Below are 57,031 nucleotides of genomic sequence, written 5' to 3'. Positions count from 1 at the left end.
CTGTGCGGCTTGCTGTCCTTGATTTCGACCGGGCCGTCCCCGCTGTTGATCCCCGCGTCCACCCAGTAGACGAGGACCCCGGGCCTGCAGACCGCGGCGTCGTTGCCCTCCTGCGTCCTGACCTCCACCGCATACCCGGCCCGGTCCGAGACCGGCACGTACACGAGCTTGATGCCCTCGGGCCGGGCGAGCGGGCTGATCGTGTGCTCGCTGCCGCCGCTCCCGTCGGCACACGCGAACCGCCCGGCGTCCAGCCATCCCAGCTTGCGCTTGTGCCAGCCCAGGAAGTCGTTGTTGGCCCCCCAGTCCTCGGACATGATGTCCCAGTGCCCGGCCTTCCCGCCGCCCTTCGCGGTGTACAGGTCGGGCAGCCCGAGCGCGTGTGCGTTCTCGTGCGGCAGTACCCGGTACGCGTTCTCCCCAGCCGTCGCGGAACCGTCGTCCTGGTGGCTGTACACGAAGGACATATGGCTGAGCGGTGCCCCGTCCGCCGCCGGTGCGTCCCGTATGCCGGCGAAGGTCACGGACAGGACGGTGTCCAGTGCGGACGGCCCGGCGTTCGGCGTGACCAGGACGTTTATGAGGTCGTACGCGGAGAAGTCGACCCGGTCGTCGGCGGCGTCCGCGATGTCCTGGACGAGCTGCCGGTAGCCCGGTTCGTAGCTGACGCCGCGGTCGACGCCATACGCGCTGAAGGGCCGGGGCATCCGCAGCCACTCGTCGACCGGTGCCTGCGCCCGGTAGTCCAGGGCGCCGTACGAGCTGGTCGCGTACCAGTCCGAGGTCTTCGGGAAGAACTCGGCGTACCGATCCCGGGCAGCTCCCTCGCCGGGCGCGTCCGGGAAGTCGATCATGAGGTTGAGGGCCCGCAGGGCGCCGGTGGTGGGGCTGTGGCCGGGCGGTGTCGGCACCCCCTCGGACATCTGCACCCCCTTGACGGGCCCCGGGGTGCAGGGGGCGTCCGGCTGGGCGGCCGAGGTCGCGGAGGGGCCGGCGGTGCCGAGCGTGGCGGTGGCGGTCGCGGTGGTGGGGGCAGTGAGGCCGAGGGCGGCGATGCCGAGGAGGGCGGTGCTGCGGCGGGGCTTTCGGATGCGGGCCTTGGGCGCGTGGGGCGAGAGGGCGCCGGCCTCGCGTATTCGGGGGCGGTTGGCCTTCATGCTGCCGCCTTCCGGGCAAGGGCAGCCGTTCGTGCCCGACTGCGCTCTCTGCTCACCGTGCTTCGGCCGCATGTTCGGCCGCGCGCCGGATGCGGCCGTACGGGCGGTTGCTGTGGGCCATTCGGGCACACTTCCGCTGCGCAGCGTTAGGGGATGGTGGCTGTGTGTGGTGCCGCCGCGATCGAGGGCAGAGCGTGATGCAGGTCACTTCGCGTGGGGGAAATATCCGGGGAGGTTTTCCCCGTTTAGACGGGTGTCCGGGCGGAACGGGGGATCGAGCCCGGGGTCACCCGGGCGGCCGGAACCGGTCAACCGACCGGCACCCGAGAAGAACCGACCGGCACCGAGAACAACCGACCGACACCGAGAAGGAGCGTCGCCGTGGTCGCCTCGACCGTGAAGCACCAGCAGCCCCGGCTGCGGGCGGACGCCCTGCGCAACCGCGAGCGGATCATCGCCGCGGCCCGGGAGATGTTCGTCCGGCACGGGGCGGACGTTCCGCTGGACGAGGTCGCCCGTCGCGCCGGTGTCGGCAACGCCACGCTCTACCGTCACTTCGCCGACCGCGGCGAGCTCATCCACCGCGTGACCCTGTACGTCATGGGCCGTATCGCCGACCAGGCGGAGGCCGCCCTCGCCGAAGAGCCGGACGCCTTCGAGGCACTGCGGCGCTTCGTCCATGCGGCGGCCGACGAGCGGATCGGCGCCCTGTGCCCGCTGCTGTCCGAAGGCGTGGACCCCAACCACCCCGAGCACCTCGAGGCCCGCGACCGGCTCGACGCGGACATCGAGGCCCTGATGGCGCGGGCACGCGAGGCCGGCAGCCTCCGCGGCGACATCGCAGTCGGTGACCTGATGGTGGCGATCACTCAGCTGACCCGGCCGTTGCCCGGCAACGGCTGTATCGACTTCGACCAGTTCGTCCACCGGCACCTGCAGCTGTTCGTCGACGGTCTGCGCACCCCGGTGCGCTCCGAACTGCCCGGTTCCGCAGCCACTTTGGAGGACCTCCGACAGCGGGTGTGAGACCGTCCGCCCCGTCATCACCCCAGCGCTTTCACTGCCCGTTCCGAGGCCGTCCCAGGTCCCGTTCCACGCTCCGCTTCTTACCTCCGCTTCTGCCTTCACCTGCACGTATGCACGTACGCACGTGCTGCTTCACGTTCCGGTATTCATCTCTCCGCACCGCTAGGTAGGCGTCGTCATGCCAGATTCAGTCCGCCAACTCGACCCGAGGCGCTGGAAAGCGCTGATCTTCATAGCCCTGGCCCAGCTGATGGTCGTTCTCGACGCGACCATCGTGAACATCGCGCTCCCCTCCGCCCAGGCGGACCTCGGCATCTCCGACGGCAACCGGCAGTGGGTCATCACCGCTTACGCCCTCGCCTTCGGCGGCCTGCTCCTCTTCGGCGGCCGCATCGCGGACCTCTGGGGCCGTAAGCGCACCTTCGTCGTCGGCCTCCTCGGCTTCGCGGCCGCCTCGGCGCTCGGCGGCGCCGCGGCCAACAGCGCGATGCTGCTCGGCTCGCGCGCCCTCCAGGGTGCTTTCGGCGCACTGCTCGCCCCGGCCGCGCTGTCCCTGCTCGCGGTGACGTTCACCGAGGCCAAGGAGCGTGCCAAGGCGTTCGGCATCTACGGCGCCATCGCGGGCGGCGGCGGCGCCGTCGGCCTGATCCTCGGCGGTTTCCTCACCGAGTACATGGACTGGCGCTGGACCTTCTTCGTCAACATCCCCTTCGCCGTGATCGCCGCGGCGGGCGCGTACTTCGTGATCCGTGAGCCCGAGGGCACCCGCAACCGCTCGTCGCTCGACATCCCGGGCGTGGTCCTCTCCACCCTCGGCCTGGTGTCCCTGGTCTACGGCTTCACGCGCGCCGAATCCGACGGCTGGAGCGCGGGCCTGACGATCGCTCTGTTCATCGCCGCGGCTGTGCTGCTGGCCGCTTTCGCGCTGGTGGAGTCCAAGGTCAAGTCGCCGCTGCTGCCGCTGCGCGTGGTGACCGAGCGGAACCGCGGCGGTGTCTACATGTCGCTGGGTCTCGCGATCATCGCCATGTTCGGCCTGTTCCTCTTCCTCACCTACTACCTCCAGATCGTCAAGGGCTACTCGCCGGTCGAGACCGGCTTCGCCTTCCTCCCGATGATCGCGGGCATGATCATCGGCTCGACGCAGATCGGCGCGCGGCTGATGAACCGCGTCCCGCCGCGCCTGCTGATGGCCCCGGGCTTCCTGGTCGCGGCCACCGGCATGCTGCTGCTGACGCAACTGGAGGTCGACACCTCGTACGCCGGTCTGATCCTGCCCGCGCAGCTGCTGCTGGGCCTCGGCATGGGTACGGCGTTCATGCCGGCCATGAGCCTGTCGACGCACGGTGTGCAGCCGCGCGACGCGGGTGTGGCATCGGCGATGGTCAACACCTCGCAGCAGGTCGGCGGCGCCATCGGCACCGCGCTGCTGAACACCATCGCGGCGAGCGCCACCACCGCGTACGCCACTTCGCACGCGGCCGGTGCGAAGTCCGTCCGGGCGCTTCAGCTCCAGTCGATGGTGCACGGCTACTCCACCGCGATCTGGTGGGCTGTCGGCATCCTGGCACTGGCGGCGGCGATCGCCTTCACCCTGATCAACACCCGCGGGCAGGGCGGCGCGCTTGTCGCGGGCTCGGGTGGCGGGGAAGGCGCGGCCGAGGACGACGTGACGGTGCCGGTCCTCGCTCACTGAGCCGGCTTGCTGCGACTGCCCCGCACTGGGAACGGTGCGGGGCAGTCGCGCGTAAAAGGGGGCTCGTCGGTACGTGCGTGGCAGGCGCCTGCGTACGCGGCCGGGTGCGTACCCGGCTACGTATCCGGCTACCTACGTGCGCGGGCGGCGGCTGGGTACAGGGCACCGTCCGTACGCGGGCGACTTCGGCCCCGGGCACCGTACGTACGCAGGGAACATCGGCCGCGGGCGCCATACGCACGCGCACGTACGCGGGCAACTACGGCCGTGGGCACGTGCCTACGCAGTGCGCGTGCGCGCCGGAGCCCCCTCCGCTCACCGCAGCCACGGCAGATCCGCGCCGCGCTCCGGCTGAAGGCCCTCGGCCATGATCCGGCAGATCCTCCCCAACTCCTCGACCTGCTCGGGCGTCAGCCGGTCGAAGATCGCGCCGCGCACCGCGGCGACATGGCCGGGTGCGGACTTCTCCAGCACCGCCCTGCCCTCATCCGTCAGCACCGTGAGCTGGCCGCGCTTGTCGGACGGGCAGTCCTCGCGGCGCACCCAGCCGTTCTTCTCCAGCCGCGCCACCGCGTGGGAGAGCCGGGAACGGGTGATCTTGGCGTTCTGGGCCAGCTCGGTCATCCGCATCCGGCGCCTGGGCGCTCGGGCGAGCACCACCAGCAGGCCGTAATAGATGTGAGGCATGCCCGCGTCGCGCTGCAGTTGCCGGTCGAGATGGTCCTCCAGGAGCGCGGTCGCCTGCAGATAGGCCTGCCAGGTTCGCTGTTCGTCGTCGGTGAGCCAGCGCGGCTCATCGTCGGATCCCGTCGTCATGCGTCTACTGTAAGGGAGACTTCTTGAATCTTAAATAAAGTCGCGGTAGAGTACGCCTCGCGTTACATCTTGAACTTTCAAGGAGTCATGGATGGCCGCCACCGCCCCCAGCGGGCGCATGCCCGCCCTCTATCTCGGCCACGGCGCCCCGCCGCTCGCCGACGACCCTGTCTGGCCCGGCGAGCTCGCCGCCTGGTCCGCCGAACTGCCCCGCCCCACCGCGATCCTGATGATCTCCGCGCACTGGGAGGAGGCGCCACTCACACTCGGCGCGACCGGGACCGTGCCCCTCGTCCATGACTTCTGGGGCTTTCCCGAGCACTACTACCAGGTGCGCTATGCGGCCCCCGGCGCCCCCCATCTCGCCGACGCGGTCCGCAAGTTGCTGCGCTCGGCCGGCACGCCGGTGCAGGACTTCCCGGACCGGGGCCTGGACCACGGCGCGTACGTCCCGCTCGTCGAGATGTTTCCGGCGGCCGACATCCCCGTCCTCCAGATATCCATGCCCACGCTCGATCCCCGCGAGCTCCTCGGCGTCGGACGCAGGCTGGCGCCGCTCCGGGACGAGGGGGTGCTGATCGTCGGCAGCGGTTTCTTCACCCACAATCTGAGTGCGCTGCGACTGCCTCCTGGCGCCGGGGTGCCCGGCTGGTCGGCGGAGTTCGACGACTGGGGGCAACGGGCGCTCGAGGCCCAGGATGTCGACGCGCTGCTCGACTTCGAGCACAAGTCCCCGGCCGGCCGCCTCGCCCACCCGCGCACCGAGCACTTCGCCCCGCTCTTCGTCACGCTGGGCACGGCCGAGGCCTCCGGCGACCTCGACGCCGGCCGAAGCGTGATCGACGGCTTCTGGATGGGGCTGGCGAAGCGCTCCGTGCAGTTCGGATAGCGCGCACGGGCGGCTCCGTGCAGGTCGGATAGCACCCCCGTGCTGCTCCGGTGGCCTGACTCGCACGTGCGGCTCCGGTGGCCGGACCGCGCCCCCGCCTTCCTCCCCGCCCCCGGGTCCCGCCCCCAGCCGGGGGTCCCGGTCCACGCCTACGGGAGCCGTCCCTCCTTCACCACCGGCGGTCCCTGCCCGCCGCTGCCGTAGGGGCGGGTGAGGATCTCCATGGAGTGACCGTCCGGGTCCAGGAAATACGTACCCCGCCCGCCGTCACGGCGGTTGATCTGACCCGGCCGCCGCATGGCCGGATCGGCGTAGTAGGTGATCCCTGCCTGCTGGATCCGCTGGAAGATGGCGTCGAAGTCCCCCTCCGACACCAGGAACGCGTAGTGCTGCGGGGTGATCGGATCCCGGTCGGTGTTCGCGAAGTCCAGAGTGACGCCGTTGCTGGTCGCGACGGGCACGAACGGGCCGGTGGGCGCCCCCACTTCCAGGCCGAGGATGCCGGCCAGGAATTCGGCGGACGCCTGCCTGTCGCGGGCCGCGACGATGGTGTGGTTCAGCTCGACCGACACGGTGGAATGCCTCCGTGCGCATCTCTCGGGAGCACCTCGTTCGCCGCACGCTCCACCGGGCCGGTGACCGCGCCAGGTGCTCCGTCTCACCATCGTAAGACGCGGCCCGCGCCGTCCGGCCGGTGCGGCGGCGGGGGCAGGCGTGCCTGCGGGCGGTGCGTGCCCGTCACGCCCGGCGAGGCTGTCGAGCTCGGCCGGGTGGACGGTGTCGCCGATCTCCGGGTCCGGCTCGGTTTCGGGCGGGAGGCGGCCTGGGGGCTGCGGATCGCCACCAGCGCGGACGGCGCCGAGTGCCTCGACATGGAGATCCGGAACGGTCGGCTGACCGTCGACCGGGGCCCGCGCCTCACGCGACCCGCGGTCCCACGTCGGGGCGTACGGATGCCGCTGCCCGAGGCGGAACCCGGCCGCACGATCGAACTGCGCGTCCTGCTCGACCGGTCGATCACCGAGGTCTTCACCGACTCCGGTGAGACCCTCACCCTCCGCTTCTATCCCACGGGCGGTGGACCGTGGACCCTGCTGTCGCGGGGGCTGGCCGCCGGTGACGTCCACCTCGACCCGGAGGCATACACCCTGCGCACACCGTGAGCGGGGGCCACCGTGAGCGGGGACCCGATGACCCATCCGCCACAGGCGCCCCATTGGCACGCGCCACCGTGGAACTCGCCGACCTATGACGCCGTCCGCCACGAGTGCGCCGGAGCCGTCCGCCACGAGTGCGCCGCCGCTACGAGAGGGCCTTCTCGTAGCGGGCCACATCCCAGTAGCGGCCGAACTTCCTGCCCGCCTCGCGGTACGTACCGACGCACTCGAAGCCGAAGCGGGTGTGCAGCCGGACCGAGGCCTCGTTGGGGACGGTCAGCCCCGCGTATGCCCGGTGCAGGTCCTCGCCGCGCAGGGCCTCGAACAGCGCCTCGTAGAGGAGTGTGCCGACACCCCGCCCACCCGCGCCCGGCGCGCAGTAGACGCTGACCTCGACCGACGTGTCGTACGCGGGCTTCGGCCGGAAAGTGCTGCTCGTCGCATAGCCGAGGAGCCGGCCGGGCAGCCGGTCTCCAGGATCGTCCGGCAGGTCCCGGGCAACCAGAAGGCGATGGGGGCCGTCTTGAGGGTGGGAGAGCAGCCACGGGCGGCGTTGCTCGGGGGTGAACGGCTCGGTGTCGAAGGTGATGGCCGTCTCGCGGACGTAGTGGTTGTAGATCTCCGTCAGGGCCTGGAGGTCGTCCGCCGTGCCGGGGCTGACCTGCGCTCCCCGCCGTTCCCGCAGCATATGGCCTCCCTGGGTGGCCGGACAGGGTACTGCATGATCACAAAATTCGTCGTACGGCATGGGAATTCTGTCCTGATTCCAGTCGTTGTTTCCTGTGGAACGGGAACCCGCTCCAGAGTGGACATCCCTTTCCGACCCGCGACCGACTCATCGCAAGGGAGCACGCATGGCAACCCGTGCCGTCGCCCGTCGTCAGTCCGCGAGCACTGAGACCGACCGGGCAAACAGTGTTCGCGCCGGAGGCGGAGAGATCGCCGACCGCGACCTGGTCGGCATGTATCTCGACGAGATAGCGCGCACACCGCTGCTCGACGCCGCAAAGGAAGTCGAGCTGTCCCAGACCATCGAGGCGGGTGTCTACGCCCAGCAGATCCTCGACGGCAGTGTGAATTCAGCCGCTGCCGAGGGGGCGGCGGGAGGGGACTCCGAGGGGGGAAGGAAGTCCAAGGCGGCAGGAAAGGCAGGAAAGGCCAAGGCGGCAGGAAAGGCCGAGGCAGGGGCGGCGAGCCGTGAGGAGTTGGAGGCCATCGCCGCTGCGGGCGAGCGGGCCAAGGACGTCTTCATCCGGTCCAACCTCCGTCTGGTCGTAGCGGTTGCGCGCCGCTACCCGCGCAGCGGGCTGCCTCTGCTGGACCTGATCCAGGAGGGCAACGCCGGTCTGGTGCGCGCGGTCGAGAAGTTCGACTACACCAAGGGCTTCAAGTTCTCCACGTACGCGACGTGGTGGATCCGGCAGGCCATCACCCGCTCCATCGCGGACCAGTCCCGTACGATCCGGCTCCCCGTCCACCTGGTGGAGGAGCTCGGCCGCATCCGGCGCGTGCAGCGCGAGTTCAACCGTGAGAACGGCCGGGACCCGGAGCACGCCGAGGTCGCCGCCGAGCTGGGCTCCACCCCGGAGCGCGTCGGCGACGTATTGGACTGGGCGCGTGATCCGGTGAGCCTCAACATGTCGGTGGACGACGAGGGCGAGACGCAGTTCGGCGACCTGCTGGAGGACACCTCGGCGGCCACGCCCGAGCAGTCGGTGCTGGTGATGCTGCGCCGCGAGGGCCTGGACGAGCTGATCGGCAAGCTCGACGACCGCACCGCGTCGATCATCAAGATGCGGTACGGGATCGACGACGGCCGGGAGCGGACCCTGACGGAGGTCGGCAAGCAGCACGGCCTGACCCGCGAGCGGATCCGGCAGATCGAGAAGCACGCTCTGCTGGAGCTGAAGAAGATGGCCCGCGACACAGGGTTCGACGCGGCGGCTTAACCCCCCATGAGCCGAGCCCCGGTGCATCCCCCCGCACCGGGGCTCTTCCCTGTTCGCTTCCTGTCCGCTCCCGGACCGCCCGATGCATGGGCGCGCGGACACCCGCGTGCTGCCTGATGTCTGCCGCCTCAGGCCTGATGTCCGAGGCCCTCCCGCCTGAGTGCGGTCCCGCTCCGGCCCCTCCGGGTCGGTCCGGTCCCCCCGGCTCGTTGGTCGCTCCGGTCCGGTCGTGCTTCGGCCCGCTCGGTGGCCTGGAGGAGGTGGGGTCTGGAGGCGGTGGGTCCGGAGAGGTGCGGGACTGTCCCGGGCGGTTGCGGGTCGTGAGGGTCGGCCCGGAGCGGGCCGGGCCAATACCGCCCGCTCCGGTCCGGCCCGAGCGGATGGCACCGAAGGCACCGAAGTCCCCCGGTCGTTGACCGGGGGGACTTGCGCCATTCCCCCTCCGCTGACGTCCCGGCGTCGTCGAACCGCCGGACGGGCCCTCGGCCGATTCACCGTACGCTTGAGCCATGAGTACCGCCCGTACGCCCGAGCCGGTCGAACCACCCGAGCCGGCCCAAGCGGCCCAACCGGCCGAATCGGCCGCCAAGCTGAATTTCGAGGACCCCCTCGGCCGGCAGTCCACGGACGACACCGACCGCGGCTGGGGAGAAGCGCCGACCGGTGGTGGCACCAGCACCGCCGACCTGGCCCGCTTCCTCGACGAGAAGCCGCCGCACCACCTCTGAGACGGCGGCGGAGCGGCTACTTCTGCGACGGCACGCGCGTCGGCCCGCCGGGCCCGTCGCTCTCGGACCCATCGCGCTGCGAGATCAGCGCGTCGCGAATCTGGGCGAGCAGCTCGATCTCCGTCACCTCGGCCGCCGTGGCATCGACCGGGGCCTTCGCCGCCTGCCGCTCCTTGTAGCGGTTCATCGGCAGGATCATGAGGAAATAGACCACGGCCGCCGTGATCACGAAGGTCATGGTGGCGCTGAGCACCGAGCCCCACAGAATGTGGACGCCTGCGGTCACCTCGCCCGCCGCGTTCGTCTTGCAGGTGCCCATGCAGTACGTGTAATGGTCGAGGTTCTGGGTGCCGAGGGCCCCGACGATGGGGTTGATCACGCCCTTCACCACCGCGTTCACGATGGTGGTGAATGCGGCGCCAATGACCACGGCGACCGCGAGTTCGACCACGTTCCCACGCATCAAGAACTGCTTGAAGCCGTTCAGGATGCTCTGCTTCTCCTCGCTCACCAGCGAACCCCTCTGTGCGCTCACGACGGATGGAACAGACGATTCCGCAATGTACGGCAGGGAGGGACAGAGCTGTCCAATCGTGTGCCCCGGGATCGGCGGCGGCGGCCGCCAGTGCCGCAGCCCCGATCGCCAGTCCCGCAGCCATCGTCCGGCGCCGCCGTCGTACGGCCCGCAGCAGCCGATACCGCGCTGACGCGAGGCGAAGCGGTGCGAACTGCGGCACGTCGCGCAGCGGGGGAGTGGGGACCGGGGGGAGCGCGGTTGTCGTAGCGGACATGGGAACCATGGCAATCCACCGCCTGCCGTGAGAAGGGTTCTCGCTCGGACGCTCCCCACGATGCACGGCCTCCGCGGACCCCGCTGAAGCCTGTGGACCACCACTCGATTGTGGACAACCCGTTCACCCACACGAGCAAGCAGGAACCTCACATTGATCCGCAGGCCCCTGCATACCCCGCCAAGCCGGCAAGCCCTACACGCCGCACGGCGTTCCGCCTACGGCAGCTCGAATCCGGTGTCCAGCCCGTCCAGCGCCCGCGCGCACAAGCAGTCCCGGTCAGCCGTGTCCCGCAGCCCGCCCACCGCGTCGAAGAGCACCGTCCGCAGTCGCCCGACGTTCTCGCCGAACACCCGCAGCACCTCCTCATGGGAGACACCGTCACCCGTCTCGGCCCCTGCGTCCAGGTCGGTGACCAGCGTCAACGACGTGTAGCAAAGCCCCAGTTCCCGGGCGAGCACCGCCTCGGGGTGCCCGGTCATGCCGACCACCGACCAGCCCTGCGCGGCATGCCAGCGCGACTCCGCCCGGGTCGAGAAGCGCGGCCCCTCGACCACCACCAGCGTGCCGCCGTCCACCGGCTCCCAGCCGCCCCCACGCGCCGCCGCCACCGCAGCCTCCCGACCCGCGGGGCAGTACGGGTCGGCGAAACTCAGGTGCAGCACGTTCGACATCTGGCCGTCCGCCAGAGCCTCACCGTCGTAGAAGGTCTGGGTTCGGGCCTTCGTACGGTCCACGAGCTGGTCCGGTACGAGCAGCGTGCCCGGCCCGTACTCCTCCCGCAGCCCGCCCACCGCGCACGGCCCCAGCACCTGCCGCACCCCGACGGAGCGGAGCGCCCACAGATTGGCGCGGTAGTTGATGCGGTGCGGCGGCAGATGGTGCTTGCGTCCATGCCGCGGCAGGAAGGCGACCCGTCGGCCCGCGACCTCGCCCAGGAACAGCGAGTCGCTCGGCGGTCCGTACGGGGTCTCCACCGTGATCTCGGTGACGTCCTCGAGGAAGGAGTAGAACCCCGATCCGCCGATGACGCCGATCTCCGCCTGGGCGCTGCTCGTGTCGACCATGCGCTCCACCTTATGCGGCGCCGGACAGACGCCGGACCCCGCCGCCTCGACGAGAGGCGGCGGGGTCCGGTGCGTCTGTGGTGAGTCCGGCGGCCGGGTGTCCGGCGTCCTTTGCGTCAGGCCGCGGAGCTGCTGGAGGAACTCGAGCTGCCGCCCGAGGAGCTGCCCGGCTTCGACGAGGACGAGGAGGAAGAAGACGACGACGGCGAAGGGGACGACGACGAAGACGCCGACGAAGAAGAGGACGCCGACGAAGAGGAGCTGTCGCTCTTGGACGTCTCCGACGCCGTGGTCGACGGCTTCGCCGAACCGTTGCCGGACGACGAGCCGCGGCTGTCGGTCCGGTAGAACCCGGAGCCCTTGAAGACGACACCGACCGCCGAGAACACCTTGCGAAGGCGTCCCTCGCAGCCCGGGCACTCGGTGAGCGCGTCATCGGTGAACTTCTGCACCGCCTCGAGGCCCTCGCCGCACTCGGTGCACTGGTACTGATAGGTCGGCACTTGCTCCTCCTGGCACTCTCACTCATTGAGTGCTAACGACGCTCCATAGTGCAGCATTCCGCGGGATCAGTCCACCGCGACGGGCATACGGTGATCCACCCCACGCTCGGCCTCACCCTGTCCCGGCTCCATTGCGCCGCCCGAGGTCGTGGAAACGGAGCCCGCCACCCGGACCGCCCGCATCGGTGACGTCGGTACGAGCCGCCCCCGCAGCGCCACCACGGTCAGCAGCGCCAGCCCCGTGCCCGCCAGCGGCACTGTGAATCCGGCGGCGGCTGAGAACCGGTCCGCCAGCTGCCCGGCCGCCGTCACGGCCGCGGCCTGCCCCAGGGCGACCGAGCCCGTCAGCCAGGTGAAGGCCTCGGTACGGGCCGACGCCGGGACCAGGTCCTCCACCAGCGTGTAGCCGGTGATCAGCGCCGGCGCGATGCAGAGGCCGACCAGCAGTCCGAGTGCGCCCAGCAGCAGCGGCGAGTGCACGGCCCACAGGACCGAGCAGGCCGGCGCCAGCGCCGCGTACGCCGTCAGCAGCCGTTTCCGCGGCGAGGTCCGCCAGACGATGGCGCCGCAGGCCACACCGGCGAGCATGTTGCCGACCGCGAAGACCCCGTACAGCAGTCCGTTCATGCCCGGCTGCCCGATCTCCTCGGTGAAGGCGGTCAGCGCGACCTGCATGCCGCCGAACACCGAGCCGATCCCGAGGAAGGCCACTGCCAGCACCCGTACGCCCGGCAGGGCCCGTGCCGAGACATGCGGCTTCCGCACGCCCGCGTGGAGCCGGTTCGCGGTCGGTTCGGTACGGCGCTGGGCCGCGAACAGCAGTCCGCCGGCCAGGGTCAGCACAGCCTCCGCGATCAGGCCGGCAGCCGGGTGTACCCCGGTGCTCAGCGCGGTGGCCAGCACCGGACCGATGACGAAGGTCAGCTCGTCCGTCACCGATTCGAAGGCCGCCGCGGTCGGCATCAGCAGAACACCTTGCGAGCCTCCCGCGCCTCTCGCAGACCCCACGGCCCCCGTGCATCCCGCAGACCCCACGGCCCCCGCGCCTCCCGCGGAACCCGTCCGCGACGTGCCCCCGAGCACAGCGCCCCAACGGGCCCGCACCATGGGGCCGATCTGGGGCACGGAGGCGCCGGTCGGTACAGCGGCGGCGAACAGCGCCCAGACGGGCGCATCCGTCAGCGCGAGCGCCGTCAGCAGCCCGCCGGACGCCGTGTGCACCAGAACGCCGGGCAGCAGCACCGCGCTCTGCCCGAAGCGGTCGGCGAGCCGGCCGCTCTGCGGAGCGAACAGCGCCATCGAGACGCCGGTGACCGCCGCGACCGCGCCCGCAGCGCCGTAGGAGCCGGTCGTGTGCTCGACCAGCAGGACGATCCCGATGGTGAGCATCGCGAAGGGCTGTCGGGCGGCGAAGCCGGGCAGCAGGAACGTCCATGCGCCGGGTGTGCGCAGCAGTTGCCCGTAACCGGGACGGGTGGTGGTGACCGCGGATGCCACGGCCGTGCCTTTCCGCTGCCTGGTGGCGCACGCCTCGTGAGCCCCGCCCCGGTAGTGGCGATCCTCAGTACGGTGTGCGCCGAGAGCTGTCCTCTCGCGCAGGTTCCGCGGTAGATACCGGGTCCGCACCGAGAAGGTGGCAGAGGGACCGCGGCCGCCGTGCGGTCGCGCCAGCTCTGCATCAGGCAGAGTGGGTCGTGATGTGCGTCTTCATAGTACAGGCATGCTGCGGAAAGTCCCTGTGATGCACCTGGTATCCGCGCACAGTTTCCTGCGATCGACAGGTTTCATCGCCGGATGGATATACCTGCCCCGAATCAATCCGCAACCTGCCCCCGATCGATCTGCAACCTGCCCCGGATCAATGGGAGTTGTTGCCCCCGCGCAGCCAGCCGGCGAGCTTGCCGCCCTCCGCCACGGCCCGCAGCCGCTTCTCCGCCGCGTCCCGCACCGGATCCGTGGCGACGACCAGCAGCTCGTCCCCGCGTCGCAGTACGGTCGCGGGCGAGGGCACGAAGCTCTCCCCGTCCCGTACGACCAGGGTGACCGCGGACCCCGCGGGCAGCCTTAGCTCCCCGACCTCCACACCGTGCATCCGGGACTTCTGCGGCACCGTCACCGACAGCAGGTGGCCGTGCAGCCGTTCCAGCGGCGCCGCCTCGATCCCGAGGTCGGCCGCCGCCTCCCCATTGCCCAGCCGCAGCCGCCGGGCGACCCAGGGCAGCGTCGGCCCCTGCACCAGCGTGTAGACGATCACGAGTACAAAGACGATGTTGAAGATCTCGCGGCTGTCGGGCACCTCGTAGACCATGGGGATCGTTGCGAGCACGATCGGCACCGCGCCGCGCAGTCCCGCCCAGGACAGCAGTATCCGCTCCGCCCAGGGCGTGCGGAACGGCGCTGTGCTCAGCAGCACCGACACCGGTCTTGCCACCAGGGTCAGCACCAGCCCCACGACGACCGCGGGCAGGATGTCGTCCCCCAGGTCGTGCGGCGTGACCAGCAACCCGAGCAGTACGAACATGCCGATCTGCGCGAGCCAGCCCAGCCCCTCGGCGAAACCACGGGTCGCGGGCCAGTGCGGGAGCCTCGCGTTGCCCAGGATCAGGGACGCGACATAGACCGCGAGGAATCCGCTGCCGTGTGCCAGCGCACCGCCCGCGTACGCGACGACCGCGATCGCCATCACCGCGATCGGGTACAGGCCCGAGGCGGGCAGCGCCACGTGCCGCAGCCCGTACGCCCCGAGCCAGCCCACCGCGCCACCGATCGCCCCGCCGATGGCCAGCTCCAGAACGATCTTCCCGAGGAGCAGATACCAGGAGTCGACGGGACCGGCCGTCGAGAAGGCGACCACCAGAATCACCACGGGCGCGTCGTTGAAGCCCGATTCGGCCTCCAGGACACCCGTCAGCCGCGATGGCAGCGGCACCTTCCGCAGCACCGAGAAGACCGCCGCCGCATCGGTCGACGACACCACCGCACCGATGATCAGCGCCTGCCGCCAGTCCAGGCCCACCAGATAGTGCGCCGCCGCCGCGGTGACCCCGACGCTCACCGCGACGCCCAGCGTCGACAGCGTCGCCGCCAGGGGAAGGGCCGGTTTGATCTCCCGCCACTTGGTGCTCAGACCGCCCTCCGCCAGGATCACGACCAGCGCGCTGTAGCCGATCAGCTGGGTCAACCCGGCGTCGTCGAAGCGGACTCCGATCACGTCCTGGCCCATCGCGATGCCGATCCCCAGATAGATGAGCAGGCTGGGAAGCCCGCTGCGTGAGGAGACCCGGACCGCTGCCACCGCGATGAGGAGGACGAGCGAGCAGACGAGCAGGAGTTCATTGAGTTGGTGGACAGTCAGGGGCCGGAACCTTTCTCACGTTATCGACCGGAACGTTCCGTTCAGCCGACTGGAACTTCATTGCCTTACCTAACATTTTACGGGTTCTTGACGCCTGCCCGCTGCGGCAGCGGTTGGGGCGCCGATCGCGGAGTCGGCTGATGTCACCCAATAGCCCGCTGTGGGGCGCCGAGCGGCGAGCACCTACTCCGCTGACGAGCCCCTCACACGCTGCGCCTATGGTTGCTCCAGCACTCCAGGACCACACTGCCCCGCTAAGGACAGCGATGCCCGCCAACAAGACCGGCCCTTCGGGCAAGAAGAAGGGTCGTCGTGCCCGCAGCCTCGTGATCGCAGTCGTGCTGCTGCTCGTGGCGGGTACCGGCTTCGGCTCGTACTGGAGCGTCAGCACGGTGCGTGCCTCGTTCCCGGAGACCACCGGTTCGACCAAGCTCACCGGCCTCTCGGGACCGGTCCAGGTCAAGCGTGACGGACACGGGATCCCGCAGATCTACGCCGACACCGACGAGGACCTCTTCCGCGCGCAGGGGTTCGTCCAGGCGCAGGACCGCTTCTGGGAGATGGACGTCCGCCGCCATATGACCGCGGGCCGCCTGTCGGAGATGTTCGGCAAGGAACAGGTCGAGACCGACGCGTTCCTGCGCACGCTGGGCTGGCGCAAGGTCGCGCAGGAGGAGTACGACCACAAGCTGTCGCCGGCGACGAAGAAATATCTCCAGGCCTACTCCGAAGGCGTCAACGCCTACTTGAAGGACCACAAGGGCTCCGACCTGTCCGTGGAGTACGCGGCCCTCGACTTCAGCACCGACTACACCCCCGAGAAGTGGACCCCCGTCGACTCGGTCGCCTGGCTCAAGGCCATGGCGTGGGACCTGCGCGGCAATATGCAGGAAGAGATCGACCGTTCGCTGCTCTCCAGCCGCCTCACCCCGCAGCAGATCGAGGACCTGTACCCGGCGTACCCGTACGAACGGAACAAGCCGATCGTCGACGGCGGGGCGGTGGACGGGACCGGCAAGACGTTCGAACCCGAGTCCGGGCCCACTCCGCCGCAGAACGGTACGGGGGTCGGCGCCGGGCTCGGCGGCGCGGCCCGGGGCGCGCAGACCCAGCTGTCCTCGCTGTCCAAGACCCTCGAAACGATCCCGGCACTGCTCGGCCCGAACGGCGCCGGTATCGGTTCCAACTCCTGGGTGGTCTCCGGCAGGCACACCGCCACCGGGAAGCCGCTGCTCGCCAACGACCCGCACCTGGCGCCGCAGATGCCCTCGGTCTGGTATCAGATGGGCCTGCACTGCCGCAGCGTCAGCCCGTCCTGCCGGTACGACGTGTCCGGCTACACGTTCTCCGGGATGCCCGGTGTCGTCATCGGCCACAACCAGGACATCTCCTGGGGCTTCACCAACCTCGGCGCGGACGTCTCCGACCTCTACCTGGAGAAGGTCAGCAGCGACTCGTACCTCACCGACGGCAAGCAGGTTCCCTTCAGGACCCGCAAGGAGACCATCAAGGTCGCGGACGGCGCCGACCGTGAGATCACTGTCCGCTCGACCGGCAACGGGCCGATCGTCTCCGACCGCAATGACGAGCTGGGCAAGGTGGGGAAGGAAGCGCCCGTCGGCGACGCCGCCCCGGACCGCGGCAGCGGTTACGCCGTCTCGCTGCGCTGGACCGCACTGCAGCCCGGCAAGTCCATGGACGCGGTCTTCGGGCTGAACGCCGCCAAGGACTTCACGGGCTTCCGCAAGGCGGCCCGCGACTTCGCCGTCCCCTCGCAGAACCTCATCTACGCGGACACCAAGGGCCACATCGGCTACCAGGCCCCGGGCAGGATTCCCATCCGGGGCAAGGGCGACGGCCGCTACCCGGCGCCCGGCTGGGACTCCGACTACAAGTGGACCGGATACATTCCGCAGTCCGCCCTGCCCTGGGAGCAGGACCCCCGGCGGGGCTACATCGTCACCGCCAACCAGGCCGTCGTGGACAAGGCGAAGTACCCGTATCTGCTCACCGGGGACTGGGGCTACGGCGCGCGCAGTCAGCGGATCAACGACCTCATCCAGTCGAAGATCAAGGACGGCGGCAAGATCTCGACGGACGACATGCAGACCATGCAGATGGACAACAGCAGCGAGATCGCCGAGCTGCTGACGCCCCTGCTGCTCAAGATCGACGTCAAGGACCCGTACGTCCGCGAGGCGCAGAAGCTGCTCGAGGGCTGGGACTACACCCAGGACGCGGACTCGGCCGCGGCCGCCTACTTCAACGCGGTCTGGCGCAACACCCTCAAGCTCGCCTTCGGCAACAAGCTGCCCAAGGAGCTGCGGGTGTCGGGCCAGTGCCTGCGGGTACGCCCGTCCGACGACTCCGGCCCCCTGGAAGACCTGGACGGCAACGCCCGGCTCGTACGTGAGTGCGGGCAGCGCGCGCCGGACGCGGCGCAGCCGGACGGCGGCGACCGCTGGTACGAGGTCGTGCGGACGTTCCTCAAGGACGAGGACAACCACTGGTGGAAGACCTCCAGCACCCCCCGCAAGCCCGGCGACCGCAATCGTGACGAGCTGCTCGCGCACGCGATGAGGGACGCCCGCTGGGAGCTCACGTCCAAGCTGGGCAAGGACATCGACACCTGGAGCTGGGGCCGGCTGCACCAGCTGACGCTGAAGAACCAGACCATGGGCACGGAGGGACCCGGGGTCCTGCAGCGGATGCTCAACCGGGGGCCGTGGAACCTGGGCGGCGGCGAGGCGGCGGTGGACGCCACCGGCTGGAACGCGGCGGGCGGTTACGACGTCGTCTGGGTGCCGTCGATGCGGATGATCGTCAACCTGGGGGACCTGGACAAGTCCCGCTGGATCAACCTCACCGGCGCCTCGGGGCATGCCTTCAACGCGCACTACAGCGACCAGACGGACAAGTGGGCCAAGGGCGACCTGCTGCCGTGGGCGTTCAGCAACCAGGAGGTCGAGGACGGTACCTCCGACACCCTGGCGCTCACACCCTGAAGTCCTCGTCACGGTCCCGGTGGTCGGCTGCCCTCTGCGGCCGGTCCCGGGGCCGTGCCGTTCCGCCTCCGCCCCACTGCCTCGACCCACGTCCGTCCCGGCTTCGTCCCCAGGGGGAGGGGACGAAGCCGGGACGAGGTACGGGGGAACCTCCCGCTACCCCCGGCTGAAGCGGTGCAGCGCCGAGGGCGTGACCGCGGCGTGCACCGGTCTGTCGTGCGCCTCGGCCGGCACCTCGCCGAGCAGCTCGCCGTCGTACAGCAGCACCACCAGCGCCGGGTCGGTGCCCGCCTTCTCCAGCCGCGCCAGGACGCGGTCGTACGACCCGCCGCCACGGCCCAGCCGCATACCCCGTCCGTCCACCGCGAGACCCGGCAGCAGCACCGCGTCCGCTTCCGCGACGGCATCGGGGCCGAGGCGCCGTCCGTCCGGCTCCAGCAGCCCGCGGCCGGCCTTCACCAGCCGGTCAGCGCCCTCGTAACCGGCCCAGTCCAGGTCGTTGTCCTCCAGCAGCACGGGGAGCAGCACCCGTACCCCCCGCGTGCGCAGCGCGTCGAGCAGCGCGCGGGTCCCTGGTTCGCGCCCCACCGAGACGTACGCGGCCACGGTCCGCGCGCTCGCCAGCTCCGGCAGCTCCAGGGCCCTCCGGGCGAGAACCGGCCCCGTTTCCGAGACGTCATCCTCTGTCAACCCGGCCCTTACCGCCAGGAGACCCCGGCGCAACTCCGCCTTCGTAACGTGGCATGGATTCACAACGTGCCCCAAACCTCTCCAACCGCAGCGTATTAACCGGAGCCACATCTTCCGCTCATACGTACCGGTTATGGTTCTCCGCATGACTGAATCGCACTCCCGGATCAGCAAGGCTGTCATTCCCGCCGCCGGACTGGGCACCCGTTTCCTTCCGGCCACCAAGGCCACCCCCAAGGAAATGCTGCCGGTGGTCGACAAGCCCGCGATCCAGTACGTCGTCGAGGAAGCCGTCACGGCCGGTCTCTCCGACGTTCTCATGGTCACCGGTCGCAACAAGCGCCCCCTCGAGGACCACTTCGACCGCAACTACGAGCTCGAGGAGGCGTTGCGCCGCAAGGGCGACGAGTCCCGGCTCGCCCGCGTCCAGGAGTCCAGCGACCTTGCGACCATGCACTACGTCCGCCAGGGCGACCCCAGGGGGCTCGGCCACGCCGTCCTCTGCGCCGCCCCGCACGTCGGCGAGCAGCCCTTCGCCGTCCTCCTCGGCGACGACCTCATCGACCCCCGTGACCCGCTCCTCGCCCGCATGATCGGGATCCAGGAGAAGCACGGCGGCAGCGTCGTCGCCCTCATGGAGGTCGACCCCGCCCAGGTCCACCTCTACGGCTGTGCAGCCGTCCGGGCCACCTCCGAGGACGACGTCGTCCAGGTCACGGACCTGGTGGAGAAGCCCGCCCCCGCCGAGGCGCCGAGCAACTACGCCATCATCGGCCGGTACGTCCTGGACCCCGCGGTCTTCGAGGTGCTCCGCAAGACCGAGCCCGGCCGCGGCGGCGAGATCCAGCTCACCGACGCGCTCCGCACCCTCGCCGAGACCCCGAGCCTCGGCGGCCCCGTGCACGGTGTCGTCTTCAAGGGCCGCCGCTATGACACCGGCGACCGGGGCGACTATCTGCGTGCCATTGTCAGACTCGCGTGCGAACGTGAAGACCTGGGGCCGGACTTCCGGACCTGGCTTCGCGGTTATGTCACGGAGGAGATGTAGCACTTTGAGCAGCACCGCTGAACAGGCCGCCGCTCCGGACGGGCTCGGGGGCGCGTCCCCTACGGGCTCCGGCGCGGCGGCTCCGGCCCCCGACGAGCACCGCGTCTGGACCGTGACGGAGCACCTCGACGACATCCTCCGGCACATCCGTCCGCTGGAGCCCATCGAGTTGCAACTGCTCGACGCCCAGGGATGCGTCCTCGTGGAGGACGTCACCGTCCCCGCCGCCCTGCCGCCCTTCGACAACAGCTCCATGGACGGGTACGCGGTCCGTACCGCCGATGTCTCCGGGGCCAGCGAGGAGTACCCGGCGGTCCTCACCGTCATCGGTGACGTCGCCGCCGGCAGCGGTGAGCTGCCCACCGTCGGACCGGGCGAGGCCGCCCGCATCATGACCGGCGCCCCACTGCCGCCCGGCGCCGAGGCCGTCGTGCCCGTCGAGTGGACCGACGGCGGCACCGGCGGTGGCCCGGTCTCCGGTATGCGCGCCGCCGCCGACGCACCCGAGGGCGCCACCGGCGAGGTCCGCGTCCACCGCGCCGCCCCGGCCGGGGCCCACATCCGCGCCCGGGGGAGCGATGTCGCCGCCGGGGAGCTCGCGCTCGCGGCCGGCACGGTCCTCGGCCCGCCGCAGATCGGACTGCTCGCGGCCATCGGCCGCGGCACCGTCACGGTGCGGCCGCGCCCGCGCGTGGTGGTCATGTCGACCGGCAGCGAACTCGTCCAGCCCGGCGAAGCGTTGGGCCGCGGCCGTATCTACGACTCCAACAGCTTCGCGCTCACCGCCGCCGCGCGCGACGTCGGAGCCATCGCGTACCGCGTCGGAGCGGTCGCCGACGACGCCAGGACCCTCCGGGCCACCATCGAGGACCAGTTGATCCGCGCCGACATCCTCGTCACCACCGGCGGAGTCAGCGTCGGCGCGTACGACGTCGTGAAGGAAGCCCTGTCGCAGTTCGAGCCCGCGGCCGACGGCTCCTCCGCGGTGGACTTCCGCCGGCTCGCCATGCAGCCCGGCAAGCCCCAGGGTTTCGGCAGCATCGGCCCGGAGCGCACCCCGGTGCTCGCCCTCCCCGGCAACCCCGTCAGCTCCTACGTCTCCTTCGAACTCTTCGTACGCCCCGCCATCCGGGCCCTGATGGGCCTCGATCCCGTCAGCCGTGAGACGGTCCGCGCCGTATGCGCCGAAGGCGTGTCGTCCTCCCCGAAGGGCAAGCGTCAGTTCCTGCGAGGCCGGTACGCGGACGGGGCCGTCACTCCTGTGGGCGGTGCGGGATCCCACCTGGTGAGGGCCCTCGCCCACGCCAATGCCCTGATCGTCGTGGGCGAGGACACCACCTCCGTGGACGCCGGCGCCCGGGTCGACGTGATCCTCCTCGACTGAAGCACGGCTGCTGCCGGTACGGTGTCTGCCCACAGGGACCGGACCAGGAGAACGATGAGCAGCCCGCAGCAGCACCTCACGCATCTCGACGACGCGGGTGCGGCCCGCATGGTCGACGTCTCGGAGAAGGACGTCACCGCGCGCACCGCCCGCGCCACCGGCAGGGTGCTCGTCTCGCCCCGCGTGGTCGAACTGCTGCGGGGTGAGGGTGTCCCCAAGGGCGATGCCCTGGCCACCGCCCGTATCGCCGGAATCATGGGCGCCAAGCGCACCCCCGACCTGATCCCGCTGTGCCACCCGCTCGCCGTCTCCGGCGTTAAGGTCGACCTGTCGGTGGCCGACGACGCCGTGGAGATCACCGCAACGGTGAAGACCACCGACCGGACCGGTGTCGAGATGGAGGCCCTGACAGCCGTCACCGTCGCCGCCCTCACCGTGATCGACATGGTGAAGGCCGTCGACAAGGCCGCGGTCATCACGGACGTACGGGTCGAGGAGAAGTCCGGCGGCGCCTCCGGTGACTGGCTGCGCTCCTCCGGGAAGCCGGGCCCCGCCGAGACCCCGGAACCGGAATCCGCGGAGAAGGAGAACGGCGCGTGAGCCAGGAACGCGCGGCGCCCCCGCCGGGCGCCCCGCGACACGGACCTGCGGGTGACGACAGCCCTGCCCCGGCCACTCCGCGCGGCGCCTCGGTCCAGCCGTACCGCGCCCTGGCCGTCACCGTCTCGGGCCGCGCCTCAGCCGGTATCTACGCTGACAAGGGCGGCCCGCTCCTGGTCGAGGGACTGACCGCCATGGGCTTCGAGGCAGACGGCCCGCGCGTGATCCCCGACGGTGAGCCCGTCGAGGCCGTACTGCGCGAGGCCGTCGCCGCGTCGTACGACGTCGTGCTCACCACCGGGGGCACCGGCATCTCGCCCACCGACCGCACACCCGAGATGGCCCGCCGGGTGCTGGACTACGAGATCCCCGGCATCCCCGAGGCGATCCGCGCCGAGGGCCTGGCCAAGGTTCCGACAGCCGCCCTCTCCCGCGGTCTCGCCGGAGTCGCCGGGGCCACCCTGATCGTCAACCTTCCGGGCTCCACCGGCGGTGTACGCGACGGCCTCGCCGTCCTGGACCGCCTCCTCGTCCACGCCGTCGACCAGCTCCGAGGCGGCGACCATCCCAGACCCTCGGGGAGCCAGAGCTGAACATTCCCTGGCCGGTCGAGCTGACGGACGGCGATGTCGCCCTCCGTCCCATAAAGCTGCGTGACCAGCGCGCCTGGCGCGAGGTCAACCGGCGCAACCGTGACTGGCTGCGCCCCTGGGAGGCGACGATCCCCCCGCCGGCCCCCGGCGGCCCCGTGGCCCACCGCCCCACCTTCCGGCAGATGGTCCGCCATCTGCGTGCCGAGGCGCACGCCGGACGGATGCTGCCGTTCGTCATCGACTACCAGGGGCAGCTCGTCGGGCAGCTGACGGTGGCCGGTATCGCCTGGGGATCGATGTGTTCCGGCCATATCGGCTACTGGGTGGACGAGGCGGTGGCGGGGCGCGGCGTGATGCCGACGGCCGTGGCACTCGCGGTCGACCATTGTTTCCGTACGGTCGGGCTGCACCGGATCGAGGTGTGCATTCGGCCGGAGAACGGACCGAGCCGCCGGGTCGTGGAAAAGCTCGGCTTCCGCGAGGAGGGGCTGCGGCCGCGCTATCTCCATATCGACGGCGCCTGGCGCGATCACCTGATCTACGCGCTGACGGCGGAGGAAGTCCCCGAGGGCATGCTGCACCGCTGGCGCCGCATCCGGCCCGGCACGGCCTATAAATAAAATAAGTGTTCGATATTGCACGGGCGTTGACCGGTTTTGCGGTCTGCCGATCTCAACAATCACAAGAAAAGTTCGAGATATCACCCGGATCGTGCGACACGCCGCGCCAATTGGCAGATGGCCTTACGCAGACCCCTCTACCGTGTGAGGCGTGAGCAGCAGCGGCCTCATCTACGCAGTCATTGTCGGGGCCTGGGCCGCCTACTTGGTGCCGATGTGGCTCCGTAGGCAGGACGAGCTCAATGAGGCTCGTCCGACGGAACGCTTCAGCACCGCCATCCGGCTGCTGTCCGGACGGGCGGCAATGGAGCGCCGTTACGCCAAGGGCCTGGAGGAGCGCAACTCCGATGACGGGGATGCCTTCGGCGACGAGGGCGGCAGGGACGACAGTGGCAACAGTGGCGCTTCCTCCGGACCGGAGCGGGGCGCGACCGACCCGGATGCCGTGACCGACGCGGTCGACGTCCGGGCCTTTGCCGTACCCGAGCCCCGTACGGAGACCCGTTCCGAGCTCCGTTCCGAACCCCGCACCGAGGTGCGTGACGAGCGCCCGGCGCCCCGCTCGGCGGCCCGGCCCACGCCGTCCGCCGCGGAGCGCGCCCGGCGCTCGAAGGTCCTCGCGCGCCGTCGGCGCACCACCATGGCGCTGTTCCTGGCCTTCACCCTGGGGTCGGTCGTCGCCGCGGTCGGCGGCCTCGCCTTCCTGTGGGCGCCGGCCGGCCCCGCCGTACTCCTCAGCGCCTACATCGCGCATCTGCGGGCCCAGGAGCGCCGCCGCTTCACCTTCACCATGGACCAGCGCCGCGCGGAGGCTGCGGCCCAGCGGCTGCGCGAACACCGGCCCCGTGCCTCCCGCCGGCCGGACACCGGTGCCGGGGACGAGCCCGCCGACGCTGTCCCGGGTGACCCCGCCCCGTCGCCCGCGACCGCCGCGAGCCCTGCTCCCGCCTCCCCGCACACCGCGGACCGGCGTGCCCTGGTCGAGCAGACCGACCATGCGGAGTGGGTCGATCAGCAGCGCGAGCGAGGCGGGGCGGCCGGGGCGAGCTGGGACCCGGTGCCGGTGCCGCTGCCGACGTACGTCACGGCCCCCGTCGCGCCGCGTGCCACCGGCAGCGTGGATCTCGACGCCCCCGATGCCTGGAGCTCGGCCCGCTCGAGCACTGCCGGGGCTACCGCGGAGGCGGCCTCCGCCGAACCCGAGCCCGACCCGGCCCCGGCCACCCGCCGCCCCCCGGGCCGTCGTGCCCGCGGCCGTACCCCGCTCTTCGACCAGTACGCCGACGAGGACCGGCCGCGCGCGGCCAACGAGTGATCTCCGAGCCGTCAACTGGTCCTGTTCAGGGCCTTGCCGGGGTGCTCCTAGGGTGCTGGAACGGATTTCCAAGCACCCCGACGGGGATGCTAAGGTTTCATCCGTTGCAAGGGCCTGTGGCGCAGACCGGTAGCGCACCTCGTTCGCATCGAGGGGGTCAGGGGTTCAAATCCCCTCAGGTCCACATGCAAGGCCTTCGCGGGTTCGCTCGCAGAGGGTTTATGAGATCCCGGCCAGACGATCATCGTCTGGCCGGGATCTTGTTATTCGGGGCTCGCATACTCCGGAAGTCGGTCCAGCGATCCGCTGGGGTGCATCCATCGCAGGCAGGTCGCGGGCTGCGTGGCTTCATCGGCTGGTCGCGCTCTCTCGCGGCGGGGTCCGGTGGCTCCGACCGGTCCGGTCACCGGGCCGGCGGGCCCTCCCGGACCGTTCTCGCGGGGTTTCCGCGCCACCGTGCCCCCGGCGCGACCTCCTCGCCCTTCATCATGAACGAGTCGGGGCCGAGCACCGCGCCGTCGCCCATGGTGACGCCGTAGTGGACGAAGGCGCCGGCGTCGAGGGTGCAGCCATTGCCGAGCGTGACGCGGTCGGACTTGAACGTGCCCTCCTCCAGCGAGTGGCACTGGATGATGCTGCCCATGTTCAGCGTGCAGTCGTCCCCGATGGTGACGAGGGTCCTCTCCGGCATATCGCAGCCGTCGTCGAAGACCCTGCGGCCGATGCGCACCCCCGCCAGCCGCCAGATCGTGTTCTTGAACGGGGTACCGCTGAACAGCGGCGCCATGCTCAGCTTCCAGTGACGTTCGTGCCGCCAGAAGCCAGCGCGGCGATTTCGGCCCGCTCCCGGGGGTGCAGACCTGCCTCGACGTCCCCCACCGTGCCGCGGTCGGGGAACGCCTCGACGTCGATACCGACCGGAGAACCGTAGAAGGCGAGGAGCGCCAGGTCGCCGCTGTGGGCGAGGGAGAAGTGCACCGGCGGCGCCGCCCCGTGGGCCACCGCCGGACGGCCGTGCGGCCCGGAACACAAAGGACAGGGCTCACGCAGGAACGCGACCCGGGCGGGACCCTGGTTCAGGTACGCGCCGAGCAGCCGGCGCAGCACGATGTGGGAGGCGAGGTAGCGCTCCCTGTCGGCGTCGCGCACGAAGGCGTCCGCCCGCTCGCGCTCTTCCTCGTCGAGGATCCTGCGGCCGGACCGCAGATCGGGTGTGTGGTCGGGGGTGCGCAGCAGCCAGACCTGGAGCGTGCCCGCATCGCGGTGAAGTACCGGCTCGGCCTCCGCGAACAGGTGACGGCTGACGAGACGCGGCTGGATCTGTCCGGGGAACCCGCCGGCTGCGCGGCTGCCGTCCCGATCGCGCACGGTCATGTCCCCATCTGCGCTGCCACCCCGTGGGTGTTGCTGTCGGCGCCGCCACCCCGTCGGTCCCGCTGCCACCCTCGCCGGGGGCTTGCCCTTCGCCCACGGGCCCTCGCGGCCCGTACCTTGCCCGTACCTTCATTGTGCGCTCCGGGTAGGGGCGCACAGGCTGGACTTTCCGCCGTTTGCGGCCGAGTCGGTGGTGTGCTCGCGGAGGTCTCCCGGGCGCGCGAGGAGTCGCCGTGGGCGCGGCGGTGAGTCACCGGAATGCCCGCCGTGATCGCGGCGGATTGCTCATGCCCAGGGCTACGGTGAGCCTCATGGGCCTGAGCATCCGCAACCAGATCCCCGCAACCGTCACCGCCGTCACCCCGGGGGAGGTCATGGCGGCGGTCCGGGCGCGGCTCGCGGGTGGGCAGGAGATCACCGCCGCGGTCACGCTGGAGGCGGTCCGGGAACTGGGGCTCGCGGAGGGCAGCCAGGTGCGGGCGCTGATCAAGTCGACCGAGGTGTCGCTGAGCGCGGGCTGACAGCCGCCTCCGTACGCGCGCCGGCCCCCGCTGGGCGCCGTGCCCTCGTACGCTCCGCCCTGATGACGTGCCGTACCCCGTACGCGCCGCCCCCGTACGCGCCGCCCCCGTACCGCAGCCTCTGTGCGAGACGAGCAGGTCCGTACGACGGGCCCCGTACGTCGATCAGTACGCGTCGGCCGTACGCGGCGGTGCGCGCGCGTCCGGCCATGCTTCCGCGTACTCTGCGGCCTCCCTGAGCGGCCAGTCCCCGAAGAGGTCGGGGCTCCGGCCTCCCGGCCCCGATCGGTACGCGCAACACGAGAGCCCCGGCCCTGTGGCCGGGGCTCTGGCGGAGGCGTTTGGCCTCGGTCAGGCCGGGTGTTCGGGCCGCCCGCCCTGGCCCGCCTGACCGGCCGGCTCCTGCTGCGCCTGTTGCGCCTGCTGCTCGGCGACCGACTGGTGCACTTCAGCCATGTCCAGGTTCCGTGCCTGGCCGATGACGTCCTCCAGCGCGGCCTCGGGCAGCGCGCCGGGCTGGGCGAAGACGGCCACGTTCTCCCGCACGATCATCAGGGTCGGGATCGACCGGATGTCGAAGGCCGCCGCGAGCTCCGGCTGGGCCTCCGTGTCGACCTTGCCGAAGACCAGGTCGGAGTGACGGTTGGCGGCCTCTTCGTAGACCGGCGCGAACTGCTTGCACGGGCCGCACCATGTGGCCCAGAAGTCGATCAGCAAGAAGTCGTTCGCTGAGACGACCTCGTCGAAGTTTTCCTTGGTCAGCTCGACCGTACTCATGTGTCCTTACCTGCTTCCGGATGACGTCGGCGGGTGTCCGCTCGGGGGAACGAGGAGGAGCCTGTCCGTATTCCGATGTTTCATGTGGCCGACTTCGTGGCGCGGCGGAAGGATGGCAGCGACGCCCCGAAGATGCCCCGAAACGGAGAGGCGGAGCGCATATGAGCGGGAGCCCCGACGGATCCGAGGAGTACGCGCAGGCGGACGAGTACGACGTCATCGTGCTCGGCGCGGGACCGACCGGTGAGAATCTCGCCGAGCGCGTCGGTGCCGCCGGGCTGTCCGTGGCGGTCGTGGAGAACGAGCTGGTCGGCGGCGAGTGCTCGTACTGGGCGTGCATGCCGAGCAAGGCGCTGCTGCGACCGGTCGCCGCGCTCGCCGAGGCACAGGCCGTCGCCGGTGCGCGGCAGGCCGTGAACGGCGGCCTGGACGCGGCCGCGGTGCTCGCCCGCCGTGACGAGTTCGCCTCGCACTGGAAGGACGACGGCCAGGCCCGGTGGATGGATTCCGTCGGCGTCGGACTCGTACGGGGCCTCGGTCGGCTCGACGGCCCGCGGCGGGTCACCGTGGAGACGCCGCAGGGCGGCCGCCGGCTGCTGACCGCGCGGCACGCGGTCGCCGTGTGCACCGGCAGCAAGGCCGTGGTGCCGGACCTGCCGGGTGTCGCGGAGGCCCGTCCGTGGACCAGCCGCGAGGCCACCAGCGCCCGCGAGGTCCCGGGGCGGCTGGCCGTCATCGGCGGTGGCGTCGTCGGCGTGGAGATGGCCACGGCGTGGCAGGCGCTCGGTTCCGCGGTCACGATGCTCGTGCGCGGGCACGGGCTGCTGCCCCGGATGGAGCCGTTCGCGGGCGAGCTGGTCGCCGAGGGGCTGAAGGAATCCGGCGTGGACCTCCGTATGCGTGCTTCGGTGACCGCCGTACGGCGCGAGGGCGCGGGCGGGCCGGTGACGGTGATCCTCGACAGCGGTGAGGAGGTCGTCACCGACGAGGTGCTCTTCGCCACCGGGCGTGCGCCGCGCACCGACGATCTCGGGCTGGAGACGGTCGGTCTGGAGCCCGGCTCCTGGCTGGAGGTGGACGACACCTGCCGGGTCACGGAGGTGCGGGGCGGCTGGCTGTACGCGGTGGGAGATGCGAACCACCGCGCGCTGCTCACCCACCAGGGCAAGTACCAGGCGCGGATCGCGGGCGCGGTGATCGGCGTGCGGGCGCAGGGGGTGCCGCTGCTGGAGACGGACCCGTGGGGCGCTCATGTGGCGACGGCCGACCTCACGGCGGTGCCGCAGGTGGTGTTCAGCACACCGGAGGTCGCCGCGGTCGGGCTCACGGCGGCGGAGGCGGAGCGGGAGGGCCGCCGGGTGCAGGTCGTCGACTACGACCTCGGGCGGGTGGCGGGCGCCTCGCTGTACGCGGACGGCTACCGCGGGCAGGCCCGGATGGTTGTCGACCTGGACCGCGGCCATCTGGTCGGCGTGAGCTTCGTGGGCCCGGGCGTGGGCGAGCTACTGCACTCGGCGACGGTGGCGGTGGCGGGCGAGGTGCCGATGGACCGGCTGTGGCATGCGGTTCCGGCCTATCCGACGATGAGCGAGATCTGGCTGCGGCTGCTGGAGGAATACCGGGGCCCACGGCTCTGGCCGGTGGGAACCCCGTCGCTGACCGAGGTGAAGACTCGTCGCTGACCGAGTCGGTGTCGGGCGGGGCTGATCGATCCGGGCCGCCGGGCCGCCGGGGCGCTGACGGGGGCGGGGCCGGGGCGCGGCGTCTGTGCGGGCGTGGTCCGCGTTGCCGGCGACGGCGGGCGGTGTGGTGGCGCGGTGGTCGAGTGTGTCGGGTCCCTGCCGGGAAGTGCCCGGACCTAGCCGGGTAGCTCCCAGCCGGGCAGTGGCTTCGCGAAGCAGCGGCTGTCCTTCTCGCAGCGGTACAGCCCGAACTTCCGCGTCGGCCGGTAGCCGCTGGAGGTGTAGAGGGCGATGGCCTCGGGCTGCTTGATGCCGGTCTCAAGGATCATGCGTCGGCGGCCGGCCAGCTCGGCGCTGTCCTCCAGGGCGGCGAGGATGCGACGGGCGAGCCCGCGGCCCCGGGCCTCGCGCACGACGTACATGCGCTTGAGCTCGGCGTCTCCGTCGGAGTAGCCCTCCTCGCTCTCCTCCTGTGCCCGCCAGCCGCCGGAGGCCACCGGCCGCCCGCCGTCGTACACGACGAGGTAGAGCCCGCGCGGCGGGTCGAACTGGGCCGGGTCCATGGGGGTCAGATCACCGTCGCCGTAGCGCTCGGCGTACTCGAGCTGCACCTCGGCGTTGAGCTTGGCGGCGTCGGGGTGGTCGTAGTGAACGGCACGGATCTGCATGACCGCAATCGTACGGATGTCGGAGATGGGCGAGCTCGGTGGGCCGGGTGTCCGGGGCGCCCGCCGCCCTGCCGTATCGTGCCGGGATGCTCAATGTGACCACCGTGAACGTGAACGGGCTCCGGGCCGCCGCCAGAAAGGGCTTCATGGAGTGGCTGGCGGAGACCTCCGCCGATGTGCTCTGCCTCCAGGAGGTACGGGCCGAGCCCTGGCAACTGCCGGACGAGGTGCGGCAGCCCGACGGCTGGCACACCCTTCACGCGCCAGCGGCGGCCAAGGGCAGGGCCGGGGTGTCGATCTACTCGCGGCGTGAGCCGGAGCGGATGCGGACCGGCTTCGGCTCGGCGGAGTTCGACGGCAGCGGGCGGTACGCCGAGATCGACCTCCCGGGCGTCACGGTCGCGAGCCTCTACCTCCCCTCGGGCGAGGTCGGCACGGAGCGGCAGGAGGAGAAGCAGCGCTTCATGGGCGAGTTCCTGCCCTATCTGAAGGAGCTGCGGGAGCGGGCGGCGGCGGACGGCCGCGAGGTGCTGGTGTGCGGCGACTGGAACATCGCCCACCGGGAGGCCGACCTCAAGAACTGGAAGGCGAACACCAAGAAGTCGGGCTTCCTGCCGGAGGAGCGGGAGTGGCTGACCCGGGTTCTGGAGGAGGCGGATTACGCGGACGTGGTGCGGCAGTTGCACCCGGACGTCGCCGGGCCGTACTCGTGGTGGTCCTACCGCGGAAAGGCGTTCGACAACGACAGCGGCTGGCGGATCGACTACCACCTGGCGACGCGAGGCCTCGCGGAGCGCGCGGTGAAGGCGGTCGTGGAGCGGGCGGCCGCGTACGACCTGCGCTGGTCGGACCACGCCCCGGTGACGGTGGCGTACGCGACCGGACACTGACCGGGCGGGTTCTCATCGGGCTCCGGCCGGGCACCGACCGGGCGCCGACGTGCACCATGGAGCCATGAGTGCGCAGAAACCTTTCGAGAGAGACCGTGACCCGGCCGGGCGGGCCCGCAATGCGCGGCCGCGGGACGGGCTCGGACGGCCGTTGCCCCACGGAGCCGAGGGCGTCGAGCGGCAGCCCGAAGGTGTGGAGCGGACTCCCGGCGAGACGCTCGACGAGGCACAGCGCCTGCTCGACGCCGGCAAGCCCTTCCATGCGCACGAGGTCTTCGAGGACGCCTGGAAGTCCAGCGCCGGGCCCGAGCGGGCGCTGTGGAAGGGCCTGGCCCAGCTCGCCGTCGGTCTGACCCACGCCGAACGTGGCAATGCGCGCGGCGCCGTATCGCTGCTCCGCAGGGCGGCGGATGCCGTTGCGCCCTTCCGGCAGAACCCGCCGTACGGGATCGACGTGGACGGCCTTGCCGGGTGGGCGGAGCGGCTCGCGGAGGACTTGGAGACGGGGCCGCACGGCGTCGCGCAGCCTCCGCGGCTGCGGGGCTGACCGGCTAGTTCGAGACGGTTCGCCACGCGCTCTGCGCCTCTTCGCCGAGCCGCGTCACGCGGGTCGGCGGGTCCTGCCGCAGTTCTGCGGCAGGGCTACGGCAGGGCTACGGCTCTCCGGCCGCCACCCGTTGTCGTGATCCCGAACCCCGGACCTCCAGATCGCCCAGGAGCTGCCGGGTGGCATCGGCCACCGCGTCCACCGCCTGGTCGAAGACGGTGCGGTTGTGGGCCGCCGGGTGGTGGAACCCGGAGACCTTGCGGACGTACTGCAACGCGGCTGCCCTGATGTCGTCGTCATCGACCTCGGGCATCGCGGGCGGACGGAGAGTCTTGATGCTGCGGCACATGTCTCCAGTGTGCTCCGCCTGTTCGCCGGCTGTCGCTCACCGGAAGAGGACCGCGGCGGGACGGCCCCCACGCCGGCCCGGACTCCGCGGCGTGGCTACGAGCGAGCGCCGCCGGTCCGGTTCCCGTCTCCCAGCCGGAAGGACGGAGCCGGAGGGAGGGAGCCGGGGGGAGGAGCGGAGGGAGGAGCGGAGGGAGGGAGCCAGGGGGGAGCCGGGGACGAAACCGCGAGGACGGAGTGCCGTGCGCCCCTGAGACGCCCGGGACGACTCAGTCGGTGGGGCCGCCCTGGCCCTGGCACACCTCCTCGCGCCAGGCATCCAGCTCAGCGCGTATCCGCCGGTCCATCGCCATCGACAGCTCCGCGTCGACGACGCTCTTGGCGAGCGGGCGGAGGCTTTCGACGGTCTCGGCGACCTCCGCTGCCTCGGCAGCGCCGAGCGGCTCTCCGGCGGCCGCGCGGTCCAGGACATCGGCCAGCACATGGGTGCGGATGAGGGTGGTGAAGAGCCCGGCGAGGGCGTCAGCGTGGGCGCGGACCTCGCGGGCCGCGGCGAGGACGACGGACAGGGGCACGCCCTTGCCGACCAGCGCGCTGGAGGCATCCAGCAGGCGACGGCTGACGTGCACCACCTCGTCGCCGTCGAGCGCCACATAGCCGAGGTCGATCGAGGCGGCCAGATTCTCGACGGTCACCTGGCCCTGGAAGTGATCGGCGAGTTCCTCGGGGGTGAGGCGGACCGGGGTCTCCTCGGACCAGGGGACGGAGATGGCGTTCTCCAGGCCGAGGAGCTCGCCGACGTCGCGGCCACTCTCGAACGCGGTGATCAGCTCGGCGATGCCACCGAGGGTGTGACCGCGCTCGAGCAGGGCGCCGATCGTACGGAGCCGGGCCAGGTGATGATCGTTGTACCAGGCGATACGGCCCTCGCGGCGCGGGGCGGGAAGCAGTTTGCGCTCGCGGTAGAACCGCAGGGTGCGGACGGTGATGCCCGCCTTCTCGGCCAGCTCCGCCGTACGGTATTCGTCCGTCCCGGCGCCGGTCCCGGCGTCCGGCTCGGCGCCCGGCTCGATGACCGGCTCGGCCCCCGCCTCGGTGACCGGCGGGGCGTCCGCCTCGGGGCTCGGCCGGGCGTCGTCCGGCTCAGTGATCGGCCCGGTGACCGGCCCGGTGTTCGGCGGCTGGGCGCCCGGGTAGCCGGACGGGTCCGCCGCGCGGTGCTGCTCGCGTGCCTTCCCCGAAGGCCGGTGCGACGGCTCGCCCCGCGGGCTTCTCGCTTCCTCTGTCTCGGCCACAACAGAAGACTATGTCCTCCCCCGGCCGGGCCGACCGCGGCCAACCTGCGCCAACTTCCCTCCGCGCAACCCCTACCCATGGGTACGTCCCTGCTCTACTCTCCCGACCATGCCAGTGATTGCTGGCGCAATTCTTCTGGAGCGCTGGGAGGCGGCGGCATGGCCGAGCAGGGACGCGAAGAGGGGCACGAGCACGTACGGGTGGCGGTGATCGGATCCGGTTTCGGCGGCCTGGGGGCCGCGGTCCGGCTGCGCCGGGCGGGCATCACCGACTTCGCCGTCCTGGAACGGGCCGGGGCGGTCGGCGGCACCTGGCGGGACAACACCTATCCCGGCTGCGCGTGCGATGTGCCGTCCCACCTCTACTCGTTCTCGTTCGCGCCCAACCCCGAGTGGCCGCGGAACTTCTCCGGACAGCCGCACATTCGCGCGTACTTGGAGCGGGTCGCCGACACCTTCGGGCTGCGTCCGCACATCCGATTCAACTCCGAGGTCCGCGGCCTGCGCTGGGACTCCGACGAGCTGCACTGGGAGATCACCACCGCGGCCGGGACGCTCACCGCCGATGTGGTCGTCTCCGCCACCGGCCCGCTCTCCGACCCCAAGATCCCCGCCATCCCGGGCCTGGACTCCTTCCCCGGCAAGGTTTTCCACTCCTCCCGCTGGGACCACGACTACGACCTGAGCGGCAAGCGGATCGCGATGATCGGCACCGGCGCCTCCGCGATCCAGATCGTGCCCTTCATCCAGCCCGCGGTGGAGAGGCTGACGCTGTTCCAGCGCACCGCGCCCTGGGTGATGCCACGCATGGACCGGAGGATCACCGGCGTCGAGCGAGTGCTGCACACCAGGCTGCCCGTGACCCGTGCGCTGCGCCGCGGACTGCTGTGGGGCATCCGCGAACTCCAGGTCAGCGCCTTCACCAAGCGGCCGAAGGAGCTGGGGCTGATCGAGGCCCTCGCCGCCTCCCATATGAAGAAGGCGATCAAGGACCCGGAGTTGCGGGCCAGGCTCACCCCGGACTACCGCATCGGCTGCAAGCGCATTCTGCTGTCCAGCGACTACTACCCCGCGCTCGCCAGGCCGAATGTCGATCTCGTTCCCTCCGGGCTGACGGAGGTCCGCGGCTCGACACTCGTGGCCGCGGACGGCACCGAGACCGAGGCCGACGCGATCGTCTTCGGCACCGGCTTCCGCGTCACCGACATGCCGATCACGGAGCGGGTCACCGGCTCGGAGGGCACCACGCTGGCGGAGGAGTGGAAGGACGGGATGGAGGCACTGCGCGGTACGAGCGCGGCAGGCTTCCCCAACTTCCTCACCATCATCGGGCCCAACACCGGGCTCGGGAACAGCTCGATGATTCTCATGATCGAGGCTCAGTTGAACTACATGGTCGACTTCATGAAGCAGCTCGACACCCTGGGCGGAAAGGTCGCCCTCGACGCCCGGCCATCGGCCGTGCACGCCTGGAACCGGGGGATCCAGGAACGGATGCGGCGCACGGTCTGGAACACCGGCGGCTGCGACAGCTGGTATCTGGACGCGAACGGCCGCAATACGACGGTCTGGCCCGGGACGACGGGCGAATTCCGCAGGGTGACGCGGCGGGTGGACCTCGCGGAGTACGCGGTGCTGCGGGCGCGGCGGGGCAGCGGGTCCGCTGTGGCCGCTCCCAGCGGGACGGGCGAGGAGCGGGTCACAGAGACGTCGGTCGACAGCCACCTCGCGGCGGTCACGGCGGCCGCCCCGACAACGCGTACGGCAGCCGGTCCGACATCGGGTACGGCAGTCGGTCCGACAACGCGTACGGCAGCCGGCCCGACATCGGGTACTGCGGCGGGTCCGACCGCCGATACGGCATCGGGTACGGCGTCCGGCCCGGCCGCCGTGGAACCCGCCGATGCTGCGGAGGGAGCCCGATGAGCCGCCTCCTCAAGCGCACCGCGGCCGTGATCGCGCCGCCGGCGCCGGCCCGCGAGCTGACCGCCACCTCCGCCGACGGCTCCCGGCTGCACATCGAGGTCCACGGTGCCGACAGCGCGCCGGCCGTCGTCCTGGTGCACGGCTGGACCTGCTCGATCGCCTTCTGGGCCCCGGTCGTCCGCGCGCTGGCCGCCGACCACAAGGTGATCGTCTACGACCAGCGGGGCCACGGCCGCAGCCCGGCCCCGGGCCCCGGCGGCTACAGCACGCCCGCGCTCGCCGACGACGTGGAGGCGGTACTCGTCGCCGCACTCGCGCCCGGCGAGCGGGCCGTGCTCGCCGGGCATTCCATGGGAGGTATGGCCCTCATGGCCGCCGCAGACCGGGACGCCCTCCGGGAGCGCACAGCAGCCGTACTGCTGTGCAGCACCGGCAGTTCGAGGCTGCTGGCCGACGCCATGGTCGTACCACTGCGCTCGGAGCGCCTGCGTGGGCGGGTGCACCGCGCCATCCTCGGCTCGCGCGCCCCCCTCGGCCCGGTCACGCCCCTCGCGAAGCGGATCCTCAAGTACGCGACGATGGGCCCCGGTTCGTCGCCGGACGTGGTGGAGGCGTGCGCCCGTATCGTGCACGCTTGCCCGCGCGCCGTACGCGCCGACTGGGCGCATGTCCTCGCCGAGCTCGATGTGGAGCGGAACATCGAGCATTTGACCGTGCCGACGGCGGTGATCGTGGGCACGGCCGACCGGCTCACCCCGGCCGTGCACGCTCAGCGGCTGGCCGCCGCCCTGCCGAACTGCGCCGGCCTGACGGAACTTCCCGGGCTGGGCCATATGACGCCCGTGGAGGCGCCGGAAGCGGTCAGCGGCGCGATCAGCCGGCTCGTACGGGACCACCTCACGGCCACCCCCGCGCCCGCCCCCGCAGAACAGTCCGCGAAGACCGGGAAGATCAAGGAGGAGACGCCGTGAGCGCACGCAGGAGTTTGGAGGGCCAGGTCGCGGTGGTGACCGGCGCGGCACGCGGCGTCGGCGAGCTGCTCGCCCGCAAACTCGCCGCCCGCGGAGCGAGGATCGCGCTGATCGGTCTGGAGCCGGAGGAGCTGAAGCAGGTCTCGGACCGGCTGCCCACCGATTCCGCCCACTGGCCCGCGGACGTCACCGACGTCGAGACCATGGAGCGGGTGGCGCGGGAGGTCCACGAGCGCTTCGGCAAGGTCGACATCGTCGTCGCCAACGCGGGTGTGGCGCAGGGCGGTCCGTTCGCCGATTCCGACGCCCGCACCTGGAACCGGGTCGTCGAGGTCAACCTGCTGGGCAGCGCCACCACCGCCCGTGCCTTCCTGCCCGTTCTGCTGGAGAGCCGCGGCTACCTGCTGCAGATCGCCTCGCTCGCCGCGATCACCCCCGCACCGCTGATGACCGCCTACTGCGCGTCAAAGTCGGGCGTCGAGGCGTACGCCCACTGTTTGCGCGCCGAGGTCGGGCACAAGGGCGTGAAGGTCGGCGTGGGGTACCTGAGCTGGACCGACACCGACATGGTGCGCGGCGCCGACGAGGACGAGGTGATGCGCGAGCTGCGGCAGCGGCTTCCCTGGCCGTCCAACCGCACCTACCCGCTGGGCCCGGCCGTCGACCGGATCGTCACGGGCATCGAGCGGCGCTCCTCGCATGTGTACGCGCAGTGGTGGCTGCGGGGCATGCAGGCGGTCCGCGGCTGTCTGCCGGGGCTCATCGGGACGATCGGGCAGCGCGAGATGCGGCACTTCGAACCGCGGCTGGCGGCCGGCCGGGAGGCGCGCACCGGGCTGGTGGGTGCCGGGGGAGCGGCGGACGAGAAGTCCCGGGCGGAGCAGTAGCTCCGCTCAACTGCCGCAACGGCAGGAGCCCACTCACATGCCGCCGCGGCATTGGTCCGCTCAACTGCCGCCGCGCGGCGGCAGTTCGGGGCGGCGCAGGTCCGGCACGTCCGAATAGTCGGGCGGGCTCGTGGCGGGGTGCCGCTTCAGCAGCTCCAGCGCGGCGTCCACCGCGTCGTCGAGCTGCTTGTGGCGGCCCTCCGCCCAGTCGAGCGGCGTACGGTCCACCTCGATGTCCGGTGCGACGCCGTGGTTCTCCACCCCCCACCCGTAGCCCTCGAACCAGGCGGCGTTCATCGGTACGGTGATGACCGTGCCGTCGCCGAGCCGGTGCCGCCCCGTCATCCCCACCACCCCGCCCCACGTCCGCAGCCCCACCACAGGGCCCAGGCCGAGCAGTTTGAAAGCCGCCGTGATCATGTCGCCGTCGGAGGAGGTCATTTCGTCCGCGAGCGCGACGATCGGGCCGCGCGGCGCGTTGGAGGCGTACGACACCGGTTGGGCGTCCCGCGTCAGGTCCCAGCCGAGGATGGTCCGGGTGAGCTTCTCGACGACCAACTCACTGATGTTGCCGCCCGCGTTTCCGCGTACGTCCACGATCAGCGCCTCCCGGGCCATCTCCATCCGCAGATCGCGGTTGAACTGGGCCCAGCCCGAGCCGCCCATGTCGGGGATGTGCAGATAACCGCATCTGCCGCCGCTGCACTCCCGTACGACCTCCCGGCGCTTGGCCACCCAGTCCTGGTAGCGCAGTGGCCGTTCGTCGATCAACGGCACGATCGCGATCCGGCGGGCGTGTCCTTCCCCCTCGGTGTCCGAAGGGGCTGCGGGGTCTTCGCCGGAAGGGGGCCCGGCGGCGGGGGGCTGGGTGAAGGCCAGTTCCACTGTGGTGCCGCCGGCCCCCGCCAGCAGCGGATACGGCCCGGTCACCGGGTCCACCGGCCGCCCGTCGACATGGGTGAGGACCGCGCCCTCCCGGATGCCCGCTCCCGCGAGCGGCGAGCGCGCCCGGGAGTCGGAGGACTCGCCGGGCAGAATGCGGGCCACGGCCCACCGGCCGTCCCTGGTGTGCACGAAGTTGACGCCCAGCAGACCGATCGGCCGCTGGTAGTGCGCCGGGCCCTCGTTGCGCCGGGAGGGTACGACGTACGCGTGCGAGGTGCCCAGCTCGCCCAGCACCTCGCGCAGCAGATCGGCGAACTCGTCGGGGGAGGCGACCCGTTCGACCAGCGGCCGGTACTGTTCCAGCACCGCGTCCCAGTCGACCCCGCACATCCTCGGATCCCAGTAGTACGTCCGCACGATCCGCCCCGCCTCGGCGTACGCCTGCCGCCACTCCGCCCCCGGGTCCACCTCGTGCAGGATGCGCCGCAGGTCGAGATGGACCGTCGAGTCGGTGTCGCCGGTCTCGGTCGCAGGGACCGCCGTCAGATCGCCCTCGTCGTTGACGACCAGCCGCGTGCCGTCGCCGCTGACCGCGAACCGGTCGAGATGGCTGACCAGTTCGGTGCGCCTGGCCTTCGCCACGTCGAAGTGCTCCAGCGTCGGCTGCCCCGTCGTGTCCGCGGGATTGGCGAACGTCTCGCCGAGCGCACCCGAGATCGGCCAGCGCAGCCACACCAGGCCGCCGCCGCTGACCGGCTGGAGTGACGAGTACTTGGAGGCGGCGACGGGGAAGGGCGTCACACGGCTGGGCAGGCCCTCGACCTCCACCGTCACATGCCCTTCGCCGCCTCCCGCGCCGGTGCCGGAGGGCAGGGGGATGCTCTCCGGGTCGAGCCCCCCGGCGGCGGGGCGGCCCTCCGCCGACAGGGCGAAGGGCGACGGGGTGGCCGAGGACAGCGGTACCAGATACGGGCGGCAGCCCAGCGGGAAGGACAGATCGCCGGTGTGCACGTCGTAGACGGGGTCGAAGCCGCGCCAGGAGAGGAAGGCGAGATAGCGGCCGTCACGGGTGAACACCGGCTGCTCGTCCTCGAAGCGGCCGGCCGTCACGTCGATGATCGTGCGGTCCGCGAGCCGCGCCATCCTGATCCGGCGCAGTGTGCGGCCGATGCCCGGGTGGGACCAGGTGATCCACTCCGAGTCGGGGGAGAAGGCGAGGTCTCCGACCGGCCCGTTGTCCGACCGGACCAGCTCGGTGACCTCCGCGCGGCCCGCACCGTCGCCATCGTTCCCGCCGCCCCCGCTGTCCTTGCCGTCACCGCCGTCACCGCCGCCACCGCCCCCACCGCCGCTCTCCTCCCGAGCCTCGCCGGGCACGGTGGCGGCGCCGGTGTCGGTGCCGGATGCGCTGCCGGTGGTCTCGGGCTGCACGGTGTCGTCGCCCGGCACGGTCAGCAGCAGCAGCCGCCCGTCGTGCGCGGCGACGGCCAGCCGCTCGCCGTCCGACGAGGCGACCAACTCGTGGACCCGGCCTATCCGCCCGGCCGCGATCCGCCGCGGCTCGCGCGTCCCGCCGGCCCGCGGCAGATCGGCGAGCTCCACCGCGTCCTCGCCCTCCGCGTCCGTCACGTAGGCGACCTGACCTCGGGCGCCGAGCATCACCGGGAGCCGGATCCGTACGCCCGGGGTGTCGGTGATCGTACGAGCCGGGCCGTCGCGGTGGGTCAGCCAGTAGAGGCTGCCGCGTACGCACACCGCGCTCGCGCGCCCGGTGTCGTCGACGGAGAGCGAGTCGACATGTGCGGCGGCCGGGATCTGGTACCGGCGCCGCCCGGCGCGCGGACCGCCGAGCCGGACCTGAAGCTTCCGCGGCACGCCGGAGGCCGAGAAGTCCTCGGCGAGCCACAGCTCGCCCGCGCACTGGTAGACGACCCGGGTGCCGTCGGTCGCCGCGTGCCGGGCGTAGAACTCGTCATGGTCGGTGTGCCGCCGCAGCCCGGAGCCGTCGGGCAGGCAGGAGTAGAGATTTCCGGTGCCCTCGTGGTCGGAGAGGAAGGCGATCCGGCCGCCGACGAACATCGGGCAGTCCAGATGTCCGCGCAGATCCGGCAGCAGCCGCTCACCGTGCAGGAACATCCTGCCCGTCGCGCCGCCCCGGTAGCGCTTCCAGGCCGCGGGCTCGTGCGGCGGCTTGCCGGTGAGCAGCAGGGTCCGGTGCTCACCGCCGACATCGGCGACCGCGATGTCGGAGAGCGGGCCCCAGGGCAGCCGTCCGCCCGGACTGCCGTCGGTGGGCACCTTGTAGCCCCAGGAGTAGTACGAGAACGGCTGGCCGTGCGATCCCACCGCGAGGATCCAGGAGGTGCCGTCGTCCTCCGGGGGCGTCCAGCCGCAGACCCGGGTGTCGGTGCTGCCCCAGTAGGTGAGGCGGCGCGCGGGACCGCCGTCGACCGGAGCGAGATGGATCTCCGGGTCCAGGCTGCGCCAGGTGGTGAAGGCGATCTGCGTCCCGTCGGGGGAGAAGCGGGGATGGCCGACCCGGGTCCGGTCGACGGTCAGCCGCCAGGCCCGCTCGGGGGTGACACCCTCATCGGCGACGGGCGCCAGCCACAGATCGTCCTCGGCCGCGAAGCACAGCAGCCCCTCGTGGAGGTGCGGAAACCGGAGATACGCGCCATCACTCACCTCATCCATGTTTCGGCCGCGCCCAGGGGGCGGCAACTCGTGGCGCAGAGCACACCCACTCCTCATCGAAACGATTGCGTTTCGTTCGGACCCGGGCCTAGGCTGCTGCTGTACGAAACCGTTTCGTTCGCACCATGCGCAGAGTCGCGGAGCCGCAGAGTTCGCAGAGGAGGCCGGAATGACGGACGGCAAGACCCCACGCCCGACTGCCCGGCGCACCCGCCTCACCCCGGAGCGGGAGAGCGAGCTGTACGCGGCCGTGCTCGAACTGCTGCGGGAGCAGGGCTACGAGGCGCTGACCATGGACGCCGTGGCGGCCCGTACCCGCTCCAGCAAGGCCACCCTCTACCGCCAGTGGAAGGGCAAGCCGGAGCTGGTCGCCACCGCTCTGCGGCACACCGGGCCGGTGCCTCTCGAGGACATCGACACCGGCACCCTGCGGGGAGATCTGCAGCAGATGGTGCGCTGTTCCGACGACATCCAGATGGAGAAGGACACCGCCCTGCTGCGCGGGCTCGCCCACGCGGTCTACCAGAACCCGGACCTCCACCAGGCGCTGCGTGAGCTGTTGATCGAGCCCGAGACCGCCGGGTACCACGCGATGCTGCAGCGCGCCGTCGCCCGCGGAGAACTCCCCGCTGGAGCACCCGCGTTGGAGTTCGTGCCGCACATGCTCATCGGCGCCTTCGTGGCCCGGCCACTGATCGAGGACCGGCCGGTGGACTCCGATTACCTCGACCGATTCATCAACGCCGTGGTCCTCCCCGCCCTCGGCGTCTGACCCCACCCCGACCCCACCCCACCTACCACCCAGCAAACAAGCAAGCCCGCCCGATGCGCCGCTCTCGTCGTCGGGTCGGCACCGCACACCCTTTTTTGACCCTCGACCTCACGGGAGCACACCCCCCTCATGGCCACCTTCCTCTACAAACTGGGCCGGTTCGCCTTCCGGCGGCGTCGGTTCGTCGCCCTGATATGGGTGGCGCTGCTGGCAGCCGTCGGCTTCGGCGCCGCCACCGCCCCCACCGCGACCTCCAACTCCTTCTCCGTCCCGGGCACCGAGGCTCAGAAAGCCTTCGACTTGCTGGACCAGCGCTTTCCGGGTGTCAACGCCGACGGCGCCACGGCCCGTGTGGTCTTCACGTCCGCGGACGGCGAGAAGATGACCGACCCGGCCAACAAGGCGGCCGCCCGCCAGGTCGTCGGCGAGCTCGAGTCCGGCGCGCAGGTCGGCCATGTCACCGACCCGTATCGCGTCAAGGCCATCAGCAAGGACGGCACCACCGCGTACGCCCAGGTCTCGTACAAGGTTTCCGGCTTCGAGCTGGAGGAGTCCGCCCGGGACGCGCTGAAGGAGGCCGGCCAGGACGGGCGCGACAAGGGGCTCACCGTCGAGATCGGCGGTGACGCGCTCCAGGCCGTGCCCGAGTCAGGGGCCAGTGAGGTCATCGGCATCGCGGTCTCCGCGGTCGTCCTCGTCATCACCTTCGGCTCGTTGGCCGCGGCGGGAATGCCGCTGCTCACCGCGCTGATCGGCGTCGGCATCGGCGTCTCCTCGATCACGGCGCTCAGCAGCGCGCTGGACCTGTCCAGCACGACCGCCACCCTGGCGACGATGATCGGCCTGGCGGTCGGAATCGACTACGCGCTCTTCATCGTCTCCCGCTACCGGGCCGAGCTGACCGAAGGCCGGGAGTGCGAGGAAGCCGCAGGACGGGCCGTCGGCACGGCCGGCTCCGCGGTGGTCTTCGCCGGACTCACCGTCGTCATCGCGCTCGTCGGACTCGCCGTCGTCAACATCCCGATGCTGACCAAGATGGGCCTGGCCGCGGCCGGTACGGTCGCCATCGCCGTTCTCATCGCCCTCACCATGATCCCCGCGCTTCTCGGCTTCGCGGGACAGCGCGTACTGGGCCGCAAGGCCCGTAGGAGCGACTCCCCGCGGACCGGGGAGAAGCCGAACATGGGCACCCGCTGGGCGCGGTTCGTGCTGCGCCGCCCGGTGCCGGTGCTGCTGGCGGCCGTGGCCGGGCTCGGCGTGGTCGCCGTACCGGCCTCCTCGCTGGAGCTGGGGCTGCCGGACGACGGCTCGCAGCCGACCAGCACCACGCAGCGCAAGGCGTACGACATGCTGGGCGACTCCTTCGGCCCGGGCTTCAACGGACCGCTGATGCTGGCGGTGGACGCCAAGGGCAGCGACGACGCCAAGGCCGCGGCCCGGCACGTGGCGAAGACCGTCTCCGGCCTCGACGGCGTCGCGGTCGTCACCCCGGCCACCTTCAACAAGGCCGGTGACACGGCGATGCTGACGGTGATCCCGGACTCCAAGCCGAGCAGCCTGGAGACCGAGGACCTGGTCACGGACATCCGGAACGCCTCGCCGCACATCGAGTCCGACACCGGCTCCAAGGTCCTGGTGACCGGCACCACCGCGATGAACATCGATGTCTCCCAGAAACTCAACGACGCCCTGCTGCCCTATCTGGCGCTCGTCGTCGGCCTGGCCTTCCTGCTGCTGATGGTGGTCTTCCGCTCCATCCTGGTCCCGCTGAAGGCGGCGCTCGGCTTCCTGCTCTCGGTGGTCGCCGCACTGGGCGCGGTCGTCGCGGTCTTCCAATGGGGCTGGCTGGCCGATGTGTTCGGTGTCGAGCAGACCGGGCCGATCATGAGCATGATGCCGATCTTCATGATCGGTGTCGTCTTCGGCCTCGCGATGGACTACGAGGTCTTCCTGGTGACGCGGATGCGTGAGGCGTACGTCCACGGGGAGCGGCCCGGCCAGGCGGTCGTCACCGGTTTCCAGCACGGCGCGCGGGTCGTCACCGCGGCCGCCGTCATCATGATCAGCGTCTTCGCGGGCTTCATCGGCTCGTCCGAGTCGATGGTCAAGATGATCGGCTTCGGCCTGGCCGTCGCGGTCGCCTTCGACGCCTTCGTGGTCCGTATGGCGATCGTCCCCGCAGTGCTCGCACTGCTCGGCAAGTCGGCGTGGTGGCTGCCCCGCCGGCTCGACAAAGCGCTGCCGAACGTGGATGTCGAGGGCGAACAGCTCCAGAAGCAGCTGCCCTCGGACGCGCCGGAAGCCGCCGGCGAAACGGACCCGGACCACGAATTCACCCGGGTCTGACACGGACGCCGGGGGCGCGCAGAGCGGACGCGCGACCCCCCGGCCGGCGCCGCCTCGTGGGGACGGTGAGCGGCGCAGGAGGGGGAGCCCGGCGGGGCCCCGAACAAGGGGGCTCCGCCGGGCCCTTCCGTGTCGCGGCACAGAATCGCGAGCGAGAGAGCGCGAAGGAGCGCGAAGGAGCGCGAAGGAGCGCGGGAGAGCGCGGGAGATCGGGAGAGCGACAGAGCGAACGGGGCCGGACCGCAGCGGTCCCGATTCCGACGGTGGTACGGACGGCGCCAGAGGGCTCGGTCACGTCACACAGGCGTGCGTACGTACTGCGCCTCCGCCTCCTCCAGCAGCTCGGCGGCCAGGTGGTCCAGCGCCCGGTCCAGCCGGGCCCGGTCCGCCGGGTCGCGGACGTCCCAGTCCTCCAGCCGCTCGTCGAGCCAGTGCCGCCAGGCGATGGTCAGCCGGTCGATCTCCGCCTGCCCGGCCGCGGTGAGGTGGACCAGGTCGCCGTCCCGCTCCGCATACCCGGCGGCGGTGATCCGGTCGAAGAGCGGTTCCAGCACCTCGACCGGCATCCGGTGCGCGTCGGCGATCGCGCTCAGGGACGCCTCGTCCCGGAGCCTGGCACGCCAGTGGATCTGGCCGACCGCCCAGGCCTCGTCGGGGGAGAGCGGACTGCCGCATTCGGCGAGGAGGTGCCGGCTCACCGGCCCCTGCGCCTTGCGCATCACGCTCGCCACGGCTCGTGCGAGCTGCTGGTCGGTATCCGGGGTGTCCGGCGCCGCGAAGCCCTCGCCCATGTCGGCCGCGGCGGACCGGACGCTGTCGCGCAGGGGCACTTCCTTGAGGAACCACGCCACCACGAAGCCGGTGAGAGCGACCGGGATGACCCAGAGGAAGACATCGTTGACGGTGTCGGCGTAGGCGTCGATGAACGGGGCGGCCCGCGCGTCGGGGAGCTGGTGCAGCCCCTGCGGGCTCTGCACCACGGCCTCGGGGACCCCCGGCTCCCGGAGGTGCGCCTCGTCGAGATTCGGCCCCAGCCTGCTGGTGTAGAGGCTCCCGAAGACGGCCGTGCCGAAGGCGCTGCCGAGCGTACGGAAGAAGGTGACGCCCGAGGTGGCGGCGCCCAGCTGGTGGTACGGGACCGTGTTCTGCACCGCGATGGTCAGCACCTGCATGGTCAGGCCGATGCCGAGGCCCAGCACGAACATGTAGAGGGTCTCCAGCCACGGGCCGGTGGACGCCCCCATGCCGGACATCAGCAACAGCCCGATCGCGGTGAGGCCGGTGCCGAGGATGGGGAAGATCCGGTACTTGCCGGTCCGGCTGATCACCTCCCCGGCGAGCAGAGCCGTCCCCAGCAGCCCCACGACCAGGGGCAGGGTGCGGATCCCGGACTGGGTGGCGGTGATCCCGTCCACATACTGCAGATAGGTCGGCAGATAGGTCAGCGCGCCGAGCAGCGCGAAGCCGACGATGAAGGAGAGGACCGAGCAGATCGTGAAGACGTTGCCCCGGAAGAGGTCCATCGGCAGCATCGGCTCCTGGGCCCGCCGCTCCGCGAAGACGAAACAGGTGAGGAGCACCACGGAGCAGGCCAGCAGGCCGATGATCATCGGCGACCCCCAGGGGTACGTACTGCCGGCCCACTCCAGGCCGAGGACCAGCCCGGACGAGCCGAGCGCGACGAGTGTGATGCCGAGGTAGTCGATGACGGGCCGTACAGCGGCCCGGATCACCGGGATCGTACGGGCCGCCATGACGATCATGACGAGCGCGATCGGGATGTTGATGTAGAAGCACCAGCGCCAGGTGGCGTGGTCGGTGAACACGCCACCGAGGGTCGGGCCGACGACGGTGGTGATACCGAAGATCGCGCCCAGCGCCCCCTGGTATCTGCCGCGCTGCCGCAGCGGGATGACGTCGGCGATGAGCGCCATGGCGGTGACCATCAGACCGCCGCCGCCGACACCCTGGATCGCGCGCCCGCCGATCAGCATCAGCATGCTGCCCGCCGCGCCGGCGAGGATCGAGCCCACGGCGAAGATGACCGCGCTGACCTGGAAGATGACCTTCCGGCCGAACAGGTCGCCGAATTTGCCGACGAGGACGGTCGCGACGGTCTCGGTGAGGAGATAGGCGGTGATGACCCACGCCATGTGCCCGGCGCCGCCCAGTTCCGCCACGATCGTGGGCAGTGCCGTCGAGATGATCAACTGGTCGAGGGCGGCCAGCATCAGACCGATCACGACGGTGGCGAACACGAGGTTGGTACGGCGGCGGCTCAGCGCAGGCGGGACGACGGAAGGCTCGGCGGCAGCCGTGGTCATGGCGTCGCACCTCCCGACGCGGATCGGATCCCTCCCCTCAGGATTTGGGCAGAAGGCCGGGGGCGCCACCCCTGGCCCGCTATCGCAACCCGGAAGGGGGCGCGCTTTCGCGGGCCGCACGCTCTTGCAAACGATTCGCAGGTAGCGACTATTATTGAACGGTTGACCGCAACGCAGGAGCGGAGCCGCCATGCATGTCCCCGACGGATTCATCAATGCGCCCATATCCGTGGCGACCGGTGCTGTTGCCGTCGCCGCGGTCGCCGTCAGCCTCCGCGGTGCCCGCCGCGAACTCGCGGGTGCCTCCCACGCGGAAGGCCACGGCGGAGAGCGCACCGCTCCGCTGGCCGGTCTCGTCGCGGCCTTCATTTTCGCTGTGCAGATGCTGAACTTCCCGGTCGCGGCCGGTACGAGCGGGCATTTGCTCGGCGGCGCGCTCGCCGCGATCCTCGTCGGCCCCTATACGGGGGTTCTGTGCATATCCGTCGTGCTGTTGATGCAGGGAGTGCTGTTCGCTGACGGTGGTCTCACCGCGCTCGGCGTCAACATCACCGACATGGCCGTGGTGACCGTGCTGGTCGCCTACGCCATCTTCCGCGGCCTGGTGAAGGTCCTGCCGCGCAGCCGTGGCTCGATCACGGCGGCTTCGTTCGTGGCCGCGCTGGTCTCCGTACCGGCCGCCGCCGTCGCGTTCACCGGGATCTACGCCGTCGGCGGGACCGCGGATGTGTCGATCGGCAAGGTCTTCGGGGCCATGGTCGGCGTCCACGTACTGATCGGCATCGGCGAGGCGGCGATCACCGCACTCACGGTGGGCGCGGTGGTGGCCGTCCGGCCCGACCTGGTGTACGGCGCGCACGGCCTTCAGCGGGCGCCCGAGCTGCGTACGGTCTCCCCCGTGTCCCCGGCCGAGCCCGCGGTCGCCGGGCCGAAGGGTGTCGAGCCCGCGGATGCAGAGCCCGTGGCTGCCGGGCCTGTGGATGAGGAGCCCGCCGTTCCCGGCTCCGTGGTTTCCGAAAAATCCGCGGATGCCGAGCGTGCGCCGGCTGCATCCGGTGCCGCCGCGGCTCGTTCCGCCGAGTCGAGGCGCGAGGAGGCGAGTTCCTGATGGCTCCCACCGTCCGCAGTGACGCACACCGGAACGAGCACGGGCCCGCAGAGAAGGCCGCCACCGCAGCCCCGCTGGAGGACACGACCATGGCCGCCGCCCAGGCGTCATCCGCGCCCGTCCCCGAGTCCGCCGAGCCGGCCCGGAAGCGCGTATCGCGCAGCGCAAAGGGTCTGTGGATCACCGGCCTGCTCGCGGCGCTCCTCCTCGCCGGTGGCCTCAGCTACTACGCCTCCGCCAGCCCCGACGGGCTGGAGAAGGTCGCCGCCGACCACGGCATCGACAAAGAGGCCGAGGACCACGCCGCCGAGAACTCCCCGCTCGCCGATTACCGGACCAAGGACGTCGACAATGCCCGGCTGTCCGGCGGTCTGGCCGGGGTGATCGGCGTCGGCGGGACGCTCGCCGTCGGCACCGGGGTCTTCTGGGTGATACGCCGCCGGCCCTCCCCCGACGAGGACTGATGGGAGCGGGGCACGCACACCGGCTCTACCGGCAGGGCCGGTCGCCTGTACACCGGCTCCCCCCGCACTGCAAGATCGCGGCGGTCGTCTGCTTCGTCCTGGTCGTGGTGTCCACACCGCGCGAGGCGGTCTGGGCCTTCGGGCTGTACGCCGTGCTGCTCGGGGCCGTCGCCGCGCTCGCCCGCATCCCGGCCGGCCTGCTGCTGCGGCGGCTCCTCATCGAGGTCCCCTTCGTCGCCTTCGCGGTGCTGATGCCTTTCGTCGCGGAGGGCCCGTACGTCGACGTGCTCGGCCTGTCGCTCAGCGAGTCCGGCCTCTGGGGTGCCTGGAACATCCTCGCCAAGGGCACCCTCGGCGTCGCCGCCTCCGTACTGCTCGCGTCCACCACCGAGCTGCGCTCGCTGCTGCTCGGCCTCCAGCGGCTGCGGTTGCCGCCGCTGCTCGTCCAGATCGCGTCGTTCATGATCCGCTACGGCGATGTCATCGCCGACGAGATGCGCCGGATGAAGATCGCCCGGACCTCGCGCGGCTTCGAGGCGCGGGGCGTCCGGCAGTGGGGCGTGCTGGCCAAGTCGGCCGGTGCGCTCTTCATCCGCAGTTACGAGCGGGGGGAGCGGGTGCACCTGGCGATGGTCAGCCGCGGTTACACGGGCAGCATGCCGGTGACCGACGAGGTGACGGCGACCCGCGCCCAGTGGTCGTCCGCCGCCGCCCTGCCCGCCGCGGCGCTCGCCGTCTGTCTGCTGGGATGGACCCTTTGAATCCTCCCCTCCCTATGGGGGAGGGGATTCCTGGCTCACGTTGCCTGTGGACCGGCGGTCCATCAGGTCTTGCACGATCAGCACCAGCCGGGTTGAGACCAGCCCGGACCAGCATCACTCGGGCGGAGTTTTTGTCTCTGGGCGAGAGGGCTCCGCACACGGTGCAGGTGTAGGTACGTTCTGAGAGAGGTAGTGCGTGCTTGGTTCTCGCTCCGCACTGCGCGCAGTCCATGGTGGTGTGCGCGGGGTGCACGAGGTGCAGTTTGCGCTGATGCTTGCGTGCCATGGTGATCAGCTCGCGTTTGGTCGCGGAGATCGCCGCGTCGGCTGCCTTGCGTGCCATGGTGGTCTTGGCGAGGAACTTCGGCCGGAAGTCCTCCACCGCGATCTGGTCGTGGTCGGTCACGACGGTCTTGGCCCATTTGCGGGCGGTGTCCTGCCGCTGGCGGGCGATCTTCTTGTGTACCTTCGCCGTCAGCTTCTTCGCCCGGCGGTAGCCCTTCGAGCCGGGCTGCCCGCGTGCGGGCTTCCGCCTTGCCATCATCCGCTGGTACCGGGCGAGTTTGGTCGCGGCCTTCTTGCCGTGCTCGGCATGAGGAAGGTCGTGGGCATCGCTGGTGGTGGTCGCGGTCTCCTTGACCCCCCAGTCGATACCGAGCACCTCTCCCGTCTCAGGCATCGGTTCGGCTCCGGCCGGGACGACGAAGGAGGCGTACCAATGCCCGAGGCTGTCCCGGTGGATCCGCACGGAGGAGGGGTCCGCGGGAAGGTCCCGCGACCACACCACCGTCAGGGCGATCCCGCCCGCCAGGTGCAGCTTCCCGTCTTTGGTGCGGAAGCCGCGTTTGGTGTAGTTGAGTGTGGGGTCCGCGAGGTGCTTCTTCTTGTACTTCGGCATCCCCGTCCGCTGGTTGATGGGCAGCCGGGCTTTGATGTCCTTGAGTGCCTTGGCGCGGGACTTTCCGAAGTCGCGTACGAGCTGCTGCTGCGGAACACTGCTGCCCTCACGCAGCCACGCGAGCCGGGTGCGGGCCTCGGTCAGCATCTTGTCGAGCCGGGCCGGACCGCACTTCTCACCGTCCCGGTGGGCCTTCTTCGACCGGGCGGCGCACTCGTTCCAGATCCACCGGCACCGGTCCCACTCGCCCAACAGGGAGGCGAGCGCGGTGGACGACACACGAAGCCGGTAGGCGTACCGGGCGTGCCCGGTCTCCCCCGCTTCCCGTGGTGTCATCATGACACCACTCTACCACTACGATGGAGAGCATGGATGATGAAGTACGCATCACGCTCAGGCTCCCCGCGGACCTCCATTCATGGCTGGCCGCTCAGGCCAAGTCCGCCCGCAGGTCCCTCAACTCCGAGATCCTGCACCGTCTGGAAGTCGGACGCGCCGCGCCCGTGGCAGAAGACGAATCGCCCTGAAGGCACGTCTTTCCCTGCTCCGTTCCGCATGAGTCCGCTTCCTCCCCGGCCTGAGGGCCGGGGCATCCTCGGAGGAACCAGGTGACCAAATCCCCATCCTCCGTATCCTCCGTGCCCTCCCTCGAAGTGACCGGCCTCGCCTACGCCTACCCCGACGGGCACCAGGCGCTCTTCGGTGTCGACCTGGCCGTGGCGCGTGGCGAGCGGGTGGCCCTGCTCGGCCCCAACGGCGCGGGCAAGACCACCCTCGTGCTGCACCTCAACGGGATCCTCGGCGGCGGCGCGGGCGGGGTCCGTGTCGCGGGACTGCCCGTCGCCAAGGAACACCTCGCGGAGATCCGCCGCCGCGTCGGGATCGTCTTCCAGGACCCGGACGACCAGCTGTTCATGCCCAGCGTCCGGGAGGATGTCGCCTTCGGCCCGGCGGCGGCCGGGCTGCGCGGCCCGGAGCTGGAGGCCCGCGTCGTACGGGCGCTGGAGCGGGTCGGCATGGCGGCCTACGCCGACCGGCCCCCGCACCACCTCTCCTTCGGCCAGCGGCGTCGGGTTGCTGTCGCGACCGTCCTCGCGATGGAGCCGGAGATCCTGGTCCTGGACGAGCCCTCGTCCAATCTCGACCCCGCCTCACGGCGTGAACTGGCCGACGTCATCCGTTCGTTGGACGTCACCGTGCTGATGGTGACGCACGACCTGCCGTACGCCCTGGAGCTGTGCCCGCGTTCGGTGGTGCTCAGCGACGGGGTGATCGCCGCCGACGGGCGCACCCAGGACCTGCTGTGCGACGAGGAGTTGATGCGGGCCCACCGGCTGGAGCTGCCGTTCGGCTTCGACCCGCGCTCGGTGACCGCGCCGACGGCCTGACCGCCCGGCCCAGGGCTTGATGTGCTCGTACCAGCGGTAGCTACCCCCCAGTAACAAGCGGCTTTTTCAGGGTCTATACGTTGAGCGGCGAAGTAGTTGTGTGTCGATTCCCCTCCGTAAGGGCGCTGCATGAGCCACGACGCCTCGACCCGGCCGACCAAGATCGTTTACGTCGCCGAGGCGACCGCACACGGCGGCCGTGACGGCTACGTCACGACCCACGACCAGCAGCTCGAAGTCCGGGTCGCCGTGCCGCGCGCGATGGGCGGCAGCGGCGAGGGCACCAACCCCGAGCAGCTGTTCGCCGCGGGCTACAGTGCCTGCTTCCACAACGCCCTGGTTCTCGTCGGCCGCCGGGCGGGATACGACCTCAGGGGTTCTACGGTCAGTGCCAAGGTCGGCATCGGCCCCAATGAGGCCGAGGGTTACGGTCTCGCCGTCGCCCTCAACGTCTCCCTGCCGCTGCTCGACCAGGAGCTCGCGGGCCGTCTGGTCGGCGCCGCGCACCGGGTCTGCCCGTATTCCAACGCCACCCGCGGCAACATCGACGTCTCGATCATGCTTTTCTGAGCGCCCCGTTCGCCTCGCGCCCCTTCCGTCCGTCACCCCGGGGCTGCGTGGCCGCCGGGACGAGGACCGCCGGACAGCCCCCTGCCGGGGGCATTGCCGCAGGCATGCACCATGGTGGGGGCGCGCCGCGGGTGCGCGGCGCATCAGCAGCACAACAGCAGGAGTACGGGAGCAGTGGTGGACGTCCAGGGCATGGTGGCTGACGGCTTCGAGCCGGTCCGGGACGCCTTCGTCCGCAACTTCGAGCAGCGCGGGGAGCGCGGTGCGGCCGTCGCCGTGCACACCCGCGGCGGCATGGCGGTCGACCTGTGGGCGGGCACGGCGGACGCGGGGTCGCCCGCGCCGGAGACAGGGGGAGGGGCGGCGCCCTGGACGCAGGACACCGCCCAGGTCGTACGGTCCGCCACGAAGGGCGTCGCAGCCGCCGTACCGCTCATTCTCCACCAGCGCGGACAGCTCGACCTGGACGCCCCCGTCGGCACGTACTGGCCCGAGTTCAAGGCGAGCGGCAAGGAGCGGGTGCTCGTACGGCATCTGCTGTCGCACCGAGCGGGGCTGCCGGTGCTCGACACACCGCTCACCCCGGCCGAGGCGGTCGACGGGGTGAGCGGTCCGCGGGCCGTCGCCGCGCAGGCGCCTGTCTGGGAGCCCGGTACCGCGCACGGCTACCACGCCCAGACCTACAGCTGGTTGCTCGGCGAGCTCGTCCGCCGGGTCACCGGTCGCACCATCGGCCGCTGGGTCGCCGAGGAGATTTCCGGGCCGCTGGGCCTCGATCTGTGGATCGGTCTGCCGCCGTCGGAAGCCGGCCGGGTCGGCCGCACGGCCGATGTCGACTCCCCGGCCCCGACCGGCGGGCAGGGGCTGCGTGTCCGTCCCAGACCCGCGGTCGCCGAGGCCTACCGCGATCCGGACTCCCTCACCCGCCGCGCCTTCGCCGCGATCGACCCGCTGCCGGACGAGAACGACCCCGGCTACCACGCGGCCGAACTGCCCGCTTCGGGAGGCATCGGCACGGCCCGCTCGCTGGCCCGCTTCTATGCGGCGCTGATCGGCCAGGTGCCGGGCGGCCGCCGCCTGTTCGCGCCCGCGACCCTCACGCTCGCGCGTACGGAGGAGTCCGCGGGGCGGGACCGGGTCCTGGTGGTGTCCAGCCGCTTCGGCCTCGGCTACATGCTGCACGGCCCCGCCTCCCCGCTGCTCTCCCCGGGCTCCTTCGGGCACCCGGGCCGCGGCGGCTCCCTGGCCTTCGCCGACCCGGAGGCGGGTATCGCCTTCGGGTACGTCACGGGCGGCATGCAGAAGAACGTCACCGCGGACCCGCGTGCCCAGGCGCTGGTGCGTGCCGTACGCGACTCCCTGGCGGCGCAGAAGAAGTGACGCCGGGTCAGGAGTACGTTGCTTCGGCTCGGTTCTCGGCGATCCGCAGGAGGACCCGGCAGGCGTCCTGTTCCCCCAGAGCTGCCATCGCCTCGCCGGTCACCTCACCGTCGCGCCGACGCGATGCTCCTGCGGGCTGATTCCGCGCTCGCGCTTGAAGGCGGTGCTGAGGGCGAAGGAACTGCCGTAGCCGACCTGCCGGGCCACCGCGCCGATGGTGGCGCCCGGTTCGCGCAGCAGATCGGCGGCCAGGGACAGCCTCCAGCCGGTCAGGTAGGTCATGGGCGGCTCGCCGACCAGCTCGGCGAAGCGGCGGGCCAGCGCCGCGCGGGAGACGCCCGCCTTCGCCGCCAGTGTGGCGACGGTCCAGGGATGGGCCGGGTTGTTGTGGAGCAACCGCAGGGCGCGGCCCACCACGGGGTCGCTGTGAGCCCGGTACCAGGCGGGGGCGTGGGCCTCGGGGCGGGCGAACCAGGCCCGTAGGACGGCGATGAGCAGCAGGTCCAGCAGCCGGTCCAGAACGGCCTCCTGGCCCGGCTCATCCTTGACGATCTCCTCACCGAGCAACGGGACGAGGGGGCTGTCCCACGCGTCGTCGGGCAGGACCAGCAACGTGGGCAGAGCCGCGAGCAGTCGCCGGCTGATCTCGCCTTCCATCTGGTACGTGCCGGTGAGCATCATCACCGGGCCGTCCGGGCTCGCCCCCCACGTGCGGACGCCCAGATCCATCAGCTCCGTCAGGGGCTCCCCCGTCGGCGAGGTGCAGTGCTGCCCGGGGTGGATCACCGCCTGCCACGGCGTGGCAGGATCATCGGCCACCGTGTACGGATCCGGGCCGCGCACGGCCGCGACGTCACCGGGGCGCAGCCGCACCGCTTCGCCGCTGTCGGGCAGCACCCATGCCTCGCCCCGCATCATCGCCACCAGAGTGAGCGGCGCCTCGTCCTGGATCCGCAGGGACCAGGGCGGGCTCATGATCGACCGAAGCAGGAAAGCCCCTCGGGCCCTCGGCCCGTCCAGGAGCCCCGCGAGCGCGTCCATACGGCCGAGTGTAGACGCCTGATGATGGAACGGAGCCTCTCAGCCATGGCCCGTCTCACGGCGCGGGGCTTGACTGAAGGCATGGCTGAGAACGAGAACAAGAACAAGAACGAGAAGAAGCCGACGACATTGGTCCTGAGCGGCAAGGGCAAGACCGGCCGCCGGGTGGCCGAGCGGCTCACGGCTCGGGGCCTGCCGGTCCGGAGCGCGTCCCGCTCCACCCAGCCGCCGTTCGACTGGGAGGACCGCGCCACATGGGCACCCGCGCTGGACGGCGTGGACTCGGTGTACATGGTCTACTACCCGGACCTGGCGGTCCCGGGGGCCGCCGACACCGTCGGTTCGTTCGCCGAGCTGGCCGTGCGGAGCGGGACCCGGCGACTGGTGCTGCTGTCCGGGCGGGGCGAGCCGGGCGCGCAGCAGGGCGAGCAGGCGGTACAGGATTCCGGTGCCGACTGGACGATCGTGCGGTCGAGTTGGTTCAACCAGAACTTCAGCGAGGGCTACATGCTGGACTCGGTGCTCGGTGGTGAGATCGCGCTGCCGGCCGGGGACGTGGCCGAGCCGTTCGTCGACGCCGACGACATCGCGGATGTCGTGGTCGCGGCGCTGACGGAGGAGGGGCACGTGGGCGAGGTCTACGAGGTGACCGGCCCCCGACTGCTGACCTTCGCGGACGCGGCGACCGAGATCGCCAAGGCGGCGGGCCGGGAGGTCCGGTATGTGCCGATCACCATGGATCAGTTCGCGTCCGCCGCGGCGGCCGACGGCGTGCCGGACGATGTCCTGTGGCTGCTGGAGTTCCTCTTCACCGAGGTCCTGGACGGCCGCAACGCCCATCTGACGGACGGCGTCCAGCGCGCGCTCGGCCGGGAGCCCCGGGACTTCGCCGACTTCGCACGGGACGCTGCGGCCGACGGCGTCTGGAGCGGTTGACCGCCGGGGAGGACGCGATGCTGGAGTTCTTCCGCGTCGCCGCGCTGATCGCGGCGACGCTGACCGTGGGGCTCGTCGCAGGCCTCTTCTACGCCTACGCCTGCTCCGTCATGCCCGGCCTGAAGCGGACGGACGACCGGAGCTTCGTCGACGTGATGCAGCGGATCAACGTAGCGATCCTCAACGGCTGGTTCGCCCTCGCCTTCGGCGGCGCGCTGGTGTTCACCATCGTGGCCGCAGCACTCCACGTCGGCGACGACGGGCGGGACGTACTGCCCTGGACGGTGGCTGCCTTGGTCCTGTACGGGGCGCAGTTGGCCATCACCTTCAGCGTCAACGTGCCGCTCAACAATGCGCTCGACGCGGCCGGAGAGCCCGGCCGTATCGCCGATCTCGCGGCGGTGCGCGAGCGCTTCGAAGCGCAGTGGGTCCGCTGGAACATCGCTCGCGCGGTGGCATCCACGGCCGCGCTCGGCTGCCTCACCTGGGCCCTGGTGCTGCACGGGCGCATCACCTAGGCAGGCCGGGGGACCTGACCGCGCCGGTGGCGCTCGGCGGATGCTCGGGCGGTGACGGCGGCGGCCGGCCTGGCAGCGGGCGGCGCGCCGGATCCGGTCCCCCTACCTCTGACCGCGCGGAGCGCCTACGCTGCGCGCGGACGGGCTTGATCGTCAGGACCCGGCGGCGAAGGGGGTGTGCGCGGTGCGACGGTTCGACGGGTACGGCGTACTGATCACCGGCGCCGGACGGGGCATCGGTGAGGCGACCGCACACCGCCTGGCATCCGAAGGCGCACGGGTCCTTCTCACGGACCTCGACGGCGAGCGCGCGGAGAAGGCCGCGGCCGGCGTACGGGAGGCGGCCGGGGTACGGGATGCGGGGGGCACGGCCGAGGCGCTGGCCTGCGATGTCGGCGACCCGGCGGCCGTCGAGGCCGCTGTGACCCACGCCGCCGAGCGCTTCGGCTCGCTCGACGTCCTGGTCAACAACGCCCTCTCCTGCACCCCTGACACCCCTCGGTTCGAGGACGAGCCGGACGAGCACTGGTACCGGGACTTCGAGATCACCCTGCACGGGGCCTTCCGCTGCGCGCGGGCGGCGATGCCCCACCTGGCTGCCGCACCCGACGGCCGAGGGGCGATCGTGAGCATCGGCTCGGTCAACGGCGAGCAGGACTTCGGCAATCACGCCTACAGCGCCGCGAAGGCAGGCCTGGCGAGCCTCACCCGTACGCTGGCCGTCCAGTCGGCCCCGCGCGGCGTTCGCGTCAACCTCGTCGCCCCGGGCACCGTGCACACCCCCAACTGGCAGGGCAGGGAGGACGCGTTGGAGCGAGCGGCCGCCCACTATCCGCTCGGCCGCGTCGGCCGACCCGAGGACATCGCGTCGGCCGTCGCCTTCCTTGCCTCCCGCGATGCCGCCTGGATCACCGGCACCACCCTCCCAGTGGACGGCGGCCTCCTGATCAGCAACCTCGGTCTGCGCAACGCCCTCGCGGATGGCTGAGGTCCGGTAGCCCCGATGTCGGTTGGGGCTGAGGTCCGGGCAGGGCTGAGGTCGGGCAGGGTTGACGTCCGGGCAGGGTTGACGTCCGGGCAGGGTTGACGTCCGGGCAGGGTTGACGTCCGGGCATGGCTGAACTCCGGTGGAGCCGACGTCCGGCAGGGCCGGCGCCCTTCTCGCCAGTCCGACCGGTCGGTACGATCGCGGTCGTCGGTCGGTCGGTTGGCGATGGCGAGGGGGCGGTCTCCGTGACCGTGGTTCGAGGTCGATGCGATGCCCGCTTCGAGGCGGTCCGCAAGGCGTTCGAGGAGAACTTCGAGTCCCGCGGCGAACTCGGTGCGGCAGTGGCCGTGTTCGCCGGTGGAGAGCCGGTGGTGGACCTCTGGGGAGGCTGGGCGGACGCGGCCGGGACCCGGGAGTGGGAACGGGACACGCTGGTGAACGTGTGGTCGACGACCAAGGGGGTCACCGCCCTCGTCGCCCATCTCCTGGTGGAGGAGGGGCAGCTCGACCTGGACGCACCGGTCGCCCGCTACTGGCCGGAGTTCGCGGCGGCGGGCAAGGAGCAGCTTCCGGTCCGTCATCTGCTCTCCCACCGCGCTGGGCTGGCCGGTCTGCGTGAACCCCTGACGGTGGCCGACCTGTACGACTGGGAATCGACGGTCGCGCGGCTGGCGGCGACCGAGCCGTGGTGGGAGCCGGGCAGCCGTTCCGGGTACCACGCCATGACGTACGGCTTCCTGGTCGGCGAGGTGATTCGCCGGGTGACGGGCCGTACCACGGGCGCATACCTGCGGGAACGGGTGACCGGCCCGCTGGGCATCGACTTCGCCATCGGCCTGCCGGAGTCCGAGGACAGCCGTGTCGCCGAGCTCGTACCGCCGCAAAGGGTCGAGGGCAGTGAACAGAGCGCGGTCTTCGCCCAGTTGCACCCCGCCGCGATCGCGGCCCTGACCAACCCGGTCCTCAGCGCGGCGGACGCCAATACGGCGGAGTGGCGCCGCGCTCAGCTGCCTGCCCTCAACGGACACGGCACCGCGCGGGCGGTCGCCGCCCTGTACGGGATCCTGACCGGCGCGCCGATCGGTCCGGAAGGCGGTCCGGAAGGCGGCCCGGAAGGCGGTCCGGGCCTGCTCGGACGAGATGCGGTGGAGCGGGTCCGGGAGGGCCAGGGGGCGTGTACGGACCTGGTACTGGGCGCGGGCTTCGGCGGTGAGACGGAGATCGCGCTGGGGTGCTGGCTGAGCGGACCCCGCCGCTCGTACGGCCCGAACCCCCGAGCCTTCGGCCACGACGGCTATGGCGGTTCGTTCGGCCTGGCCGACCCGGAGACCGGGATCAGCGTGGGCTACGTGATGAACCGTATGGGCCCGCGGATAGCGGACGACCCCCGGAAGATGGCCCTGATCGAGGCGCTCTACGCATCCTTGTGACCGGGCCGAATCGGGGTCGGCGGCCTCAGCGCCGCCGTGCCTGGTGATCACGGCTAGGTGCCAGAGTGTCCAGTGGCCTCGGCCGCGGCATCGAGGACCAGGTGCCACGGGTACGCCTCTGGTCGGCCCTTGCCCGGCTCATTGGGCACGAACCCGTCCTCCCCGTACAGCACACGGACGCCCATGTCCCGAAGGGTCGCAATGCTGCGGTCGAACTGGGTGTGCTGTACGTAGGCGGCGTTGACGCACGGCA

General features: G+C 71.2%; 49 protein-coding genes, 1 tRNA gene and 5 pseudogenes (2 of these 55 only partly in view). 34 read left to right on the top strand and 21 right to left on the bottom strand.

Going from position 1 to position 57,031, the window contains the following annotated elements; genetic code table 11:
• Positions 1-1,157, bottom strand: partial view of a M6 family metalloprotease domain-containing protein gene (locus ABZW18_RS05145; protein WP_356182275.1) — the 5' portion only. Its footprint begins 157 nt before the window's first position; 1,157 of the gene's 1,314 nt are visible here — the first part of the coding sequence; the start codon lies at positions 1,155-1,157; the stop codon falls past the left edge of the window.
• A gap of 381 nt (positions 1,158-1,538) precedes the next feature.
• Here ABZW18_RS05145 and ABZW18_RS05140 point away from each other — a divergent pair, with 381 nt between their 5' ends.
• Positions 1,539-2,183, top strand: a complete 645-nt coding sequence (locus ABZW18_RS05140; RefSeq protein WP_356182272.1) for a TetR/AcrR family transcriptional regulator — start codon at positions 1,539-1,541, stop codon at positions 2,181-2,183.
• A 178-nt stretch (positions 2,184-2,361) separates the two neighbouring features.
• Complete coding sequence (locus ABZW18_RS05135; protein ID WP_356182270.1) at positions 2,362-3,879, top strand: MFS transporter; 1,518 nt, start codon at positions 2,362-2,364, stop codon at positions 3,877-3,879.
• A gap of 315 nt (positions 3,880-4,194) precedes the next feature.
• Here the strand turns inward: ABZW18_RS05135 and ABZW18_RS05130 are convergent, their stop codons facing one another.
• A complete protein-coding gene (locus ABZW18_RS05130; RefSeq protein WP_356182267.1) occupies positions 4,195-4,695 on the bottom strand; it encodes a MarR family transcriptional regulator in 501 nt (166 codons plus the stop codon).
• Between the two features lie 91 nt (positions 4,696-4,786).
• Here ABZW18_RS05130 and ABZW18_RS05125 point away from each other — a divergent pair, with 91 nt between their 5' ends.
• Complete coding sequence (locus ABZW18_RS05125; RefSeq protein WP_356182264.1) at positions 4,787-5,584, top strand: class III extradiol ring-cleavage dioxygenase; 798 nt, start codon at positions 4,787-4,789, stop codon at positions 5,582-5,584.
• Positions 5,585-5,733: 149 nt separating this feature from the next.
• Here ABZW18_RS05125 and ABZW18_RS05120 read toward each other — a convergent pair whose 3' ends face one another.
• The gene (locus tag ABZW18_RS05120) at positions 5,734-6,156 is read right to left on the bottom strand and encodes a VOC family protein (RefSeq protein WP_356182262.1); all 423 of its coding nucleotides are present in this window, start codon (positions 6,154-6,156) and stop codon (positions 5,734-5,736) included.
• 159 nt (positions 6,157-6,315) lie between these two features.
• Here ABZW18_RS05120 and ABZW18_RS05115 point away from each other — a divergent pair, with 159 nt between their 5' ends.
• Positions 6,316-6,747 (top strand): GH32 C-terminal domain-containing protein, encoded by a 432-nt coding sequence (locus tag ABZW18_RS05115; RefSeq protein WP_356182259.1) that lies wholly within the window; start codon positions 6,316-6,318, stop codon positions 6,745-6,747.
• A gap of 139 nt (positions 6,748-6,886) precedes the next feature.
• Here ABZW18_RS05115 and ABZW18_RS05110 read toward each other — a convergent pair whose 3' ends face one another.
• The gene (locus tag ABZW18_RS05110; RefSeq protein ID WP_356182256.1) at positions 6,887-7,429 is read right to left on the bottom strand and encodes an N-acetyltransferase family protein; all 543 of its coding nucleotides are present in this window, start codon (positions 7,427-7,429) and stop codon (positions 6,887-6,889) included.
• Positions 7,430-7,595: 166 nt separating this feature from the next.
• Between ABZW18_RS05110 and ABZW18_RS05105 the strand changes: the two genes are divergently transcribed.
• Both ABZW18_RS05105 and ABZW18_RS05100 read left to right on the top strand, forming a co-directional pair.
• A complete protein-coding gene (locus ABZW18_RS05105) occupies positions 7,596-8,690 on the top strand; it encodes a sigma-70 family RNA polymerase sigma factor (RefSeq protein WP_356182254.1) in 1,095 nt (364 codons plus the stop codon).
• 509 nt (positions 8,691-9,199) lie between these two features.
• Entirely contained in the window at positions 9,200-9,418 is a 219-nt protein-coding gene (locus ABZW18_RS05100; protein WP_356182253.1) for a hypothetical protein, read from the top strand.
• 16 nt (positions 9,419-9,434) lie between these two features.
• Here ABZW18_RS05100 and mscL read toward each other — a convergent pair whose 3' ends face one another.
• From mscL to ABZW18_RS05075, 5 genes are all read right to left on the bottom strand, one after another.
• On the bottom strand, positions 9,435-9,929 hold the full coding sequence (gene mscL / locus ABZW18_RS05095) for a large conductance mechanosensitive channel protein MscL (RefSeq protein WP_356182251.1): 495 nt from the start codon (positions 9,927-9,929) through the stop codon (positions 9,435-9,437).
• A gap of 498 nt (positions 9,930-10,427) precedes the next feature.
• Complete coding sequence (locus tag ABZW18_RS05090) at positions 10,428-11,276, bottom strand: S-methyl-5'-thioadenosine phosphorylase (protein WP_356182249.1); 849 nt, start codon at positions 11,274-11,276, stop codon at positions 10,428-10,430.
• Between the two features lie 116 nt (positions 11,277-11,392).
• On the bottom strand, positions 11,393-11,779 hold the full coding sequence (locus tag ABZW18_RS05085; RefSeq protein ID WP_356182246.1) for an FmdB family zinc ribbon protein: 387 nt from the start codon (positions 11,777-11,779) through the stop codon (positions 11,393-11,395).
• 66 nt (positions 11,780-11,845) lie between these two features.
• The gene (locus ABZW18_RS05080; RefSeq protein WP_356182243.1) at positions 11,846-13,276 is read right to left on the bottom strand and encodes an MFS transporter; all 1,431 of its coding nucleotides are present in this window, start codon (positions 13,274-13,276) and stop codon (positions 11,846-11,848) included.
• Between the two features lie 361 nt (positions 13,277-13,637).
• The gene (locus tag ABZW18_RS05075) at positions 13,638-15,134 is read right to left on the bottom strand and encodes a potassium/proton antiporter (protein WP_356182322.1); all 1,497 of its coding nucleotides are present in this window, start codon (positions 15,132-15,134) and stop codon (positions 13,638-13,640) included.
• Positions 15,135-15,400: 266 nt separating this feature from the next.
• On the opposite strand from ABZW18_RS05075, the gene ABZW18_RS05070 reads away from it, so the two are divergent.
• A complete protein-coding gene (locus tag ABZW18_RS05070; RefSeq protein WP_356182240.1) occupies positions 15,401-18,139 on the top strand; it encodes a penicillin acylase family protein in 2,739 nt (912 codons plus the stop codon).
• Between the two features lie 156 nt (positions 18,140-18,295).
• Here ABZW18_RS05070 and ABZW18_RS05065 read toward each other — a convergent pair whose 3' ends face one another.
• Positions 18,296-18,892, bottom strand: coding sequence for a 5-formyltetrahydrofolate cyclo-ligase (locus ABZW18_RS05065; RefSeq protein WP_356182237.1), 597 nt, complete (start codon positions 18,890-18,892; stop codon positions 18,296-18,298).
• Positions 18,893-18,974: 82 nt separating this feature from the next.
• Between ABZW18_RS05065 and galU the strand changes: the two genes are divergently transcribed.
• From galU to ABZW18_RS05030, 7 genes are all read left to right on the top strand, one after another.
• Positions 18,975-19,877, top strand: a complete 903-nt coding sequence (galU, locus tag ABZW18_RS05060) for a UTP--glucose-1-phosphate uridylyltransferase GalU (RefSeq protein WP_356182234.1) — start codon at positions 18,975-18,977, stop codon at positions 19,875-19,877.
• Between the two features lie 112 nt (positions 19,878-19,989).
• The gene (gene glp, locus ABZW18_RS05055) at positions 19,990-21,261 is read left to right on the top strand and encodes a gephyrin-like molybdotransferase Glp (protein ID WP_356182320.1); all 1,272 of its coding nucleotides are present in this window, start codon (positions 19,990-19,992) and stop codon (positions 21,259-21,261) included.
• Positions 21,262-21,315: 54 nt separating this feature from the next.
• On the top strand, positions 21,316-21,861 hold the full coding sequence (gene moaC, locus ABZW18_RS05050) for a cyclic pyranopterin monophosphate synthase MoaC (RefSeq protein ID WP_356182231.1): 546 nt from the start codon (positions 21,316-21,318) through the stop codon (positions 21,859-21,861).
• A 110-nt stretch (positions 21,862-21,971) separates the two neighbouring features.
• Complete coding sequence (locus ABZW18_RS05045; RefSeq protein ID WP_356182318.1) at positions 21,972-22,454, top strand: MogA/MoaB family molybdenum cofactor biosynthesis protein; 483 nt, start codon at positions 21,972-21,974, stop codon at positions 22,452-22,454.
• On the top strand, positions 22,451-23,074 hold the full coding sequence (locus ABZW18_RS05040) for a GNAT family protein (protein ID WP_356182316.1): 624 nt from the start codon (positions 22,451-22,453) through the stop codon (positions 23,072-23,074). The genes ABZW18_RS05045 and ABZW18_RS05040 overlap by 4 nt, the downstream gene beginning before the upstream one ends.
• A 151-nt stretch (positions 23,075-23,225) precedes the next feature.
• Positions 23,226-24,389, top strand: a complete 1,164-nt coding sequence (glpR, locus tag ABZW18_RS05035; RefSeq protein WP_356182228.1) for a gephyrin-like molybdotransferase receptor GlpR — start codon at positions 23,226-23,228, stop codon at positions 24,387-24,389.
• Positions 24,390-24,499: 110 nt separating this feature from the next.
• A tRNA-Ala gene (locus ABZW18_RS05030) sits at positions 24,500-24,573 on the top strand.
• Between the two features lie 219 nt (positions 24,574-24,792).
• Here the strand turns inward: ABZW18_RS05030 and ABZW18_RS05025 are convergent.
• A pseudogene (locus tag ABZW18_RS05025) lies at positions 24,793-25,209 on the bottom strand (DapH/DapD/GlmU-related protein); the annotation flags it as partial.
• Positions 25,179-25,763, bottom strand: coding sequence for a hypothetical protein (locus tag ABZW18_RS05020; RefSeq protein ID WP_356182226.1), 585 nt, complete (start codon positions 25,761-25,763; stop codon positions 25,179-25,181). The pseudogene ABZW18_RS05025 and the gene ABZW18_RS05020, both read right to left, overlap by 31 nt.
• Before the next feature lie 311 nt (positions 25,764-26,074).
• Here ABZW18_RS05020 and ABZW18_RS05015 point away from each other — a divergent pair.
• A pseudogene (locus tag ABZW18_RS05015) lies at positions 26,075-26,281 on the top strand (TOBE domain-containing protein); the annotation flags it as partial.
• Between the two features lie 354 nt (positions 26,282-26,635).
• Here ABZW18_RS05015 and trxA read toward each other — a convergent pair.
• Positions 26,636-27,061 (bottom strand): thioredoxin, encoded by a 426-nt coding sequence (gene trxA / locus ABZW18_RS05010; RefSeq protein ID WP_356182224.1) that lies wholly within the window; start codon positions 27,059-27,061, stop codon positions 26,636-26,638.
• A gap of 161 nt (positions 27,062-27,222) precedes the next feature.
• Here trxA and ABZW18_RS05005 point away from each other — a divergent pair, with 161 nt between their 5' ends.
• The gene (locus ABZW18_RS05005) at positions 27,223-28,743 is read left to right on the top strand and encodes an NAD(P)/FAD-dependent oxidoreductase (RefSeq protein ID WP_356182222.1); all 1,521 of its coding nucleotides are present in this window, start codon (positions 27,223-27,225) and stop codon (positions 28,741-28,743) included.
• Between the two features lie 176 nt (positions 28,744-28,919).
• Here ABZW18_RS05005 and ABZW18_RS05000 read toward each other — a convergent pair whose 3' ends face one another.
• A complete protein-coding gene (locus tag ABZW18_RS05000) occupies positions 28,920-29,411 on the bottom strand; it encodes a GNAT family N-acetyltransferase (protein ID WP_356182219.1) in 492 nt (163 codons plus the stop codon).
• A gap of 86 nt (positions 29,412-29,497) precedes the next feature.
• On the opposite strand from ABZW18_RS05000, the gene ABZW18_RS04995 reads away from it, so the two are divergent.
• Positions 29,498-30,301 carry an exodeoxyribonuclease III gene (locus tag ABZW18_RS04995; protein ID WP_356182216.1) on the top strand — a complete coding sequence of 268 codons (804 nt, stop codon included), beginning with the start codon at positions 29,498-29,500 and terminating at the stop codon, positions 30,299-30,301.
• Positions 30,302-30,365: 64 nt separating this feature from the next.
• On the top strand, positions 30,366-30,848 hold the full coding sequence (locus tag ABZW18_RS04990) for a DUF309 domain-containing protein (RefSeq protein WP_356182213.1): 483 nt from the start codon (positions 30,366-30,368) through the stop codon (positions 30,846-30,848).
• A 106-nt stretch (positions 30,849-30,954) separates the two neighbouring features.
• Here ABZW18_RS04990 and ABZW18_RS04985 read toward each other — a convergent pair whose 3' ends face one another.
• On the bottom strand, positions 30,955-31,197 hold the full coding sequence (locus ABZW18_RS04985; protein ID WP_356182210.1) for a DUF2277 domain-containing protein: 243 nt from the start codon (positions 31,195-31,197) through the stop codon (positions 30,955-30,957).
• Between the two features lie 268 nt (positions 31,198-31,465).
• Positions 31,466-32,269, bottom strand: coding sequence for a MerR family transcriptional regulator (locus ABZW18_RS04980; protein WP_356182313.1), 804 nt, complete (start codon positions 32,267-32,269; stop codon positions 31,466-31,468).
• 381 nt (positions 32,270-32,650) lie between these two features.
• Between ABZW18_RS04980 and ABZW18_RS04975 the strand changes: the two genes are divergently transcribed.
• The 3 genes from ABZW18_RS04975 to ABZW18_RS04965 are packed head-to-tail and all read left to right on the top strand — an operon-like array spanning position 32,651 to position 36,275.
• The gene (locus tag ABZW18_RS04975; RefSeq protein ID WP_356182208.1) at positions 32,651-34,417 is read left to right on the top strand and encodes an NAD(P)/FAD-dependent oxidoreductase; all 1,767 of its coding nucleotides are present in this window, start codon (positions 32,651-32,653) and stop codon (positions 34,415-34,417) included.
• Entirely contained in the window at positions 34,414-35,388 is a 975-nt protein-coding gene (locus ABZW18_RS04970) for an alpha/beta hydrolase (RefSeq protein WP_356182205.1), read from the top strand. The genes ABZW18_RS04975 and ABZW18_RS04970 overlap by 4 nt, the downstream gene beginning before the upstream one ends.
• On the top strand, positions 35,385-36,275 hold the full coding sequence (locus tag ABZW18_RS04965; RefSeq protein WP_356182203.1) for an SDR family oxidoreductase: 891 nt from the start codon (positions 35,385-35,387) through the stop codon (positions 36,273-36,275). The genes ABZW18_RS04970 and ABZW18_RS04965 overlap by 4 nt, the downstream gene beginning before the upstream one ends.
• Before the next feature lie 60 nt (positions 36,276-36,335).
• Here ABZW18_RS04965 and ABZW18_RS04960 read toward each other — a convergent pair whose 3' ends face one another.
• A complete protein-coding gene (locus ABZW18_RS04960) occupies positions 36,336-39,845 on the bottom strand; it encodes a S41 family peptidase (protein ID WP_356182200.1) in 3,510 nt (1,169 codons plus the stop codon).
• A gap of 178 nt (positions 39,846-40,023) precedes the next feature.
• On the opposite strand from ABZW18_RS04960, the gene ABZW18_RS04955 reads away from it, so the two are divergent.
• Both ABZW18_RS04955 and ABZW18_RS04950 read left to right on the top strand, forming a co-directional pair.
• On the top strand, positions 40,024-40,626 hold the full coding sequence (locus ABZW18_RS04955) for a TetR/AcrR family transcriptional regulator (RefSeq protein ID WP_356182198.1): 603 nt from the start codon (positions 40,024-40,026) through the stop codon (positions 40,624-40,626).
• 129 nt (positions 40,627-40,755) lie between these two features.
• Positions 40,756-42,972 (top strand): MMPL family transporter, encoded by a 2,217-nt coding sequence (locus ABZW18_RS04950; protein ID WP_356182196.1) that lies wholly within the window; start codon positions 40,756-40,758, stop codon positions 42,970-42,972.
• A gap of 296 nt (positions 42,973-43,268) precedes the next feature.
• On the opposite strand, the gene ABZW18_RS04945 is transcribed toward ABZW18_RS04950, so the two are convergent.
• A complete protein-coding gene (locus tag ABZW18_RS04945; RefSeq protein WP_356182193.1) occupies positions 43,269-45,296 on the bottom strand; it encodes an MDR family MFS transporter in 2,028 nt (675 codons plus the stop codon).
• 190 nt (positions 45,297-45,486) lie between these two features.
• On the opposite strand from ABZW18_RS04945, the pseudogene ABZW18_RS04940 reads away from it, so the two are divergent.
• The 3 genes and pseudogenes from ABZW18_RS04940 to cbiQ form a co-directional block, all read left to right on the top strand.
• Positions 45,487-46,182, top strand: a pseudogene (locus ABZW18_RS04940) (energy-coupling factor ABC transporter permease); the annotation flags it as partial.
• Positions 46,183-46,562: 380 nt separating this feature from the next.
• A pseudogene (locus tag ABZW18_RS04935) lies at positions 46,563-46,868 on the top strand (PDGLE domain-containing protein); the annotation flags it as partial.
• On the top strand, positions 46,868-47,629 hold the full coding sequence (cbiQ, locus tag ABZW18_RS04930; protein WP_356182190.1) for a cobalt ECF transporter T component CbiQ: 762 nt from the start codon (positions 46,868-46,870) through the stop codon (positions 47,627-47,629). The pseudogene ABZW18_RS04935 and the gene cbiQ, both read left to right, overlap by 1 nt.
• Positions 47,630-47,678: 49 nt before the next feature.
• Here cbiQ and ABZW18_RS04925 read toward each other — a convergent pair.
• Positions 47,679-48,866: pseudogene (locus ABZW18_RS04925) on the bottom strand (transposase); the annotation flags it as partial.
• Positions 48,867-48,895: 29 nt separating this feature from the next.
• On the opposite strand from ABZW18_RS04925, the gene ABZW18_RS04920 reads away from it, so the two are divergent.
• The 4 genes from ABZW18_RS04920 to ABZW18_RS04905 all read left to right on the top strand — a co-directional run bounded on the left by ABZW18_RS04920 (position 48,896) and on the right by ABZW18_RS04905 (position 51,865).
• Entirely contained in the window at positions 48,896-49,054 is a 159-nt protein-coding gene (locus ABZW18_RS04920) for an Arc family DNA-binding protein (RefSeq protein ID WP_356182188.1), read from the top strand.
• Between the two features lie 81 nt (positions 49,055-49,135).
• Positions 49,136-49,915: an ABC transporter ATP-binding protein gene (locus ABZW18_RS04915; protein WP_356182186.1), complete on the top strand. Its 780-nt coding sequence runs from the start codon at positions 49,136-49,138 to the stop codon at positions 49,913-49,915.
• A gap of 129 nt (positions 49,916-50,044) precedes the next feature.
• Entirely contained in the window at positions 50,045-50,485 is a 441-nt protein-coding gene (locus tag ABZW18_RS04910) for an organic hydroperoxide resistance protein (RefSeq protein ID WP_356182183.1), read from the top strand.
• 192 nt (positions 50,486-50,677) lie between these two features.
• Positions 50,678-51,865, top strand: a complete 1,188-nt coding sequence (locus ABZW18_RS04905) for a serine hydrolase domain-containing protein (protein WP_356182311.1) — start codon at positions 50,678-50,680, stop codon at positions 51,863-51,865.
• Between the two features lie 99 nt (positions 51,866-51,964).
• Here the strand turns inward: ABZW18_RS04905 and ABZW18_RS04900 are convergent, their stop codons facing one another.
• On the bottom strand, positions 51,965-52,906 hold the full coding sequence (locus tag ABZW18_RS04900) for an AraC family transcriptional regulator (RefSeq protein ID WP_356182180.1): 942 nt from the start codon (positions 52,904-52,906) through the stop codon (positions 51,965-51,967).
• 81 nt (positions 52,907-52,987) lie between these two features.
• Between ABZW18_RS04900 and ABZW18_RS04895 the strand changes: the two genes are divergently transcribed.
• From ABZW18_RS04895 to ABZW18_RS04880, 4 genes are all read left to right on the top strand, one after another.
• Entirely contained in the window at positions 52,988-53,842 is an 855-nt protein-coding gene (locus tag ABZW18_RS04895; RefSeq protein WP_356182177.1) for an NAD(P)H-binding protein, read from the top strand.
• Complete coding sequence (locus ABZW18_RS04890; protein WP_356182175.1) at positions 53,839-54,360, top strand: anthrone oxygenase family protein; 522 nt, start codon at positions 53,839-53,841, stop codon at positions 54,358-54,360. The genes ABZW18_RS04895 and ABZW18_RS04890 overlap by 4 nt, the downstream gene beginning before the upstream one ends.
• Before the next feature lie 184 nt (positions 54,361-54,544).
• Positions 54,545-55,348, top strand: coding sequence for an SDR family NAD(P)-dependent oxidoreductase (locus ABZW18_RS04885; RefSeq protein ID WP_356182172.1), 804 nt, complete (start codon positions 54,545-54,547; stop codon positions 55,346-55,348).
• Between the two features lie 245 nt (positions 55,349-55,593).
• The gene (locus ABZW18_RS04880; protein WP_356182169.1) at positions 55,594-56,778 is read left to right on the top strand and encodes a serine hydrolase domain-containing protein; all 1,185 of its coding nucleotides are present in this window, start codon (positions 55,594-55,596) and stop codon (positions 56,776-56,778) included.
• 53 nt (positions 56,779-56,831) lie between these two features.
• Here ABZW18_RS04880 and ABZW18_RS04875 read toward each other — a convergent pair whose 3' ends face one another.
• Positions 56,832-57,031, bottom strand: partial view of a flavoprotein gene (locus ABZW18_RS04875; protein ID WP_356182166.1) — the end only. It continues 355 nt past the right edge of the window; only the last 200 of its 555 coding nucleotides appear in the window; its start codon lies off the right edge, out of view; it ends in the stop codon at positions 56,832-56,834.

This window comes from Streptomyces sp. NPDC004647, assembly GCF_040609575.1.
Lineage (GTDB): Bacteria > Actinomycetota > Actinomycetes > Streptomycetales > Streptomycetaceae > Streptomyces.
The sequence above is the reverse complement of the archived record's forward strand: the minus strand, read 5'-3'. Positions and strand labels throughout refer to the sequence as shown.

Excerpts from the sequence above, each read along its gene's own strand:
- ABZW18_RS05135 (WP_356182270.1), top strand. The coding sequence starts at position 2,362 with ATGCCAGATTCAGTCCGCCAACTCGACCCGAGGCGCTGGAAAGCGCTG.
- ABZW18_RS05130 (WP_356182267.1), bottom strand. The coding sequence starts at position 4,695 with ATGACGACGGGATCCGACGATGAGCCGCGCTGGCTCACCGACGACGAA.
- ABZW18_RS05125 (WP_356182264.1), top strand. The coding sequence starts at position 4,787 with ATGGCCGCCACCGCCCCCAGCGGGCGCATGCCCGCCCTCTATCTCGGC.
- ABZW18_RS05110 (WP_356182256.1), bottom strand. The coding sequence starts at position 7,429 with ATGCTGCGGGAACGGCGGGGAGCGCAGGTCAGCCCCGGCACGGCGGAC.
- ABZW18_RS05105 (WP_356182254.1), top strand. The coding sequence starts at position 7,596 with ATGGCAACCCGTGCCGTCGCCCGTCGTCAGTCCGCGAGCACTGAGACC.
- ABZW18_RS05100 (WP_356182253.1), top strand. The coding sequence starts at position 9,200 with ATGAGTACCGCCCGTACGCCCGAGCCGGTCGAACCACCCGAGCCGGCC.
- ABZW18_RS05090 (WP_356182249.1), bottom strand. The coding sequence starts at position 11,276 with ATGGTCGACACGAGCAGCGCCCAGGCGGAGATCGGCGTCATCGGCGGA.
- ABZW18_RS05070 (WP_356182240.1), top strand. The coding sequence starts at position 15,401 with ATGCCCGCCAACAAGACCGGCCCTTCGGGCAAGAAGAAGGGTCGTCGT.
- galU (WP_356182234.1), top strand. The coding sequence starts at position 18,975 with ATGACTGAATCGCACTCCCGGATCAGCAAGGCTGTCATTCCCGCCGCC.
- moaC (WP_356182231.1), top strand. The coding sequence starts at position 21,316 with ATGAGCAGCCCGCAGCAGCACCTCACGCATCTCGACGACGCGGGTGCG.
- ABZW18_RS05020 (WP_356182226.1), bottom strand. The coding sequence starts at position 25,763 with ATGACCGTGCGCGATCGGGACGGCAGCCGCGCAGCCGGCGGGTTCCCC.
- trxA (WP_356182224.1), bottom strand. The coding sequence starts at position 27,061 with ATGAGTACGGTCGAGCTGACCAAGGAAAACTTCGACGAGGTCGTCTCA.
- ABZW18_RS05005 (WP_356182222.1), top strand. The coding sequence starts at position 27,223 with ATGAGCGGGAGCCCCGACGGATCCGAGGAGTACGCGCAGGCGGACGAG.
- ABZW18_RS05000 (WP_356182219.1), bottom strand. The coding sequence starts at position 29,411 with ATGCAGATCCGTGCCGTTCACTACGACCACCCCGACGCCGCCAAGCTC.
- ABZW18_RS04995 (WP_356182216.1), top strand. The coding sequence starts at position 29,498 with ATGCTCAATGTGACCACCGTGAACGTGAACGGGCTCCGGGCCGCCGCC.
- ABZW18_RS04990 (WP_356182213.1), top strand. The coding sequence starts at position 30,366 with ATGAGTGCGCAGAAACCTTTCGAGAGAGACCGTGACCCGGCCGGGCGG.
- ABZW18_RS04985 (WP_356182210.1), bottom strand. The coding sequence starts at position 31,197 with ATGTGCCGCAGCATCAAGACTCTCCGTCCGCCCGCGATGCCCGAGGTC.
- ABZW18_RS04975 (WP_356182208.1), top strand. The coding sequence starts at position 32,651 with ATGGCCGAGCAGGGACGCGAAGAGGGGCACGAGCACGTACGGGTGGCG.
- ABZW18_RS04970 (WP_356182205.1), top strand. The coding sequence starts at position 34,414 with ATGAGCCGCCTCCTCAAGCGCACCGCGGCCGTGATCGCGCCGCCGGCG.
- ABZW18_RS04955 (WP_356182198.1), top strand. The coding sequence starts at position 40,024 with ATGACGGACGGCAAGACCCCACGCCCGACTGCCCGGCGCACCCGCCTC.
- ABZW18_RS04950 (WP_356182196.1), top strand. The coding sequence starts at position 40,756 with ATGGCCACCTTCCTCTACAAACTGGGCCGGTTCGCCTTCCGGCGGCGT.
- ABZW18_RS04945 (WP_356182193.1), bottom strand. The coding sequence starts at position 45,296 with ATGACCACGGCTGCCGCCGAGCCTTCCGTCGTCCCGCCTGCGCTGAGC.
- cbiQ (WP_356182190.1), top strand. The coding sequence starts at position 46,868 with ATGGGAGCGGGGCACGCACACCGGCTCTACCGGCAGGGCCGGTCGCCT.
- ABZW18_RS04920 (WP_356182188.1), top strand. The coding sequence starts at position 48,896 with ATGGATGATGAAGTACGCATCACGCTCAGGCTCCCCGCGGACCTCCAT.
- ABZW18_RS04910 (WP_356182183.1), top strand. The coding sequence starts at position 50,045 with ATGAGCCACGACGCCTCGACCCGGCCGACCAAGATCGTTTACGTCGCC.
- ABZW18_RS04905 (WP_356182311.1), top strand. The coding sequence starts at position 50,678 with ATGGTGGCTGACGGCTTCGAGCCGGTCCGGGACGCCTTCGTCCGCAAC.
- ABZW18_RS04900 (WP_356182180.1), bottom strand. The coding sequence starts at position 52,906 with ATGGACGCGCTCGCGGGGCTCCTGGACGGGCCGAGGGCCCGAGGGGCT.
- ABZW18_RS04895 (WP_356182177.1), top strand. The coding sequence starts at position 52,988 with ATGGCTGAGAACGAGAACAAGAACAAGAACGAGAAGAAGCCGACGACA.